Here is a 49,425-nt window from a genome sequence, read left to right as displayed (position 1 = left end):
GGCCCCGCCACGACGCCGGGATCGGCGGGGGCGGGATCGGGATCCGCCATCGCCGGGGCGGCGCTCAACACCAGCGCTAAGGTGACAGAAGCCAATCCGGCGGCGTTCAGGGCGGCCGACAGCCGCCCGCGCGTCCAGCCCGACATATGCATCCCTCCACATTCGAGTTCCTCACACAGTGTGGCATAGGGCGCCCGCCAGCTAACAAATTCACGGGCGCGCCGCGACCCGTTTAGGCGGTATTTTGGCCGTTGAGCTGGCTGACTATGAATCGCGTGAGCTTGTCGGCGCAACGTCGAGCGCCTGGCGGTTGGCGGCCGCGCCGACGAGCGCGACGGCCATCAAACCGGCCGACGCGGTCAGCATCAGCACGACGCTGCGCTCGTAGAGCAGGCCGCCGGCCAGCGCGCCCGCCATGATGCCCACCTGGAACGCCGTCACGTAGAGCCCCGACGCCCCGTCGGGGTCGTCGGCCCCGCTGCGCATCGCCGCGGACTGCATCATCGGCGACACGGCGGTGGCCATCGCGCCCCAGAGCACGATCGCCGCCGTGCCGATCAGCGCGGCGCCCGCGGCAGGCCGGCCGCCCAGGGCCAGCGCGGTCAGCACGACGAACGCGGCCGTCAAACCGGCCAGGCACCCGATGATGGCGCCCTTGGGCCGGCGGTCCAGCGGCCGCGCCACCAGGCCGACTGCCACCACTCCCGCCGCGCCGTAAGCGGCCAGCACCCACGCCAGGTTCGGCCCGCGCACGCCGACGACTTCGCGGATGATCTCCACGATGTAGGTGTAGGAGACGAAGTGCCCGGTCACGCCGACCATGGTGATGATGCTGACGACGATCAGCCGGCGGTTGCGGTGGTGGCGGGACCGCGGGCCCACGCACTTCAGCTGGTCCTCGGTGAGCACCATCTCCGGCAACAGGACCCGGGCGGCCACCGTGACGATGACGGCCGCCACCGTCACGCACACCACCGCCAGCCGCCAGCCCCACATCAGGCTCATGGCCGCGGTCAGTGGGCTGCCGACGACCAGCGCCAGGCTGGTCCCCATGTAGATCGACATCGTCGCGCGGCCGGCGTGGCTCGGCGGCACCAGCCGCGTCGCGATCGGCGCGATGACCGACCACAACAGGCCGTGGGTGACCGCGCACAGCACCCGACCGGCGGCCAGCACCGCGAAGGTCGGCGCCAGCGCCGAGATCAACTGTGAGACGGTCAGGCAGGCCAGGCTCAGCACCAGCACGCGCCGGCGCGGCAGGTGCGCGGTCCAACGCACCAGCGGAATCGTGGTCAGCGCCGCCACCAGGGCGTACCAGGACAGCAGCGTGCCGACCACGACCAGGCTGACGTGCAGGTTGCGCGCGATGGCCGGCAGCGCCCCGACGGGCAGGATCTCGGCGGTGACGTAGGTGAAGGCCGCCGCGGCCAGCACACCGAGCTGGGCCGCGACCCGTGGGGTCCACGTTCGGGCGGCAGCGTTGGGTTCGGCAGTCATGGCGTCTGTATCGGCCGGGCTACCCAGCTCCTGGGTCGTCGCGCCTAATGCGATCACACTGCCTTACCGTACGGACCGCAACTACGGCTCCCCCCTTATTGCGGCCACAATAAGGGTCTCAACTCGGTCACCAATCAGGAACGAACGAGGCGTGCGATGGCCGCGGAGGCCTCGGCAAGCTTCTGATCGGCGTCGTCTCCCCCCTCGGCCACGGCGCGGGTGACGCAGTGGTTGAGGTGTTCGTCCAGCAAATTCAGGGCGACCGAACGCAGCGCGCTGTTGACGGCGCTGATCTGGGTCAGGACGTCGATGCAGTACTTGTCTTCTTCGATCATTCGCGCGATGCCGCGCACCTGGCCCTCGATGCGCCGCAGCCGCTTGGCGTAGTCGTCCTTCTGCTGCGAATATCCGTGCGCGTTCGTCATGCTGTCCCTATCCCTGCCCATCCGCGCCCCCGCACGTGGCGGGGGCCGGCGTCACGAATCCACCTTATACCCCGCCCGGGTATGACCCGCACATTTGCCGTCCGGCCTGTTCACGCATACTTGCAGGATGGCCACAACACGCGATGCGACCGGAGTCACCGACATCAAACCGCGCAGTCGTGACGTAACCGACGGCCTGGAGAAGGCCGCCGCGCGCGGCATGCTGCGAGCGGTCGGGATGGGTGACGAGGACTTCGCCAAGCCACAGATCGGGGTGGCGTCGTCGTGGAACGAGATCACGCCGTGCAACCTCTCGCTGGACCGGCTGGCCAAGGCGGTCAAGGAGGGGGTGTTCGCGGCCGGCGGCTTCCCGCTGGAGTTCGGGACGATCTCGGTGTCCGACGGCATCTCGATGGGCCACGAGGGGATGCACTTCTCGCTGGTCTCGCGCGAGGTGATCGCCGACAGCGTCGAGACCGTGATGCAGGCCGAGCGCCTCGACGGCTCGGTGCTGCTGGCCGGCTGCGACAAGTCGCTGCCCGGGATGCTGATGGCCGCCGCGCGCCTGGACCTGGCGTCGGTGTTCCTCTACGCGGGATCGATCCTGCCCGGCCGGGCCAAGCTGTCCGACGGCACCGAACGCGAGGTCACCATCATCGACGCGTTCGAAGCGGTGGGCGCGTGCGCGCGCGGGCTGATGCCCCGGGAGGACGTCGACGCCATCGAACGTGCCATCTGCCCGAGCGAGGGCGCGTGCGGCGGCATGTACACCGCCAACACGATGGCCAGCGCCGCGGAGGCCCTCGGCATGTCGTTGCCGGGCAGCGCGGCCCCGCCGGCGACCGATTACCGCCGCGACGGGTTCGCCCGCCGCAGCGGCCAAGCCGTCGTCGAACTGCTGCGCCGCGGGATCACCGCCCGCGACATCCTCACCAAGGAGGCGTTCGAGAACGCGATCGCGGTGGTGATGGCGTTCGGCGGATCGACCAACGCCGTGCTGCACCTGCTGGCGATCGCGCACGAGGCCGACGTGAAGCTGTCGCTCGACGACTTCAGCCGGGTCGGTTCGAAGGTTCCGCACCTGGCCGACGTCAAGCCGTTCGGCCGTCACGTCATGTCCCACGTCGACCAGATCGGCGGCGTGCCGGTGGCGATGAAGGCGCTGTTGGATGCGGGCCTGCTGCACGGGGATTGCCTGACGGTGACGGGGCAGACCGTGGCCGAGAACCTGGCCGCGATCGATCCGCCCGACCCGGACGGCAAGGTGCTGCGGGCGCTGGACAATCCCATCCACCCGACGGGCGGCATCACCATCCTGCGCGGGTCGCTGGCCCCCGAGGGTGCGGTGGTCAAGTCGGCCGGCTTCGACTCCGACGTGTTCGAAGGCACCGCAAGGGTTTTCGACGGCGAGCGGGCCGCGCTGGACGCCCTCGAGGACGGGACGATCACCAAGGGCGACGCGGTGGTGATCCGTTACGAGGGCCCCAAGGGCGGTCCCGGGATGCGCGAGATGCTCGCCATCACCGGTGCCATCAAGGGCGCCGGCCTGGGCAAGGACGTGCTGCTGCTGACCGACGGCCGGTTCTCCGGCGGGACGACGGGGCTGTGCGTGGGGCACATCGCGCCGGAGGCGGTCGACGCCGGCCCGATCGCCTTCCTGCGCGACGGCGACCCGATTCGCCTGGACGTGGCGAACCGCCTGCTTGACGTGCTGGTCGACGAGAACGAATTCGATTCCCGGCGAGCGGGTTTCACTCCCCCTCCGCCGCGCTACAAGACGGGCGTACTGGCAAAGTACGTCAAGCTGGTGAGTACGGCGGCGAAGGGCGCGGTCTGCGGCTAGCCCCGATCGCCGCCTCGCTCAACGGGTTTGGAATCTATGCGTGGGTGGCCGCCGCCCGCGTGCGCCTGCCGAAGTAGGCGGCGTTGACGCCCAACAGGGTCAGCAACGCACCCGCTACGACGTTCGACCACATCACGCCGGCGGTCAGCGTCATGCCCGGTAGGATCCACAACGACGCGATGACCCATACGCCGAGGACCGGCATCGTCCAGGTCAACCCGTGTGCACGGTCGAGTGCCGTCGCGAACCCGTAGGCCAGGAATGCCGCGGCAATTCCGGCGATCAGGTTAGACGTGGCAAGCGATCCCGTGGCGCTGAAGCCCACCAGCCACGGTGACGCGGCCACGTACAGGCCCGTCAGCAGCGCCAGCCCGAAGGTGACGTGCGCACTCATCGACTCGGCCACGCGGTCGTAATTCGCGCGCAGAGCCAACAAGTCGGGGTGGTGATCAATTGATGAATGGACTGTACTCATTTTGGGACCTTTCTGTTATGCAGCAAGCTTTTTGAGCTATCTGCACCCATCCATCTGCGGTCAAGATTACGCTCGATCGCCGCATGCCAGCAACGAAATCCTGCCCGCTAGCGTCATCAGGAAGCGCGTCCCCACCACGTCGATGTCCGACGACGCACACCGGCGAAACCGCACTGCGAATAAGCGAACTCGGCCCCGCCGCGCCGGCGGTCGCCGACCTCCGCCCGCGTTAGCGCACCAGCGCGAGCGCAAAGCCGTCCCAGCGCTTGGCCCCGACCGTTTGGATCACGGCGGTGTCCAGTCGCGGGTGCTCGCCCATCAGCCGCAACGTCTCGCGGACGGCCCGCGCCTGCGCATCGTGCTGTGGGTCCAGGACCTGTCCCTCGCGAACAACGTTGTCCGCCACGATGAGTGCGCCGGGGCGGGCTAGCCGGACCGCCCAGTCCAGGTAGGCGACGTAGTTCTCTTTGTCCGCGTCGATGAACACCAAGTCGAACGGCCCGCCGTTCAAGGTCGGCAATGTGTCCAGCGCTGCGCCGACGATCACCTCCACCCGGTCGGCGACGCCCGCCCGTTCCAGGTTGGTCCGGGCGACCTCGGCGTGCCTGGGCTCGTATTCCAGGGTCACCACCCGGCCCTGCGGGCCGGCGCCGCGGGCGAGCCAGATGGTGCTGAAGCCGCCCAGCGTGCCGATCTCCAGGATGCGGTGCGCCTGGATGGCGGCGGCCAGCAGGCTCAGAAACTTGCCCTGCTGGGCCGACACCGCGATCTGCGGCAGGCCGGCCGCGTCGCTGGCCTCGACCGCTCCGCTCAGCGCCGGATCGTCACCGATCACGGTGTCGTTCAAAAAGTCGTCGACGTCTTGGGGCGTTGGGTTCTGGGTCATGCCACCAAGCTAGCCGCGCTTCGCCGCGGCGGTATCGGATGGGTCACGGTCGTTTACCTATACCCACGGGGGGTATACAGTGGGCAGCGTGGTCGATCACAGCCGTAAGGGATCACAACAGAGAAATGGGTGAGTGAAATGGCAAATTACGAAGCAGGCACCGAACTGACCTGCGGCCACGAGGGCTGCGGGTGTCGCGTTCGCATCGAGGTTCCCTGCCACTGCTCGGGTTCGGGCGAGCCGTACCGCTGCACCTGCGGTGACGAGCTGACCCCGGTCAAGTAGTCCGCGCAGGCTCGCGTCGAGTGTGCGTCCTGGGCGGCGACACGCCGGGGTTGGAAAACCCTGAGCGCACAGCCAAAGCCGTCAACGCACACTCGATGCGGCCGGGGCCCCGCGATCAGCGCCCGAAGGTACGGCCGGCCAGCTCGACCGTCGCGGTCAGCTGCGGTGTGACGGCCGACGTACTGACTGCCACCCGATATTCGCCGCCGTCGATGCGCCAGCGTCCCAGGCCGCCGTCGTAGCGGGCGAGCAGGCGCGGGTCCGCCTCGACGGTCACCTGACAGCTGGCGCCAGGTTCCAGCTCGACCCGCTCGAATCCCAGCAGCCGCAGGCATGGCCCGTCCGGGGCGTCGGTCAGATACAGCTGCGGGACGTCGGCCCCCGGCCGGGTGCCGGCGTTGACCACGCTGAAGCCGGCGGTCACCGTGTCCCCGCCGCTCACCACAAGGTCTAGATAGTCAAAACTCGTGTAGGACAGGCCATGTCCGAAGGCGAACGCCGGCGTCGCTCCGGTGGCGGCGAACCAGCGGTAGCCGACGTCGGATCCCTCGACGTACTCGATCGTGCTCGGCTCCCCCCACGAGGCGCCGAGGCCGGGCAGCTCCGGGCGCGGCGTCTGGCGCAGGTCGGCCGGGAAGGTGATCGGTAGGCGCCCCGACGGATTAACCCGCCCCGCAAGGACTTCCGCGATGGCCCGGGCGCCGGCCTGGCCCGGATACCAGGCCTGCACGATGGCCCGCACCGAGTCGCGCCAGGGCATGGTCACCGGATTGCCGGTCTCGAGCACCACGACGGTGTTCGGGTTGGCGGCGGACACGGCGGCGATCAACGCGTCCTGCCCCTGCGGCAGCGCCAGGTCGACGATGTCGAACCCTTCCCCCTCGGCGCGCACGGCGAACACGATCGCGATGTCGGCGCGACGCGCCGCGAGCGCCGCCTCCGCGGGACTGATGCCGGGGTCGAACTCGATCCGGGCGTGCGGGAATTGCGTGCGCAGCGCCTCCAGCGGGCTCGACGGCAGCAGGTGCAGCTTGCGCAGCCCGGCCTCGAGTCCGGCGCCGCCGATCGGGATCACCGCCGCGTAGCCGCCCGGCGGGACGACGGCGCTCGACCCGTAGCCGGTCGGCACGCCCACGTTCGCGTACCCGCCGATGACCGCGATCCGGGTGGCGGATTCCGGCGCCAGGGGCAGCAGGCCGCCGTTGCTCAGCAGCACGATCCCCTGCCGGGCGATCCGCAACGCAATCTCGTTGTGCGCGGCCAGATCCGGCGCGGGCGCGGCGTCGGCCCGGTCGATGCCGACCGCGAACATCGACCGCAGGATCCGCCGGACCATGTCGGAGAGCCGTTCGTCGCTGAGCCTGCCGTCGGCATGCGCGGCCCGCAACGGCGCACCGAACGCCTCCGACTGCCACAGCAGCGCATCGATTTGCGCCCCGCACTCCTGGTCGAGCCCGCCGAGCGCGCACTCCCAGGACGGCGTGGCCCCCCAATCGGACATGACCCAACCGGGGTATCCCCAGGCACCTTTCAGCACCCGGTTGATCAGGACGTCGCTGGCCGCGGCGTAGACGCCGTTGACCTTGTTGTAGGCGGTCATCACGGCGCCCGGCCTGGCGCGCTCGATGGCGATTTCGAAGGCCAGCAGGTCGGATTCGCGATGGGCGTCGGCGTCGACGACCGCGTCCAGGAAGTGGCGATTGGTCTCATTGCAGTTCAGCGAGTAGTGCTTGACGGTCGAGATGACGCGCTGTTGCTGGATGCCGTCGATCGACTCCGCGGCGATCGTGGCGGTCAAAAGCGGGTCCTCGGAAAGGTATTCGAAGTTGCGCCCGTTCCGCGGATCGCGCGCGAGGTTCATCGCGCCGGCGAGCTGCACGTTGAATCCGCGGCTGCGGGCCTCCCGGCCGATCACCTCACCCGCGGCGCGGGCGAGCGCGGGATCGAAGCCCGCGGCCAGCGCCAGGCCGGCGGGCAGCGCGGTGGCGGTGTCACCGGGGCGGTAGCCGGGGTTGGTCACGCCGAGGCCGGCGTCGCTCATCAGCAACGCCGGGATGCCGAGCCGGGGAACGCCGGGGACATAGCCGGCGCTCATCGGGACGCCCGGTGGGATGCGTTCGTCGCGCACCGGCCACATGTCACCGGCCCCCATCACGCCGACCAGCAGCGAGAACCGCTCGTCGTCGGTCAGCTGGGCCTCGACCTCGCGCGCCCGGGCGTCCGCATCGTCGCCGAACGAACTCATCGCACACCCTCTTTGGCGTAGACGACGCGCAGCACGTGGCCGAGCTCGGGCCCCATCACCAGCTCCGCCAACTCGCCGAACGTCGCGACGAACTCCGGGCCGTGCGGCGGCTCGGCCTGGCACAGGTGGTGAGCGACCTCGTGCAGCACCACCAGTTCGCGCAGCGCCCAGTCAGCGGTGTCACGGTCCGGGACCGCGATAACGCCTGCGCCATCGCGGAATTCGTAGTGGGCCGCGGTGGCGGCCCGTCGCGGCCGCACCCGCAGCGGCGCGACCGAAGGCCACCGCCGGCGCACCGCCGGCAACGCAAGCACCTGGTCAACATAGCGCTGCGCGGCGGAAACCGAGCCGAATCGCCCCTCCGGCGGCAGCGTGAGCTGCGCGCCGAAGAAGTCCACGGACGGCGACCCGTGCTCGGCGGCACGGTCGAACAGCGTCCGGACGAACTCCTCGGCCGCGTAAACCTTGGCGCGCTGGGAGTCCCTCTGGGCGGAGCGCCCCGAGCTCACCGGCCCAACGGGGTGCGCGCGCCCGGGAGTTCGGGGCTGCTGCCCAGCCGCGCCCGGCGGCCGGCCCGGTCCCCCGCGCGCCGCGCGGCCGAGGAATAGCCCGCCGTCGCCCGGCTGACCTGATATGTGCCCCGTGCCTTCGAGGCTCCCCGGTAATAGTCGTGCAGCTCGACATCCTTGTCGCGCAACGCAATCGCCGTGCCCGGCGGACGACGCCGGTCCTTGGTGGCCTCGCGCCGCGCCTCGTCACGGGCCTCCGCCAGGCGCTGGCCCACGCGCGCCCCGAAGGCCAGCTGGAAGTTCAGCCGTGCGGTGATGGTGGGCGTCGGCCGGTGCGCCCCCGACGCCAGGTAGGCGTCCGACGCCCGCACCATCTGGACCACCAGGCTCGCGTACAACGCGTGGGTGGCGTCGATGTCCTCGGCGAACCCGTAGGCGTAGACGAACGTCGAATTCGACGCCACATCACAGCGCACGTCGTTGGCCATCGCGATCAACACGAACAACTGCACATAGGTCCGCAGCCCCTTGGTGCCGGCCTCTCCGATGGTGATGGTCCGCTGCGTCGGGGCCTGCGCCGGCGAGCGGTTCGCCGCGTGGGACCGCGCCACCGCCAAGTCGATGGAGGACGCCGTGGCCAACCGCTGCGCGGCGCTCATGAAAGCGTCCGCCTCGTGCGGGTTGTCGGTGCCCTCGGCCTGACGCAACAGTGCGGCGATGCGGGCCAGCATTTTGTCGTCCGTCATATGCGCCACTTCTCCTCATCGCTGCGCTCTGCATCGTCGTCGGCGCGCGTCATATGCGCCACTCTCCCCCTCGCCGCTTCGCGGCTGGGGGTACCCCCACCTCATCGCTGCGCTCTGCATCGTCGTCGGCGCTCGTCATATGCGCCAAAATACGGGAGCCTTACGACACTTCCGCCTCAGAGCCGGGCGGTGATCCAGGAGACCACGTCTCCCAGCACCTGGTCACGCTCCGGCTCGTTGAAGACCTCGTGGTAGAGCCCCGGGTAGACCTTGAGTTCGACATCGGTGGACCCGACGCACTCGACCAGCCGCCGGCTGCCCGCGACCGGGATCAGGTGGTCGTCGGAGCCGTGCACCACCAGCAGCGGCGCCGTCAGCGCCGGCGCGCGCTGCGGCATGGTCTCGCCGACCTGCACGAGGGCGCGACCGATGCCGGCCGGAACCTTGCCGTGGTACACCAACGGATCGCTCTTGTAGGCCGCCACCACCTCCGGGTCCCGGGAGATGGCGTCGACGTCCAGCTCCTGCACCGGCAGGCCGGGCACCAGGACACCGAGCACCCGGGCGGCCAGCACCATCAGCGGCGACACCTGATCCTGGGCGGCCACCGCGGGCCCCGACAGCACCATCAGGTCGTAGTTGTCGGGCCGTTCGACGCCGTAGGCGAACACGATGCCGCCGCCCATGCTGTGCCCGAGCACGATGCACTTGAGGCCGGGGTGCTCCCGGGTGGCGATCCGCACCAGGCTGTCGAAGTCCGCCGTGTATTCGGAGATGTCGCGCACCAGCATCCGCTTGCCACCCGAGCGGCCATGCCCGCGATGATCCAGCGCGTAGGTGACCAGGCCCGCCTCGCCGAAACGCGTCGCGACGTGGTCGTACCGGCGGGCGTACTCGCCGAAACCGTGCGACAGCACTACCACCGCCCGCGGCGCGGTGTCCGGCGTCCAGACGTCGTAAACGATGCGCACTCCACCGAATCCGTCGAAGTTCCGTTCGGCTCGGTTCACTGCACGCTCCTAGTCATTACGGGCAGCGTAATGGCTCCCGGTGCAGGTCGCCCGGCCAGACACTGCCGTAGGCTCTCCCATCGTGGGACTGCTTGCGCAAAACACCGCAGACTCCGACCGCGTCCCCCGGGTCGGCGGTGACTTTTCGGCCCACGCCGAGCCGTACCGCCGTGAGCTGCTGGCCCATTGCTACCGGATGACCGGGTCGCTGCACGACGCCGAGGATCTGGTGCAGGAAACGTTGTTGCGTGCGTGGAAGGCCTACGACCGGTTCGAGGGCAAGTCCTCGATGCGGACGTGGCTGCACCGCATCGCCACCAACACCTGCCTGAGCGCGCTGGAGGGCAGGCAACGCCGGCCGCTGCCGACCGGGTTGGGCGCCCCCAGCTCCGACCCCACCGCCGAACTGCACGAGCGGCGCGAGGTGCCCTGGCTGGAACCGCTCCCGGACCTGACGAATGACCCGGCCGACCCCTCGGTCATCGTCGGGTCGCGAGAGTCGGTCCGGTTGGCGTTCGTCGCTGCGCTGCAACACCTTTCACCCCGGCAGCGGGCGGTGTTGCTGCTGCGCGACGTCTTACAGTGGAAGGCCGCCGAAGTAGCCGACGCGATCGGCACCACCACGACCGCCGTCAACAGTTTGCTGCAGCGCGCCCGGTCCCAGCTCGACGCCGTCGGGCCCAGCGCCGGCGACCGGTTGGCCGCACCGGATTCCCCGGAAACCCAGGACCTGCTGGCGCGCTACATCGCCGCCTTCGAGACCTACGACATCGACCGATTGGTCGAACTGTTCACCGCCGAAGCCGTCTGGGAGATGCCGCCGTACGCCGGTTGGTATCAGGGTGCGCGCGACATCGTCACCCTCATTCACCAGCAATGCCCCGCCGAACACCCCGGCGACATGCGCCTGTTGCCGCTGATCGCCAACGGTCAGCCCGGCGCCGCCATGTACATGCGCGCCGGTGACCGGCACGTGCCCTTCCAGCTGCACGTGCTCGACGTGCGCGGCGACGGGGTGTCACACGTGGTGGCGTTCCTCGACGAGAAGCTGTTCGCGAAGTTCGGCCTGCCGGAGGCGCTATGACATACATTGACGTCACACCCGCGTCCGGAAAGCCGCTTCTGCTGTTGGGTGCCTTCGACATCGGCAGCGTCGGTTACGCCGCCGAAGAGTTCTTCATCTCCGGCACGGCATCCTCCTACGCCCCGGAGGGCAAGCTCGGCCCGGACGGTCGCTGGGACGTAACACGCAGCGGTACAGCCGATTACACGACGAGGATCGTGGCAATCACGCCCACCGATCCGGCCCGTTTCAACGGCACCGCGCTGGTCGAGTGGCTCAACGTCAGCGGCGGCATCGACGCGCCCGCGGTGTGGATGATGGCGCACCGGGAAATCGTCCGGGCGGGCTACGCCTACGTCGCCGTCTCGGCGCAGAAGGTGGGGATCGACGGCGGCACCAGCCTGCTCGGGATGGACATGTCGCTGAAGACTCAAGATCCGGCCCGCTACGGGAGCCTGCACCACCCCGGCGACGCCTTCGCGTTCGACATCTTCTCCCAGGCCGGCGAACTGGTCCGGGATCGAGGCGATGGCATCCTCGGCGGGCTGCATCCGCAACACGTGATCGGGATCGGCGAGTCGCAATCGGCGATGTTCCTCACCACCTACGTCAACGCCGTCGATCCGCTCGCCGGGGTTTACGACGGCTTCCTGGTGCACTCGCGATTCGGGCCCGCCGCGCCACTGGACGGGGTCTCGCTGATCGAGGGGTTGGAGTCCTCCCGCGGGTCGCAGCAGGCGGTGAAGTTCCGCCCGGACCTGCGCGTCCCACTGCTCACCGTCATCACCGAAACCGACCTCTTCGGTCATGTGCCGCTGGGCTATTACTCGGCGAGGCAGCCCGACACCGAGTTGCTGCGGGTCTGGGAGATTCCCGGCGCCGCGCACGCCGACAACTACACCATTCAGGTGGCGCCGATCGACTCCGGGTCGGCTCCGCTCGACGACATCGTCGCCGCCTACGCGCCGACCAACATGCTGATGGGTCAGCAACTCGACCACTACATCAACTTCGCCCCGCAGCATCACTACGTGGTGCAGGCCGCCGTCGCCGCGCTGGACGGGTGGGTCCGCACCGGCCAGCCGGCGCCCTCCGCCGCGCCGATAGCCACCCGCGAATCCGAGTCGCCCCAGCTGCTGGTCGACGCCAACGGCCTTGCCTTAGGCGGCATCCGGAGCCCCTGGGTCGACGTACCGATCGCGCGCACGTCCGGCATCACCGCGGACGAAAACCTGATGGCCGCGATCTTCGGGTCCGGCGAACCCTTCGACACCGACACGGTGCGCCGCCTCTACCCGGGCGGTAAAACGGAGTACCTGGAGCGCTTCACCGCCGCTCTCGACGCGGCCATCGATTCGCGCTTCATCCTGCCCGCGGACCGCACCGAGATCCTGGCGCTGGCCGACGCGACATATCCCGGCGGCGTCGCCTAGAACAACCGGCTGTCCGGGGACGGCCCCGGCACCGGACGGACCAGGCCCGCCCCGGTGACCAGCGGCAGGTCCAGCGCCGAGAGCAGCCCCGGCGGGGCCGCGTACACCGCCGGAATGGCGTTGACCATCCGCGAGGCGCCCGCGATGCGGGCACCCAGGTCGTGGTCGTGGTCTTCGGCCATCTCGAATTCGCACCGCATGCTGGGCGATCCCTCGATCTCCACCCGATAGAGCCCGCGCCCGGAGGCCTGCCCGTAGCCGAGGTCCTTCGGCGGGATCGAGATGTGGGGCTGCGGCCAGTCCGGCGCGATGTCGTCACGCATCCGGGTGACGTGGTCGAGGACGAAAGTTGGCTTGCCCCCGACGTATCCGGTCAGCGTGGAGCGCATGGCCGCGATCGTCCCGGCGGCGACGTGGCCGGTGGGCGTGTCGAAGGACTCGGCGGTGGGGATACGCTCGTTGCTTTCCTCGATGTCGTCGATCTTGACGCCCAGGCCGGCGGCGAGCTGATGCAGGACCGGCCCCCAGCCAAAGCTGAACATCCCCGGCTGCGCCGCGAACGCCTGGTACTCCGGGGGCTTGCCGAAACCCAGGATGTCGTACACCGCGGCCCGGTCCGGGTACGTGGCGTAGTTGAACATCTCCGTGACCCGGACCGACTCGATGACCCGCGAGACACCCGTGAGCACCAGCGGCAGGACGTCATTGGCGAACCCGGAGTCGATGCCGGTGGTGAAGAACGACGCACCGCCGTCCAGCGCGGCGGCCCGCAGCGGCTCGGTGAACGCCGCGTCGACACCGTCGGGAAAGACTAGCGGCACAACAGAACACGACACCACGTTCTTCCCGGCGCGCAGGATCGAGACCATGTCCCCCACGGCCTCCAGCGGCCGCAAGTTGGCGCCGGCGGCGTACACCACCGCGTCGGCGTCGCCGGCGAGCAGCGCCGACGGGTCCTGGGTGGCCGTCACCCCGACCGACGCGATCCCGCACAGCTCCCCCGCGTCGCGCCCCGCCTTGGCGTCGCTGTGCACGACCAGGTCGACCAGCTCCAACTCCGGGTGGTCGATCACGCCGCGCAACGCGATCACCCCCATCGAACCCGGCCCCCACACTCCCACCTTGATCACCGCGGATCGTCTCCTAATATTAGGACGTATAGATTTACAATTTGGACGGATGGTAGGGAGGTGGACATCGCCACGTCAACCGTCAAATCGCCGCCCACCGGTCGCGTCATGGATGTCCTTGCCACGCTTGCGGATTCGCCGACGGGTCTGACGTCGGCCGAGGTGGCGAAGCGCTGCGCGATCAGCACGTCCACCTGCGCCCTCGTGCTGGCCGAACTGGAACGACGCGCCTGGGTGGCGCGCCGCGGCGACCGCCGCTACGTGCTGGGCAGCGGCCTGTTCGGGCTCGTGCACGGGCTGCGGGCGCAGTTCCCGCTGCTGGACCGGGGCCGCGACGCCCTGCGGTTTCTGCACGACTCGCTCGGCGGGGGCTGCTCCATGTCGAGAATCGGCGGGCGGCACCTGACCACCGTGGACGCCGTCGGGCACGGGACCGACGGCGGGCAAGCCGTCGGCCAGCGCTTCCCCATCGACCCGCCGTTCGGCCTGGTCGCCATGGCCTGGCGCGACGACGAATTCGTCGAGACCTGGCTGCATCGGGTGACGCCGCGGCTAACCCGGGCGGAAGTCGTCGAACACCAACGGGTGCTCGCCGACATTCGCGCCCGCGGGTACGGCGCGTGGCGGTTCGACGACACCCACCAGTCGCTGCACGATCGGCTCGCGGAGGTGCTGGCGTCCCTGGACCCGACGGCGCGGGTCACCCGCCAGCTCACCACCCTGATGACGATGGCGACGCTGCAGTCCGTCACCGATGCGCTCGAAACCGATTTGTCCGCAGCCGAATTCGTGGTGCTGCCGATCTTCGGCCCGCACGGCCAGCCCGAGTATCAGATCGAGATCCACCTGGGCCGCTCCGCCGAGTTGACCCTGCCCGAGCTCGACGCCGCGCTTCGGCACGCTCAGGGGATGCTCGCCGCGACCGTGTCCTGAGCTCGCCGGGAGATTAGTCTGGGCGCATGGCTGCCCACGCGGACGTTCGGCGAGCGGCCACGCGGGCCGTCACCACGACGCCCTGGCTGACGTCGCGGCACTCGTTCTCGTTCGGTGATCACTACGACCCGGACAACACCCACCACGGGGTGCTCCTGGTGAACAACGACGACATCGTCGCGCCCGGAACCGGATTCGGCACGCACCCGCACCGGGACATGGAGATCGTCACGTGGGTCATGCAGGGTCGATTGGCGCACCGCGACTCCATCGGCAATCACGGCGTCATCTATCCGGGCCTGGCCCAGCGCATGTCGGCGGGCAGCGGAATCCTGCATTCGGAGGAGAACGACTCATCCACGGAGCCAGTGCATTTCGTGCAGATGTGGGTGGCGCCGGACGAGGCGGGCATCGCCCCGGGCTATCAACAGCACGAGATCGACGCGGAAGCGTTGGCCGGCACACTCGTGACGATCGCCTCAGGCATCCCCGGCCAGGACGGGGCAATCGCCCTGCACAATCGCGGTGCCGCGCTACACGCCGCGCGGTTGCGGGCCGGCGACGCGGTGCTGCTCCCGCAGGCGCCCTACCTGCACCTCTTTGCGGCGCGCGGAGCCATCACCTGCGAAGGCGTCGGCGACCTGCTCGAGGGTGACGCCGTTCGGTTCACCGATGCCGGCGGCGCACGGGTGAGCGCGACCGAGCCGGCGGAACTTCTGGTCTGGGAGATGCACGAGAAACTGGGGGCCGCGAGACCCTAGAGTGGGCGTGACAGACAGGAGCCGGCATGTCGCAATCGCGGCCGCAGCACGCGGCGCCCAACCCCAACCGGAACATCAAGGCGATCCGGACCGTGCGATTCTGGGCGGCGCCGCTCGTCATCACGCTGGCCCTGATGTCGGCGTTGTGCGCGCTCTACCTGGGCGGCATCTTGAACCCGATGACCAACCTGCGGCACTTCCCCATCGCCGTGGTGAACGAGGACGCCGGGCCGGCGGGCGCCGAACTCACCGGCCGCCTGGTCAACGGCCTGGACAAGAACAAGTTCGACGTCCGCGTGCTCGGTCGCAACGCCGCCAAGCACGAGTTGAACACCGGGCACGTCTACGGCTCGGTGCTGATACCGCCCAGCTTCTCGTCGAAGCTGCGCGATCTGGGCGCCAGCGCGGTGGTGCCCGGTCCCGCGGAACGGCCGGTGATCACGATCTCGACGAATCCTCGGGCCGGCACGCTCGGCTCCAGCATCGCCGCCCAGACGCTCAACATGGCGATGGGCGAAGCGAATGGCGAAGTGGGCGAACGACTCCTCGCCCAGGTCAAGGCGCAGACCGGCGGCGCGCCGCTGGCCGGGGCCGCCGAAGAGGGCCTTTCCACCCCGATCGAGATCGAGTCGACCGTGTACAACCCGCTGCCCGAGGGCACCGGAAACGGGCTGTCGGCCTTCTACTACGCGCTCTTGCTGCTGCTCGCGGGGTTCACCGGCAGCATCGTGGTCAGCACCCTGGTCGACGCGTTACTCGGTTACGTACCTGCCGAATTCGGCCCGGTGTATCGCTTCGCCGAGCAGGTCAGGATTTCGCGGTTTCAGACGCTGTTGCTCAAGTGGGCGATCATGGTGCTGCTGGGCTTGCTCACCTCCGCGGCCTATATCGCGATCGCTCATGGCCTCGGCATGCCCATCGACCTCGGCTGGCAACTCTGGGCGTACGGGGTGTTCGCCATCGCCGCGGTGGGCATCACCTCGAGTTCGTTGCTCTCCGTGCTGGGCACCGGCGGCCTGCTGGTCAGCATGTTGATCTTCGTGATCCTCGGGCTGCCCTCGGCCGGCGCCACCGTGCCGCTGGAGGCGACGCCGACGTTCTTCCGCTGGCTGGCCGAATTCGAGCCCATGCACCAGGTCTTCCTGGGCACCCGGTCGCTGCTGTACTTCAAGGGGCACGCGGATACCGGCATCTCGCAGGCGCTGATCATGACGACGATCGGCCTCGCGATCGGGCTGCTGCTGGGCGGCTTCGTCACACACCTGTACGACCGCAAGGGATTCCACCGGATTCCGGGCGCCGTGGAGATGGCGATCGCCCAGGAGCACCAGGCCCAGCACACGGCGCGCCAGGGCAAGCACGGACGAACGGACGCCGCCACCGAGTCGGACACCTCGAGCGAAAGCGCAAGCGAGCAAACGTAATTCGACCGCCGCCCAAGCGTCATCAGGCCGTTACCTAGATTGACAGTGTGACGGATGTGACTGATGATGTTGCTGTTGCATCCAGATCAGGGCGGAAAGGGCGATCGTGCTGACCCGAGGCGCCAGCTTGCGCCGGCTGGTGGCCGGCTGCACCGCCATCGTCGCCGGCGCGGCCCTTGCGTGGACCACCGGCCTGCCGGTCGCGCACGCCGCCGACGGCCGCGATCTGCTCGCCAACGCCATCAACACCACCAAGGGCTCCTACCTGGTCTACAACTTCGGCCCCGGACATCCCACACCGATGCTCAACGCCGGCGGCAGCTGGTACGAGATGAACAACGGCGGCCACCTGATGATCATCAAGAACGCCGCGGGTCGGCTGTCGCCCCACCTGCTGGTCGACACCCACCAGGGCGACCAGGCGCGCTGCGAGAACAACCCCGGCGCCCGCACCGGCGAGGGACTCTGGCAAGCCTCGGAACTCTATGCGCCGCTGCAGGCGTGGCAGCGGATGGGCCAACCCACGATCGCGATCAACGCCAACTTCTTCGACGTGCGCGGGCAGAAGGGCGGCTCATGGCGGCAGACCGGCTGCAGCTCGCCGCTCGGCGCCTTCGTGGACAACACCAACGGCCAGGGCCGCGCCAACCAGGCCGTCACCGGCACTGTCGCCTACCCGGGCAAGCAGGGGCTGTCGGGCGGCGGTGAAAGCTGGAGCGTCCTGACGACGATGATCCTGCCGTCGGGCGGGGCGCCCTATGTGGTGTGGCCCAGGAGCAAGAGCGACTACGACTCCGCCACCCCGGTGGTCGAGGACCTGCTCAACAAGAACGAGCGGTTCGTCGCGGTATCCGGAATCGGGCTGCTGGCGCCCGGCCAGACCGGGCAGCTGCACGACGGCGGGCCCAGCGCCGCGCGAACGGCTTTGGCGTACTCGCGGCAGAAGGACGAGATGTACATCTTCGAGGGCGGCAGCTACACCCCGGACAACATGCAGGACCTGTTCCGCGGGCTGGGCAGCGACAACGCCATCCTGCTCGACGGGGGCGGGTCGTCGGCCATCGTGTTGCGACGCGACACCGGCGGCATGTGGGCCGGCGCGGGATCGCCGCGCGGGTCGTGCGACACCCGCCAGGTGCTGTGCGACTCGCACGAGCGGGCGCTGCCCAGCTGGCTGGCCTTCAACTAGCTCGGCCCGAACCGGAAGATCAGCAGGCTGGCCGCCACCACCGCCGCCGTGACGGCGAACACCGGCGCGACGACGAAGCGCGACATCGACGCCCCCAGGAACGCGCCGGCGCACATCGTCAGCACGACGCTGAGCCGCAACGTCTGACGGGCGCCCGAACCGCCCGCAAGGCGACTGTCCAGACCGAGGCTGACGATGGTCGACGTCAACACCGTGGTGGACAGCTCCTGGATGCCGAACTGGCGGGCGCTCGAGTGCTGCAGGCCGAACGTGACCGCGAGGAGGCCGATCATGATGAGCTTGGTGTTGTCGTGGTACCGCAAGACACCCGCGCCCGCCAGGATCGCCAGCGCCACCAAAAGGCTGATCTCCATTGCCAATACGGTGGTGATCCACCGCCGCGTCCGGTCGCCGAAGTGCCGCGATATCCGGCCGCTGAGGATCGTGGTACACACGAACGTGGGCAGCGCCACCACGACCGCGGTCAGGTCGATGCTCGTCCGGGGCGCCAGCCAAAAGCCGAGGAAGATCACGTTTCCCGTCATGTTCGCGACGAACACGTGACCGAGCACCAGGATGCTGATCGAGTCCCCCAGGCCGGTGGCGAAGGTCAGCAGCAACAGGGCCGCGACGGTCGATCGCTCCGACACCGGCGAGGTAACGGCCATGGGTCGTAGCAGACCGCGCTAGACGTGCGGCGTCAAATCCAGCGACGTGATGGTCGTCATCCTGGTCACCAGCCAGCGGCTCTGCGCGCGCTTGAGGAACAGCCGGTAGGACAAGTACTTCAACGACGGCACGTTCTTGGTCAGCGGGCTGGTCGACGTCGTGTTGGTGTACACGATGACGACGGCGTTGGCGTCGTCGATCGATTCGACCGCCGCGCCGGTGACGTCGGTGTGGTTGGTGATCTTGGCCTGCTTGTTGGGCGCCACGATCGCGTCGACGAACTTGCGGTACTGCGCCTCGAAATCGCCGCTGAGGTAGCCCGACGCGCGGTCGGCGAGGGTGTCCATGTTCTCCGGCGTGTAGGTCCACAGCGTGGTGATCGCGTTGGCCGCGGTCCGCGCCACCTTGAGTTTCGTTGCGGCGGCGGCCCGATCGCTCAGGTACGGCTGCACGGTCGCGCCGGCGAACGCCGCGGAACCGACGAACAACGCCGCGGCCACGGCGACGGTGATGGCCATCCGCTTACCGGCCAGCAATTTGCGCCGCGTGCGAGCGGGGGGTTGGGCCTCGGCGTCACCCTCGGCGGCCTCGGCGTCACCCTCGGCGGCCTCGGCGTCACCCTCGCCGGCCTCGGATTCCTCTGCGGCCGAAGCCGTTTCGTCGGCGCCGGCGGTCTCCGCGCGCTCTTCGGTCGCCGCCTCGTCCGGGGCGGCGGCGTCACCGTCGGCGGTCAGATCACCTGCTGCAGGTTGCTGATCTTCCACTGCTTTCCTTCCTGCGTGGCGGTCGCCGTCCACCGGTTGGCGTTTTCCCAGACCTCTTTACCGTCAGGCGATTTGGCGCTCACGGCGGTGGCCACGATCGTGGTGACGCTGCCGTCGTCGTTCCATCGCTCCACCCCGGCGTCCAGCACGGTGCCGGTGGCCGGTTCGGCGCGGGCCACCTGCAACAAGATCTCGTTGGCCTTCTCGCGGTACTCCTTGGCGAAGTCGCCGGTCGCCTGGCCCAGCACCCGCGTCACGTAGTCGTTGGCGTGGAACGGGTCGATCGAGGTGAACTGCGTCATGAAGCCGGTGACGTAGCTGAGCACCTCGCGATTCTTCGACGCGGCGCGCTCGCGGGATTCATGGTCGACGAGCATCAGGCTGCACACCGCGATCGCCGCCGCCATGAAGACCGCGGCGACGGCGCTGGCCAGCGGCAGGCCCCACGGCCGCCCCGGTGGCAGCGGACGCGCCACCAGCAGCGGCCCCTCGCCGGGCTGAAACCTACGGCGCGGGCTCACTTGCCGGCCCCCGCCGGCTTGGGCTTGGTCAACACCGTGAGGTCGTCGACGAGCCACCGGTCGCCGCCGCCCTTGACGAATGTCACCCGCACGGTGGCGGAGATGTAGCGTTCGTCGGGCGCCGCACCGCGGCGGCCCTGCATGAACATCAGCATCGTCGCCCGATCGGGGGCCGCCGACTGGATCGCGTGGTCAGTCACCCAGTACTCGTTGATGACCGGGTTGCCCTTCTGCACCATGTCCTGCTGGGCGGCCAGCTGGGTCCGATACTTGTCGGTGGCCAACGACAGGGCGCGGGCGAAGTCGTCGTGCAACGATTTCGGGTCGTAGGTCAGCATCTGCGCGACGATCTTCGGCCCCTGCGTGTCCAGCTCTGCCCGCGTCCGGTCGGTCGCCCGGTCGGGGGCGAACACCGCCGCGTAGCTCATCGCCGCACCGGCGACGCACAGCGCCGCCGCGGTCGCCACCAGTACCGTCGTCCACCGCCGCGCGTTGAACGACGGCTCGGCCGTTTCGTCACGGCGCACCTCGGTGCGCAGCAGCATGTCGGCGAAGGTGCGGCGGCCCGAATCCCACAGCGGCCAAAGCCATCCCACCACCGAGACGGTGTCGAGCAGGTGCGCCAGGTCGCGCAGCAGCAGGCCCCACGGTCCGATGGGCTCGCCGTCGCGCCGCACCACCGCGATGCCGAAGAGTGCCCGCCCGAGGCTCCAGCCGACGATGGTCGGCAGCAGCAGCCTATTGACCAACACCAGCAGGATGGCGACGCCGATGACCGCGATGCACAGCCACCACCACACGCCGTTGGGCGGGACGGTGAACCACGTCACCGCCATCGTGGCCACCACCGCGGAACCCGGCACGACGTCGACCGCGAGCGCGCCGGCGCGAATGTGCCAGGGCGCCAACGCAGCCCGCGTGGACTGCTGGACGGCCGAGGCCGGTGGCTTGTCGACCACCACCGTCACTTCGTCACCTGGTCGAGCTTGGCTATCTTGTACTGGCCTTCGGCCTGAGCCATTTTCACCCGCAGCCGGTAGCCGGTTTCGTTCTGCGTCTGGTCGTTGGCCACCTTGACGCGGACCGCGACCAGCACCTCCACCGAGCCGTCGGGGTTGTTGCGCTCGACGGCGGCCCGCATGTCGGACACCTGGACGTGGACATTGGCCGCCTGATACGCCTGGACGAGCATGCTGGTGTACAGCAGCGCCTGCGAGCGGAAAGCGTCTGTGCCGCAGTCGATGATCTTCTGCTCACTCGCCGCCATCGCGTTGGTGTCGGGGGCCTGGGTCGCCGAGACGCAGTCGACGGCCGCCTTGAGCGCGGCGGCGTCGTTGCGGGCTATCGCCTGGCTTTCGTGGTGGTAGCGCAACGCGAGGTAACCGCCGGCGGCGACCCCGGCGGCGCACAGCACGAGGGCCGCCGCGATGCCCGCCAACCAACCCCGGCCCATCCGCGACGGCCGACGGTCGACGGCCTCGCCGGACCCGGCCTCCGGTTCCGACGGCTCCTCGGCCGCGGGCTCGGGGGTGGCCTGCTCGGTCGCGTCCTCGGGTTCCGCCGGCTCCTCCGCGGTCGGCTCGGCCGCGGACGGCTGCTCGGCCGTCACGTCGGGTTCCGTCGGCTCGACGACACCGTCGGGTGCGTCGGAATCCTCGAGCGTCGCGCCGGAATCGATCGGGTCGACGGCGGCCGCCGGGTCCTGGTTCTTCGGACGCCGTCCGCGCAGACGACGAAACTTCGGCATCGGTGGGGGGTTCAGCCGGCTGGTGCCAGCATCTCCTTCCATCCGTCGTCTCCTGTTCTGGCCGAGTTCTCGACGGAGTATTTAACTCCATCTGGCCCTACCAGTTCACCGCTTTGGGGACTGTAGGTCGCCACCGGAGGCCCGCTGGGCGTGTAGACACACGGGTTGGGCTGCTGGCCGTTGCACTGCACGGTACCCGACCCCGGCCGCGACAACGGGTCACTGGTCGGCGGGGGCGTCCCGGACACCCGGTCCGAGGGCGCCGGGTTCAGGCCGGTGTCGATCGACGGCGCCGGGATCACCTGCCCGGGCTTGACGGGCTGATCGCAGCGCGCCGCCGGCGCGGGGCAGGTCACGATCTGGTTGGGGTCGCCGTACCAGGGGTTGGTACCCGCCGGCACGTACGGCTTCGGGTCACGGCACTCCCGCGGGGTGGCCGCGCGCTTGCCCTCGATGTCCGTGCAGGGGATGTTGCGCGACCCGCGCACGCTGTTGGCCGGGGTGTCCATCGGGATCTTGCAGTAGGTGCCCGACGGCAGCGGCTGCATGCTCGTGTCGGCCGGGGACCGCCATTCCGATGCCGGGATGAAGCCGGTCAGGCAGGGCGGCGGCTGGTTGATCGACAACGCCAGGTCCAGGGCCGCCATGTTGGGGAACGGCGCGGCCACCGTCTGGGCGATCGACGCGCCCTGGGGCAGGAACACCAGGACCTGCTCGACGCCGGTGTGGTAGCGCTTGAGCAGGTCGAACACCACCTCGAGATTCGCCAGCGTCTGCGGCAGCGACTCCCGCACGTCGTTGAACACGTCGTTGACTTGATCGGCCGTCGGCGCCGCCTGGCGCAGCACGCTTCTGACGTGCGAGTCCTCCTGCGCGGACTGCGCGCCCAGCCGGTTCAGGTTGCGCGCCCAGCGTTCGATGGCATCACCCGACTTGACCTGGCTGTCCAGCACCGGGCCCGAGTTCTGGATGATGTCGTTGACGTCGGTGATGTTCGTCTTGAAATCACCGATGATCGCCTGCGTGGAGTCCACCAACCGCTGCAGGGCGGGGCCCAGGCCGCCCACGGATTGGGCCGTCTCGTCGAGCAATTGGCCGATCTTGTCCTTGGGCAAAACGGCCAGCCCGCGGTTGGCCGTATCGAGCGCGGGCCCGATCTCGGCGGGCACCGTGCCCTTCGTGATCGTCTGCCCCTCCGAGAGGAACTTGCCCGGATTCCCGGTCGATTCCAGGTCCAGGTACTGCTCACCGACGGCCGATACCGAGTGCACGTTGGCCGTCGCGTCGATCGGGATCTTGTAGCGGCTGTCGATGCTCATCGTCGCTTCGGCGCCGCGCTCGGTCGGCTCGACGTCGGTGACCTTGCCGATGGTGATGCCTCGATACGTCACGTTCGCCGTCGGGTACAGGCCGCCCGACGCGGGCAGCTCGGCCTTGAGCGTGTAGCGACCGATGCCCGCCAGGCTCGGCAGCTGCAGGTAGTACACCCCCAGCACGAGCAGCGAGATGACCGTCAGGATGCCGAACGCGACCAGCTGGCGTCTAACGAAAGGAGTCAGCAATTCCTGTCCCCCCTTTCCACCAGTGGTCCCCCGGGCGCGTCATTCGGGTTCGGCGTGTAGCGCACGTCGGGGATCATCGTCTCGGGGTCACGCCCGAACGACTGCTCGAGCGCGCGCAGGGCGCCGGACAATCCGGTACCGGTGAGGAACGCGTTGTCGACGGAGCTGTACGTCACGTCGAGCGTCAGCGAGATGTTGATGTAGTCACCCCGGAAGATCTTCGGCACCGTGTCGATGTCGAACGGCTGGGTGAGGATCAACTTCAGCGCGCCGATCAGATACGGCGAGGCGCGCCCCAGCTCCTTCAACGGGCATTGCAGCGCCTGCAGGTCGGTGTGCAGCGGCCCGCGCGCCTCCGACAGGTATTGGTCGGCGGCCTGGCTTAGCCGGCCCACCGCGTCGACGGCGTTGATCAGCAGGTTCTTGGTGTCCGCGAAATGCTTGATCAGCGGCGGGAAGTCGGTGAGCACCCGGTCCAGGACGTCGGCCCGCGCGCCGACATAGGTCAGCAGCCGGTTCGTCGAGTCGATCGCGTGGGTGATGTCGTCGCGCTGCTGGTTGAGCTGGCCGGTGAAGGTGTCCAGCTTGCCGAGGAAGGACCGGATCTGATCACCCCGCCCGTTGAAGATGTTGTAGACCTCGTTCTGCAGCACCTCCAGGTTGGGGATGCCGCCACCGCGCAGGATCAGCGACAGGCTGGCCAGCGTCTGCTCGGTGGTGGGATAGGACGAGGAGTTCTTCAGCGGAATGGTGTCGCCGCTCTTCAGCAATTCCTGCGAGGGGTTCGGCGGCGAGGCCAGCTCGACGTGCTGGGAACCCAGCAGCGACGTCTGGCCGATCTTGGCGATGGCGTTCTTGGGCAGCTTGGTGTTCTTGTCGACGCCCAGCGTCAAGGTGGCGACCCAGTTCTTCAACTCGATCTTCTTGATCGACCCGACGAAGACGTCGGCGACCATCACCTTGCTGTTGCCGTTGATCGCCAGCGTGTCCGGCACCTGCACGTAGATCGTCATGGCGCCCGAGCCGCTGCCCGGGCCACCGGGGATCGCGACGTTGGAGATGCCGTGCCAGCCGCACGAACTCAGCACCAGCGCTGCGACCAACAGGACCAGGGCCCGCCAGGACCCGCGGCGGATGACCCTGATTGCTCCCATCACTGGCCGACTGTTCGGCTTGTTCGTCACTGGCCACCCCCGATGTCAGCCGGGACGGGGGGCCCGCCCGCGTTCGGCGCGGGCGCCGCGACCGGCGCCGGTGTCGGGGCCACCGGGCCCGGGGCCACGCCCGGCCCGGGTGGCGGCGGCTGGATGGGCACCGGCGCGTTCAGGCCGATCGGCGGCACGATCGGGTTCTCGTCGTACGCGTTCGGCGGTCCCGGCGGCGTCTGCAGGTTGGATTGGACGGGCGCGATGTTGGGGCCTCCCATGAGCTCGGACAGCGAGTCCGGGGTCATCAGGCCGGCCGTGATGGGCCCGACCTGCTGGCCCTGCATGCCGGGCGCGACGATCCAGCCGGGCTGGGTGTTGCGGTGCGATGTCGGGGTGTCCGGCACCCAGATGCCTGGCACGGTGGTGTCCTTGTAGCCGTTGGGCGGGTGCAGCCGATCTTCCGAATACGCCACTTCCTTGGGCAGGGTCTCGGCCGTGCTGAAGAGGTTCGCGCCGAACGGCAGGTAGTTGAACTTGATGGCATCGAGGATCGGCGCCAGGTACTGCGCGCACAGTTCGGCGGACTCCTGATACCCGAGCCGGCTGCCCGCCTGGATCGAGCTGCAGATGAACTGCATCGGGTTGGCGAAGTTCGTGATCGCCGGGATGGCGACCACCGACCCGTGCGACGGGTGATAGATCTGGTTGATGTTCGCCGCGGCCGTCGGGAGGACATGCAGCGCGGTCTCCAGCCCGTTCAGCGGATCGGGCTGCAGGATCGTGTTGGTCACCGTGGCCAGGTTGTTGATGTCGTAGGTCAACACCTCACGGTTCTTGTCCAGGAACGGGCGCACGGTGGACAGCAGCCCGTCGAACTGCTCGATCGCGTTCGCCAAGTCGGTGTCGTCGTGCGCGAGCCGGGTGGTGAAGTCGGCCAGGTTCTGGTTCAGCGCGACGAACTGCTGGTCGTCCTTGTGCAGCGCGTTGACGAACAGCGCCAGGCTCTTCACCACCGCGAAGAAGTCGCCGCGACCCTCGTTCAGCGCGGTCAACGCCTGCGACAGGCTGCTCAGCGTCGTGTTGATCTCCTTGCCCTTGCCGGCCAGCCCATTGGCATAGGACTCGATGACCTCACCGAAGGGGCCGGTCGGCTGCTCAGGCGTGGGGCCCAGCTTGGAGATGATGTTCGTGATGCTGTTGCGCAGCTGGTCCCATTCCACCGGGACCTGCGTGCGCTCTTCGGGAATCACGGCGTTGTCGGCCAGCACCGGGCCGCCCTTGTAGGGCGGTTCCAGCTGAATGGCCCGCGACGCCACCAGCGTCGGGTTGAGGATCACCGCGTTGGCGTTGGCGGGAACCCGGTACTTGTTCTCGTAGTGGAAGGTGACCTTCATCTTGTCGCCGACCGGCTCGATCTTGTCGATCGCGCCCACCCGCAACCCCATGATCTGAACCTTGTCGCCCGGGTAGAGCGCGTTGGCGGCCGGGAAGTAGGCCACGACGGTGTTGTTGGTCAGCTTCTCGTACAGCCGCCAGCCGACGAACCCGACGACCAGGGCCAGCACGATCACCAGCGATCCGATGATCACCGTCGCCCGGGTCAGCTTCGGTAGCCGGATGTTGCGGATGTCAAAGGCGGTGCTCAATTCTGGCTACCTCCCCCGGCGGCGCCGCTGCCGCCCGTTCCGCCCGGGTTGATGAACGGCGCCGGCAGCTGGTTGCCCGGCCCGGGTGGGGCCGCCGGTCCCGGCGGGAAGCCCGGCGCGAACGTCGACGGCGGCGGTGTCGGCCCGGCCGGCGCCAGGTTCTCGGTGCGCGCGCCCGGCGGGGCCTGCGCCGGCAGCGGCACGGGCGTGCCCGGGACGTCCGGCGGCGGGTCACCCGGCCGACCGGCGATCGGGATGCCCGGCGTCGGCGGCAGACCGCCCGGGTTCGGCGGCGATGTCATCACGTCGACCGGCGCCGGGAAGCCCGGCCCGCCGAACGGTCCGATGCCCCCGCCGGCGCAGGGCAGCGGGTTCCACGGCCGCGGCAGACCCTCGTCGCCGACGGTCACGTTGCCGCCCGGATTGGCCGGGGTGTAGGAGCAGGGCGATCCGGGCGGAACGGCCGGCAACGGGTGCTCCGGCGTGCCCTCCAGCACCGGGGGCGCCGGCGGCGGTGCGCCGTTGGGGAACCGGGTGCCGTTCGGGTCGGGCCACCGGAATTCGGGCAGCCCGGCGCTACGCCAGAAGTTCTCCGGGTCGATGCCGCGCTTCTTGAAGGCGGCGTCCACCCACGGCTGAATGATCTGGTACAGCGCGAGGTTGTGCAGGACCACCTTGAAGAACGGTCCCGACGCGATCGCCTCGTTCAGGGACGGCAGGAACTTGCCGACCTCGGTGAGGCCCGCGGCGACGTCGTCCTTGCGTTCCTTCAAGATGTCGCTGACGGTGCGCAACTGTTCGAGCACATGGTTGAGGTTCGGGTTGTCGTTGATGAAGCCCTTGACCTGTTCGGAGAAGGCGGCGACGTTGGCCAGCAGCGCGTTGATGGCCTGGCCGCGCTCGTTGAAGGCGACCAGCAGGTTCTTCGCGTTGACCAGCAAGCGGTCGACCTGGTCGCTGCGGTCACCGAGGACGCTGGCCACCTGGTTGGCCTGGGCCAGCAGATGCTTGACCTGCTCGTCGCGCTTGCCGATGGTGTCGGAGAACTTGGCGACGCCGTCCAGCGCCGCGCTCAGGTGCGGGTAGGTCTGGTCGATCGTCTGCGACAGCACGTGCAGCGATTCCTTGACCGTGTCGATGTTCCAGCCCTGGGCGGCCTTCGTAACGTCGAAGAACGCGTCATAGATCTGGTAGGGCGTGGTGCTCTGACCAATCGGTAACGAGTCGCCGGGCCTCAGCTTCTGATTCCCCCGGGCCTCGACGTCCAGGATCTTCTTCCCGAGGATGGTGTCAGTCTTGATCGCCAGCCGGCTCTCGGTGCCGATGGTCGCGGTGCCCATATTGAATTTGACGAGGATGTGGTCGCCTTCGATGTTGATGGCCTCGACCTTGCCGACGTCCACGCCGGCGATGCGCACCTTGTCGCCGACGGCGATACCGCCGGTGTCGGTGAACTGGCCGTAGTAGTGCGGCTTGGCCATCAGTATCGGCACGCTGGTGAAGCTTTGACCGACGCCGATGACCAGCAGCGTCACGATGATGCCCATCAGCCCGATGCGAACCCGGTTGGGCGGTTCGAGTGTCCTCATTGCGGGGTGCACCTACCCGTCGGCTGCTGGAAGAGCCGGACCGTGCGGACCGGGCCACCCGACTGCAACCCGTTGATCTTGAGGGTGATGTCGCAGGCGTAGAAGTTCACGAAGTCGCCGTAGGAACCGATCGCGCGCCCGATCATGTTCAACGCGGTGGGCACCTTCTTCAGGTAGTCGTTGAGCCCATCGCGCTGGTCGATGAGCGGCTGCTGGATCGCGTCGAGGTAGTTGAGGGTCTTGTGCAGCAGCCCGCGGTCCTCCGCCAGCAGATCGGCGACCGTCCCGGCGGCGTTGCTGACGTGCGCGGTCCCGCCCGCCAACTGGTCACCGTGGTCCTTCAGGCCGGTGATGAGCACCTCGAGGTTGTTGACCGTCTGGTCGAACTGCTGCCGGTGCCGGACCGTCGTGTCCAGGACGATGTTCAGGTTCTTGATGACCTCACCGATCGCCTGATCCCGCTCGCCGAGCTGGTTGGTCAGCTGCGCGGTCTGGTCCAGGATGTCGTTGATGGTGCCGCCCTGGCCCTGGAACACCGTGATCAGCGCCGTCGCGATCGTGTTCACCTTCTGCGGGTCCAGCGCCCGGAACAGCGGCTTGAAACCACCGATCAGGGCGTCGAGGTCGAGCGCGGGCGAGGTCCGCGACATCGGGATGAAGCCACCCGGCGGCAGTACCTTCTCGGCGCCCTCACCCTCGCCGCGCTTGAGCTCCAGGTAGCGGTTACCGATGAGGTCGAGGTAGCGGATCTGCGCGGTCGTCGACTGGTACAGCGGCACCGAGCGGTCGACGTTGAACTTCACCCGCGCCCGCTTGCCGCCGTCGGCCAGCTCGACCGTGTCGACCTTGCCGATCTCCACACCGGAGGCCCGGACGAACTGGCCCGCCCGCAGCCCGCTGACGTTGGTGAATTCGGCCGAGTACGAGTTCGTGCTGTCGAACCGCATCTGCCCGAAGACGACGATGATCATCACAGTGAAGACCAGCAGCACCAACGAGAAGATGCCGAGCCTGACGATGGTTCCGGTGATTTTCATGGGTTGATCGTGTTGTCCCCTACTTGGCGGCCCCAGACGTACTCGATGGCGTACGGCGAGCCGGTGTCGAGGTGGTTGTACGGCGCGATGCTGTTGCCGCTGTCTATCACCAATTCAGGTGCGGGCCACAGGTCGTGGGTGATCTGCTGCCAGCAACCGGGGGCGCCCCCCGGTCCGCCGCGCGCATTCACCCGCGGCAGGTTTTCGGGGTAGGTGTAGGGGTTCGGCGCGCCGCCGACCACCCCGGCGAGCCCACCGACCAGGCTGGCGATCGTGGCCACCGCCGACACGGGGTTGGCCAGCAGCCCCAGCCCGGACAGGGCCTCGGTGTGGGCGTTCAGCGAGTACCCGTTGCCACCCAGGAACGACGAGGCCTTGGGCTCGATGTCGTGGTAGTTGCGCAGCGTGCAGAAGATCTCCGGGCTGTAGGTGTCGAGCAGCTGGGCCGACGGCACCAGGTCCTGCGCGCCGCGCGCCAGGTACGGGCCGCCACGGTTGAAGATGTCTGCGCCGGTGTTGCCGAACCCGGCCGCGGACAACAGGGCCTGGTCCAGATCCTTCTGCTGCGCGTTGATCGTGCGCGAGGTGATGACCGCGTTGTTGAGGAAGTCCAACAGATCGGGCGCGGCGTTGGCGTAGGTGTCGCCAAGCCCCGCCAGTTGCTGGATGTCGTGGCGGGCCTGCGGCATCTGCGGATTGACGTCATCGAGGATCGCGTTGGCGTTGACCACCGACTGCCCGAACCGATCGCCCAGCCCGGTCAGCGCCTGGGCGGCGGCGCTCAGCGTCAGGTTCAACTTGACCGGATCCACCTTCTCCGCGATCGAGGTGACGGTCTGGAACAGCGTGTTGATCTCCGTCGTCACCGACCGCGCGTCGATCACGGTGTGCGGATTGAGCTTCTGCGGCGACGGGTTCTGCGGCGTCGTCAGCGACACGTACTTGCCGCCGAACACCGTGGTCGCCTTGATGTCGGCGTTCACGTTGCTCGGGATCAGCGACAGGTACCGGGGGTAGACGTCCAGGGTGAACTTCGCGGCCGGCTTGCCGTCACGCACGGTCTCGGAAATGCTGGCCACCCGGCCGATCTCCACCCCGTTGTAGGTGACCTTCGAGCCGGGATCCATGACCAGCCCGGCCCGGGATGCCAGCATCGTCAGCTTGGTCTTGGGAGTGAAGTCGCCCCGGAACTGCCCGTACACCAGGACCAGCGCCACGAGGGCGATGATCAGCGAGGCGATGCCCGCCAGCTTGTACGGCGGGTTCCGGGGTTTGTTGACCTTCACTGGCGACGTCATGGCTACACCGTGAGCGCGAAGTTGGGGTTGACGCCGTAGAGCGCCAACGCGGCTGCCAGTACGACGACCTGAACCGACACCAGCGAGAAACGCATCGATCGGCCGACGGCCTCTCCGACGCCGACGGGTCCGCCGCCGGCGTTGTATCCGTAGAAGCAGTGGGTGATCATCACGACCGCCGTGATGAGGATCGCCTCGAGGAACGACCAGAACACGTCGTCGGGCCGCAGGAAGGTCCGGAAGTAGTGCTCGTAGGTTCCGTTGGATTGCCCGTACAGCACCGTGGTGGTGATCTGCGGGGACAGGAACGACATGATCATCGCCAGCGAGTAGAGCGGAATGATGACGACCAGCCCGGCCATGATCCGGGTGGTGGCCAGGAATGAGATCGACTTGATGCCCATGACCTCCAGGGCGTCGATCTCTTCACTGATGCGCATGGCGCCCAGTTCGGCGGTCGCGCCGGCGCCCACGGTGGCGGCCATCGCGATGCCGGTGACGACGGGGGCGGCGATGCGGACGTTGATCAGCGCGGCGAAGAATCCGGTGAACGCCTCGACGCCGATGTTGCCCAGTGAGGCGAAGCCCTGAATGGCGACCAGCGAGCTACCGGACAGGGTCACGAAGCCGACGATCGCGACGGTGCCGCCGATGACGGCCATGGCACCGGTGCCCATGCCGATCTGGGCGATCAGCCGCAGCGTCTCCTTGCGGTAGTTGCGCAGCGCGTGCGGGATGTGGCCGAGGGCCACCGCCCCGAACCACGCCATCTGGCCGACGTCGTCGAGGCCGCGGGCGGCGGCACCCCCGTAGCGGTTGAGGTTTTCGGCTGCCCGCGGGAAGCGGGCGCGCAATACGGCGGCGGTCGACATGTCAGTGGCCCGTTCCGAATCGCACGCCGATGGTCGTCAGCACCACGTTGACCGCGTACAGCGCGACGACGCAGAGCACGACCGTCTCGTTGACGGCGGTGCCCAGCCCCTTCGAGCCGCCCCGCACGGTCAGGCCCCGGTAGCAGCCGACCAGCCCGGCGATCAGGCCGAACGTCGCGGCCTTCACCGTCGCGATGACGACCTCCGGCAGACCCGTGATCGTGGTCAGCGTGGCGAGGTAGGCGCCACCGGAGACGTTTTGCAGGTAGACGCCGAACAGGTAGCCCCCGACCAGCCCGACGGTGATCACCAGGCCGTTGAGCAGGGTGGCGACCAGGGTCGCGGCGATCACCCGGGGTACCACCAGCCGGTGGATCGGGTCGATGCCGAGCACCTCCATGGCGTCGATCTCCTCGCGGATGGTGCGGGCGCCGAGGTCGGCGCAGATCGCCGTCGACCCGGCGCCGGCCACCACCAGCACCGTGGTGAGCGGGCCGAGCTGGGTGACCGCACCGATCGCCGCGCCGGCGCCGGACAGGTCCGCGGCCCCGAACTGGGCCAGCAGCACGTTGAGCGTGAAGATCAGCAGGACCGTCAGCGGGATCGACACCATGATGGTCGGCAGGAAAGCGACCCGCATGATGAACCAGCACTGCAGGACGAATTCGCGCCATTGGAACGGCCAGCGGAACAGTGCCCTGCCGGTGAGGACGCACATCCGGAAGAATCCCCCGATGAGCGTCAGCGGGGTCTGCAGTTGGTCGCGTAGGTAGCCGACCAGATAGGGGCCCTGTCGGCTCGCCGGCGTTGAAGTCACCGCTGCCCCCTCCGGTTGATACCGCCCACCTCTCGGCGCGGCGGCGGATCGTGTCGCACGCGTCTCCCCCTCACCGTTGCCCGCAAGCGGGAGGCACTGCCAACGCGGCCGGGCACGCCCCCGATTCGGCCCGACCCAACGTGTGTGACCATCGGCTCCCTACTGGCAAGTAGTAACGGAGACCACAGGAATGTACCCGATGGCCATGCACGTGTGAACTGCATCTGCACAATTAACCCTTCGTCAACAACGGGCAAACGTTACAGGATCCGTCAGCTTTCCTCTCTGGTCGGGAATTCCCTTGCACCGGAACGGTTTTCATCGAAATTTGCGGTTCCGTAACGCATCCGCAGCTCAGTCTTGAGCACCTTGCCGGCGGGGTTGCGCGGCAAGGCATCCACGATCTCGAGCGCCTTGGGATGCTTGTAACGCGCCAGCCGCTCGGTCAGGAACTCCTCGAGCTCGTCGAGCAGCAGCCGGTCGCCGGCGACGGCCGCAACCGCGATCGGCACCTCGCCCCACTTCTCGTGGCTGCGCCCGATGACCGCGACCTCGACGATGCTCGGATGGCTGGCCAAGACGTTCTCCACCTCGGCGCAGTAGATGTTCTCGCCGCCGGAGATGATCATGTCCTTCTTGCGATCCACCACCCAGACGTAACCCTCCTCGTCCATCCGGACGAGGTCGCCGGAATGGAACCACCCACCGGCGAACGCCTCGGCGGTGGCCTCCGGGTTGTTCCAGTAGCCGCTCATCAATGTTGGTGCGCGGTAGACGATTTCGCCGACCTCGCCGATCGGCACGTCGTTCATGTTCTCGTCGACCACGCGGGCGGCCACGGTCGGGATCACCCTGCCGACCGAGCCGCGTTTACGGATCGCGTCCTCGCCCAGCAGCATGCAGGTCACCGGCGACATCTCGGTCTGGCCGAAGGCGGCGATGATCTGGGTGCCGGGGAACGTCGCCGACATCTCGCGCAGCAGGGCGTCCGGCGCCGGCGCGGCTCCCCAGGACATCACCCGCAGCCTCAAGTCGCGGGGCCGGGCCTGTTGCTCGGCGCACACGGCCTGCCACTGCGCGGGCACCAGGAAGAGGCTGGTCACCTTCTCTTCGGCCAGCACGTCGAGCAGTTGCCCCGGCTCGAAGGCGCCGAGCGGGTAGATGACCGTCGGGGTGCCCAGCAGCAGCCCGGTCAGCATGTTCCCGATGCCCGCGATGTGGAAGAAGGGGACGCCGACGAAACCGACGTCGTTGTTGATGTCGGCGCCGTTGGTGTACAGGCCCGTCATGGTCTGGCCGGTCAGGTTGGTGTGGGTGAGCACGGCGCCCTTCGGGCGGCCCGTGGTGCCCGAGGTGTACATGATCAGCGCCGGAGAATCGTTCGGGATGTCGACGGGGTCGTGCAAGGCCCGTCGCTCGTTGATCAGGTCTTCGTAGCCGAGCACGCTGTCGTCGCCCGCGCCGCCGGCCACGACGATCGTGCCCACCAGCGGCTCGACCTCGCGGACGCCGGTGGCCACCGGGGCGAGCACCGATTCGGTGATCATCACGCGGGCTTCGCAGTCCTGGACGAGGAAGGCGATCTCGGCGGGCGTGAGCCGGAAGTTCAGCGGAACGGCGATCGCCCCGAGCATGTTGACCGCCAGCACCGATTCGACGAATTCGGTGCGGTTGAGCATCAACACCATGACGCGGTCGCCGAAGCCGACTCCGCGACGGCTCAAGGCACCGGCCAGCGCCGTCACCCGCTGCCGCAGGTCCCCCCACGTCATGGTCTTACCCAGGAACCGCAGCGCCGGGGCGCCGGGCTGCATCAGGGCGTGCCGTTCGAGTTGGGTCACCCAATTCTGGCGCCGCGACAAGTACGGCTGCTCTGTCGCCTGCGCCAGATGGCTCGCTAATTGCGCGGTCAACTCCAGCCTTCCCCTTCACTCGCGCACCGCTTGCGCCAGGTTGATATTTGATAAAACATGGTGTTGTCTGGGTCACATTATGGCCTCAAAGGGCCCGCTGACAAGCCCCGATGAAAGTTTCAAACCAACCTCCGCGAAGCCCCGAAAGCCCTGGCAGCCCCCGTGAACGCACCGATATCCACGCGACTGAGGCGGCGACGGCCACTGCGCCGGGCGCAGTTGTCCGACGAGGTCGCGGGTCACCTTCGGGCGGCGATCATGTCCGGGGCGCTGCGGCCGGGGACCTTCATCCGCCTTGACGAAACCGCCGCCGAGCTCGGCGTCAGCGTCACGCCGGTGCGCGAAGCCCTGCTCAAGCTCCGCGGCGAGGGCATGGTGCAGCTCGAACCCCACCGCGGCCACGTCGTGCTTCCACTCACCCGGCAGGACGTCGAGGACATCTTCTGGCTGCAGGCCACCATCGCCAAGGAGCTGGCCGCCGCGGCGACCGACCACATCACCGACGCGGAAATCGACGAGCTCGAACGCATCAACGAGGCGCTCGCGGCGGCAGTCGGGTCCAGCGACACCGAGACCATCGCGGGCATCGAGTTCGCGTTCCATCGGGTCTTCAACCAGGCGAGCGGGCGCATCAAGCTGGCCTGGTTCCTGCTCAACGCCGCGCGCTACATGCCGGTGCCGCTCTACGCGGCCGATCAGCAGTGGGGCGCGGCCGCCGTCGACAACCACCGGCAGCTGATCGCCGCCCTGCGCCGGCGCGACGCGGCCGCGGTGATCGAGCACACCGTGTGGCAGTTCACCGACGCGGCGGCGAGGCTGACAGAGATACGGGGCCGCACGGGGATCTTCGAGTAGCGGCGGTCGCAAGCGCGGCGAAGCCGGGCGCCGCGGGCCGCCGCGATAGACCTGCGGCGGTCGCAAGCGCGGCGAAGCCGGGCGCCGCGGGCCGCCGCGATAGACCTGCGGCGGTCGCAAGCGCGGCGAAGCCGGGCGACTACCCCGCGGCCAGCTGTTCTGCGCGCCGCTTGAGGCTTTCGGCGAGGTGGTCCAGGACGTTGCCAACGAGCTGCTTGACCATCGGCGCGGGAACCGGCATCGACGTCTCGACATCCAAGTCCACGGTCAGCAAGCTCGATGTGCCCATCTCCACCACGCTGAACAACTGCTCCTGCTTGGTGAACAGGTCGCCCTGCTGCAGGACGGTCTGGATCTGGTTCTCCCCGGGGTAGTACACGGCCTGGATGAACACGCTCTGCATGCCTTGGTAGTCGGTGTCGAGCCGCAGCTGGCTGGGGCGCCCGTCGTCGTAGCGGGCGAGCACCCACAGGCCCTTGATCTCTTCGTTCCACTGCGGGTAAGCCTCGAAGTCCGCGACGATGGCCATGATCGAGGCGGCGTCGGCGCCGATCTCGACGGTCTTGCTCATAACTGGCATTGGCGAAGCATAGCCGGGTGGGCGACGCGTCCCGACGGTGCGGCCCAGGCGCCGATTTACGCGAAAGCCCAGGCGCGGCGGGCAATCTCGGGCCTATCGGTCCACGCGCGCCGTCGACAGCAACGACCGGATGGGGTCGGGGATTTCGATCGGCTTGCGGCTGGCGCGATCAACGTAGACGTGCACCCAATGGCCCAGCGCGGTGATCGGCTGAGCCTGCCCGTCCCGCGCCGCCCGGAACACGCCGAGCCGGTAGGTGACGCTGCTGCGGCCCAGCCGGGTGACCGCCACCCCCACCGTGAGGCCCTCGGGGAAATGCAACTCGGAGAAGTACCGACAGCCCGACTCGGCGACGATGCCCAGTGCGGGCGTGGTGAGCGGGTCCAGCCCGGTGCTGGTGTTGATCCAGGCGTTGATGGCCGTGTCGAACAACTGGTAGTACACGGCGTTGTTCAGGTGGCCGAACATGTCGTTGTCGGCCCACCGGGTTCCCACCGGCCACAGCACCGGGAAGTCGTCGCTGGTCAGTCCGTCCGGTGCCGGCGGCACCGCCGGAGCCGGCGAGACCGGGGGTTGGCAAGCCATGGTTGTATTCCAGCATGGTTCAGATTCGGGGAGCCGTGCTGGACCGGATCGGTCTGGCCCGCCCATATGCCGAATCCCGGCCGATCCGGGTCATCGATCTCGACCTGGATCCGCCCGGCAGCGGTGAGGTGATGATCCGCATCGAGGCCGCAGGCGTCTGCCATTCCGACCTGTCGGTGGTCGACGGCAACCGGGTGCGGCCGGTGCCAATGCTGCTCGGTCACGAGGCGGCCGGAATCGTCGAGCAGATCGGCGACGGCGTTTCGGATCTCGCGATCGGCCAGCGGGTGGTGCTGGTGTTCCTGCCCCGGTGCGGCCACTGCGCGGCCTGCGCGACCGGGGGCCTGACACCGTGCGAGCCGGGCAGCGCGGCCAACGCGGCCGGGACGTTGCTGGGCGGGGACATTCGGCTCAACCAGGCCGGCCACCGCGTGTATCACCACCTCGGGGTGTCGGGCTTCGCGACGCACGCGGTGGTCAACAGGGCCAGCGTGGTCCCGGTGCCACCCGACGTGCCACCCGAGGTCGCCGCGCTGCTGGGCTGCGCGGTGCTGACGGGCGGGGGCGCCGTGCTCAACGTCGCCGATCCGCAACCGGGCCAGACGGTGGCCGTCGTCGGCCTGGGCGGTGTCGGCATGGCGGCGGTGCTCACCGCGCTCACCTACGACGGCGTGCGCGTGGTCGCCGTCGACCAACTGCCCGACAAGCTGGCCGGCGCGCGCGCCCGCGGCGCACACGAGGCCTACACCCCGCAGCAGGCCGTCGACGCCGGCGTGAAAGCCGCGGCGGTCATTGAGGCCGTCGGCCATCCCGCCGCCCTCGAGACGGCCATCGCCCTCACCGCCCCGGGCGGGCGCACCATCACCGTCGGGTTGCCGCCGCCGGACGCGCGAATCTCGTTGTCCCCGTTGGGCTTTGTTGCCGAAGGACGATCGCTGATCGGCAGTTACCTGGGCTCGGCGGTGCCCAGCCGTGACATCCCCCGGTTCGTGGCGCTGTGGCAGTCGGGCCGGCTTCCGGTGGAGGCACTGGTGTCCTCATCGATCGGGCTGGATCAGATCAACGAGGCGATGGACAACCTCGCCGACGGCACCGCCGTCCGGCAGCTGATCAGGTTCGACTAGCCGCTACCGACTCCCCGCCATTTCCACGGCGAGCGCGCGTGTCTGTACGACGACACGCCGCTATCGGCGGCATTTCGCGCACGCTCGCGCGCGAGGGGCCGCCCCGCTACCGCGGGTGCAGGGGCGCGACGGGTTCCACCACCGTCTCCGGCAGGCGGTGTTCTTCGATGTAGTCCCAACGGATTTCGTAGCCCAGTCCGGGCGCCGACGGTATCTCGACGAAGCCGTCCGGGGTGAGGGGGTCGCACGGCGCCGTCAGGTACGGCGGCGCGGCGTCGTAGCGAGCCCCGGGCCCGAGCAGGCCGCGCTCGTAGTACTCACAGACGTCGTCGCTGGTCGCGCCGAGGACCTGCAGGTTGCCGAAGCCGCTCATGTGCAGCTCGCACCGCATGCCGACGGCCTCGCACATTCCGGCCAGTTTCATCACGCCGGTGATGCCTCCGCGCAGGACGTCGATGCGGCTGATGTCGGAGGCCTGGCGCAGGATCCAGTCCGCGCGGGTGTAGATGCCGCCCTCGGCGATCTCGGGAGAGCAGATCGGGATGTCGAGCTCGTCACCGAGCCGCCGGTAGGCCTCCACCCGGTACTCCGGCATGGGGTGCTCGTACCAGTAGAAGCCCAGCCGCTGAAGCTCGCGACCGACGCGCAGCGCGTCCTCGTAGGTGTGGTAGGTGCCCCAGGGATCGAACATCAACACCATCTCGTCGCCCACCGCGGCCCGAACCTCGCGACACACCCGGATGTCCCAGTCCACATACGACGGCCGCGGCAGCGCGAACTGACCGGTCGCCGGATTCCAGTAGTGGTAGGGGTGAATCTTGTAGGCGCCGTAGCCCTGACGCTTGCAGTCGACGGCGTGCGCGGCATATTCCTCGGGCGACCCGAGATTGTTGAAACTGCTGGCGTAGGCCTTGACCCGGTCGCGTGCGCCGCCCAGCAGTTTGCGCACCGGCAGTCCGGCGACTCGGCCGGCCAGATCCCACAGGACCAGATCGATGACGCTGCAGACGTTCTCGGGCAGTTTGGCCGCCCACAGCTGGCGCCAGATCTCGGCCCGGTCGAACGGGTCCTGGCCGGCGAGCAACGGGCTCAGGAATTGGGTGATGATCGCCCGATCCCCCGGCAGCAGGCCGTCCTGGTCCCCGTGGAAGTGGCCGCCGAAATAGTAGCCCTCGACGCCCTCGTCGGTGAGCACCTTGGTCACGGTTTGCACCACCCGGTAATCGGTCATCAGCTGGCCGAACGAGATTCGGTCGACGCATGTCTCGAACGGCACGACCTGAAGGCCGGTGATCTTCATGGCAGCACATTCTGCCGACGGTCCCGGCGCTCAGGGTAGGGGCGAAGGTCCCGCGCCGGTCTCGTGCAAGGCGTCACTGAGGGCGTGCGCCTGCAGCGCGAACAGCCGCTCGGACGTCGGCGAATCCGGCCAGGGAATCGGTGGTGGGCTCGAATTGGAAGTCGCCCGGATTGAACCTGCGTGTCATGCCCCAGAAGCTGCGCGCGCTTCGCGGCCACTGGGTGACCACGCGGCCGTTGGCGGCGCGAAAGTAGTTGCTGCACTGGGTGGTCCAGACGGTGCCGACCATCCAGCGGTCGATCTTGGCGATGAAGTCCGCCAGGGCGGCGGGCCGCACCGCGATGTAGGTCTTGCGCCTACGTCGCAGGTGCTTCAGCGCACGCACGATGTAGTGTGCCTGGGCCTCGAGCATGAAGATGACGCTGTTGGAGCCGACGTTGGTGTTCGGTCCGTACAACATGAAGAAGTTCGGAAACCCCGGCACGGCCATCCCGAGGTAGGCGTGTGCCCCGTCGCGCCAGGCCTCGCGCAGCGTCATCCCGCCCTCCCCGGACACGTCCAGCTCCCCCAGGTAGTCGGCGGCGGCGTAGCCGGTCGCGCAGACCACCACGTCGACCTCGCGTTCGGTGCCGTCCTCGGTGACCAAAGACCGCGCGCGCAGGTACCGCGCGGGGCTGGTCAGCACCTCGACGTTCGGCTGGGTCAGCGCGGTCAGGTAGTCCGAGGAGAACACCAGCCGCTTGCAGCCCAGCGGGTGGGTCGGGGTGAGCTTGCGGCGCAATTCCTCGTCCGGAATGGCCTTTTGGAGCAGGTCGAGGGCGGCCGCCTTGAACTCCTGGGTCTTCTCGCTGCCGTTCTCGATCACCGATATGTTGGCTTCGCTGCGTAGCCACAGCCGGGTCCGGTACAGCTTCTTGGCCCACGGCAGGTGGGCGAATGCCCAGCGCTCGCCGCGCGTGTAGTGCCGATCGGGCTTGGGCAGGATCCAGGTCGGCGATCGTTGCACCGAATAGACCCGGCCGGCCACCCTGGCCAATTCGGGCAACAGCTGCGACGCCGTGGAGCCCGTGCCGAGCACGGCGATCCGCTTGCCGTCGAGCGGGATCGAGTGGTCCCACCGCGCCGAGTGCATCAGCGTTCCGGTGAAGGGCTCCTGCTCCACGAGGTCGGGCAGGCGCGGGCGGGTGAACAGGCCGACGGCGGAGACCACCACGTCGAAGTGGTGCAGCCGCCCCTCGGCAGTGGTCAGGCACCACCGCCGGGCATTTTCCTCCCACCGCGCGGACCGGATATCGGTGCGCAGCTTCAGGTGCGGCTCCAGGCCGTACTTGTCGGCGCAGCGCTGGAAGTACGCCAGTATCTCGGGCTGCCCCGACCACAGCCGCGTCCAGCCCGGATTCAGGTCGAACGAGTAGGAGTACAGGTGAGATTTGACGTCGCACGCCAGCCCCGGATACGTGTTGATCCGCCAGGTGCCACCGACGCCGTCCTCCCGGTCGAAGATGGTGAAGTCCCGGAAGCCGGCCCGCGACAACAGGATTCCCAGGGCCAGTCCGCCGGGCCCGGCGCCGATGATGCCGATCGTGGGGCGGGTCATCGGATCTGCACGCATTGGCCACCGTCGACGACCAGTTCGGCACCGGTGATGAACGACGCCTCCTCGGAAACGAGGAACGCGACCGCGTCGGCGACCTCGCGTGGTTGGCCGATCCGCCCGAAGGCCGACGACGCGGCCAGCCGCAGCTGGGTGGCGTCATCGAGCATCGGGGTCGCGATCGGTCCGGGGAACACGGCATTGACCCGGATGCCGAGGGGGGCCAGCTCCGCCGCGGCGTTCTGGGTCAGGCCGCGCAGCGCCCACTTCGCCGAGCCGTAGGCGGCGTGGTGCGGGAAGGGGCGAATGGCGCCGGTGCTGCAGATGTTGACGATCGCGGCCTGATCCGCCGCACGCAGGTGCTCCAGCGTCACGTGGATGCCCAGGAACGCGCCGAAACAGTTCACCCGCCAAGAGTTTTCGAAGTCGTCGGCGGTCTCGTCGGCCAGCGACGCCCGGTGCAGCGCGCCGGCGTTGTTGACCAGCGCGGTCAGCGCGCCGTAGCGGTCGATCACGGCGCGCACGGCCGACCGCCACAGCGGTTCGGAGGTGACGTCGAGTTCGATCGCGATCACCCCGTCGTCGCCCAATTCGCTTACCAGGCCGGTCAGCTCGTCGGCACGCCGGTCGCAGGCGGCCACTGAGAAGCCGTTGGCGCGCAGCCGTGTGGCGATGGCCCAGCCCTGCCCGCCGGCCGCGCCCGTGACCAGGGCGACGCGTTCGTTCATGACGGTGTCACCTCGGGCGTGTCGGACAGGCCGCGGCCGGTGACGAACTGGCAGCGCCGTCGCCGGAAACGCCACCGCCCGCCCGTGCGCACCAGTTCGTCGTCGTATAGGGCGGGCCGTAGGCGCAGGTCGCCCGCCCGCACGAACAACACCTGCGACCGGGCCGTCGCGCTGTCGTCGTGGACGTCGATCCGGGAGACGCCGGTCAGGTGCAACCCGCGCGGGGCGTCCCGGAACATCTTCCCGATGCCGTCGTGTCCGGCGAAGACCCTGCCATAGACCAGGAATTCGGCGTCGGGGGTGAACAGCCCCAGGCACTCGTCGATGTCGCCCGCGTCCAGCGCCAGTGCGTAGCCGGCGAGCAGCTCGCCGACCGCGGCCCGGTCATCCGTCATGGGTCGCCTCCCGCAGGTGCTCCGCGGCGCCTCGGCGCAGCGCGTGCGACTCGGCCGTCAGGGTGATCATCGACAATCCCAGCTTCGCCATGGCCCGGCCCGTCGGGCCGTCCCCGGCGTGGATGCCGGTCACCAGCCCGGCCGCGGTGGCCGCGCGGTGGGTTTGCACGATGGCGTCCAGCACGGCCGGATGCCTGGTCGCGCCAACCACATCCGCGCCCAGCGAGAGCGCCAGATCGGCGGGCCCGACATAGAGCCCGGCGAGCCCGTCGACGGCGCAGATCTGGTCGAGGCCGGACAGCGCCGCGGCGGTCTCGATCATCGCGAACACGCTGACCCGAGATTCCAGCGCCGCGGTGTCGCGGCCCAGGCTGGCGCGCAGCGGGCCGAAGCTGCGGATGCCCGCGGGCTGGTAACGGGTGGCCGCCACCGCCGCGGCGGCCTGGTCCGCCGACTCGACCATCGCGATGACGACGGCGTCGGCGCCGGCGTCCAGTACGCGCCCGATCGGTGCCGCGTCGGCGTTGGGCAGCCGCACCACGGTGGCGATGGGCAGGTGTTCGATTGGGCGCAGCATGCCGGCGATGTCGGCGTCGTCGAGGTATCCGTGCTGCGCGTCGAAGCCCACGTAGTCGTAACCGGCCCTGGCGAATTCCTCCGGGCCGAGCAGCGTGGGACCTGTGATCCACCCGCCCCATATCGGACCGCCCCGCTGCAGCGCCCGCTGCAACGCGCTGCGCGAGTCGTCGCTCACGCGCACTCCCCGATCGCGATCTTGACGCGCTCGGGGACGGGCCGGCAGGCCAACTCGAAGGCGCCCTGCACGTCGTCGACGCCGAATGTGTGCGTCAGGTAGGTGGCAAGCAGTTCCGGGTGTTCGGCGGCGAACTTGCCGGCGAGCTCCAGCACCCGCCGCCGGTCCAGCGTCACACCGGATTTCAGCGTCAGGTTGTTGCGCAGCATGGCGCGCATGTTGATGGGGTAGGCGTCGTCGTCGGCGACGCCGAAGTAGAGGACGGTGCCGCCGGGCGCGGTGGCCTCGATCGCGTGGCCGAGCGTTGCGACCTGGTGACCCACGGCCTCGATGACGACGTCGGCGCGGTCGCCGGCGGCGAGCTGGCTCACCCACCGGTCGCTGGTGGCGCGCACCGGGTCGTCGACGCCGAATGCGGTTGCCACGCTTGACCGGTCGACGGGATCGACTCCAGTGACGCGCCGGGCGCCGGCCGCCTTGGCGACGTAGGAGAACAGCAGGCCGATCGACCCCTGCCCGATGATCGCCACATGCCTACCGGCAAGATCCGGCAGTTGCTCGCAGGCGTAGAGCACGCACGCCAGCGGTTGCAGGCCGACCGCCTGCGCCGGGGTCAGCGCCGGGTCGTACGGCGCCAGGCCGTCGCCGTTGCTGACCACGCGCTCCATCATGCCGTCGAACCCGGAGGCCCAGCCGACAACGCGATCACCGGGCCGATGCGCGCGATGGCGGCTGGCGAGCACCTCGCCGGCGACTTCATGGATGGGGAAGCCGTCCTTTTCGGCCCCGCTGGGCCCGTCGTCGCCGGGAAGGCGGCCGCGGGCACCGCGAAAGGCCGGCAGGTCGCTGCCACACACGCCGGCCGCCGTGAACCGCAGCAGGACCTGGCCGTCGATGAGGCACTCGGGCGTCTTCTCCGCGATCGTCGTCCGCTCGAACTGGTAGGGGGCGATGATCCGGTAGGACCACACGTCAGACCTCCACCGGGATGTTGTTCCAACCCCACTGGAAACTGGACGGCAACCGCCTGGCGGCTTCGGCCCGGATCATGAACTCGGGCACCCGGCGTAGCCATTCCTGCAGCAGCACAGCGACTTCCAGCCGGGCGAGGTGGTATCCGATGCAGAAGTGTTGGCCGCGACCGAAGGCCAACGAGCGGCGGATGGGCCGATCCCAGATGAACTCGTCGGGTTCGGGGTATTCCCGTTCGTCGCGGTTGGCCGAGGCGAGCAGCGTGATGACGCGCTGCCCGGGCCGGACGGTCTCGCCGTGAATGGTGAAGGGTTTCCGCGCGGTTCTGGCGAACCATTGCGCCGGCGCGCAGAACCGGATCATCTCCTCGCGCGCAACGGGCACGGTGTTCTCGGGGTCGGCGCGCACCGCGGCCAGCTGGTCGGGCCGCTGCATGAGCTCCCACAGCCCATGGGCGACGATCTTGGGCACCGTCTCGGTGCCGCCGATGAAGATGCAGAGCATCTGGGTGGCGACTTCGACGTCGTCGAGCGGGCTGCCGTCGGGCAGGCGGTAGCCGAGCAGGCCGTCGACGACCGCCAGCGGCTCACCCGACCGGTCGGCGCGGCGGCGTTGCACCGCGGGCAACAGGTATTCGAAATAGTTTGGCCGCGCTTCGGCGGTGTCCACCCCGACACCGGGCTCGGCGAGGCTGCCCGCGTTGACCGCGGCCAGCACCCGTGGCGCGAGATCGGTTGAGATGCCGAGCAGTTCGCACACGACGGATGCCACGACGATGCCGCCGTAGTCCTGGGTCAGGTCGAACGAACCGCGCGGCAACAGCTCGTCGAGCCGCTCGTTGGCCAGCCGCCGGATCCGCGCCTCCCAGCCCGCGACCGATCTGGGGCGCAGCGGCGCCGAATGCGCGCGGCGGATCTCCGCGTACAGGTCCGTGTCGAACACCGCGTGGAACGGCAGCGGGTGCAGCGGCGGGTCGTCGACCGGGCCGGTGTTGTGCTTGGCCAGGACGGACGCCGCCGGCAGGGTGCCCTCGGACGCGACGAAGGTGCCGTCGTTGACCTCCAGCACCTGCCAGATGTCCTCGAAACGGGACAGCGCGTAGGTGTCCCATTGCGGCATGTAGTAGACGGGATGGTCGTCGCGCAGGATCCGGTAGTACGGCAGCGGATTCGCCATCACCCGCGCGTCGAAGGGGTCGTAGGCGAAGTCTGTGGAGTCCAGGGCCGCTGGCTGGCCCGTCACTGCAGCGGTGAGGGCGGTAGCGCCTGCAGGATCGAGTCCTCCCAGCCGTCGCGCAGGGCGGGCGCCACGCTCATCCAGGTGACGATCTCGGCGGGCGGGCTGTCTTTCCACGAGGGGTAGTGGTTGGCGAAGCATTCCCAGCCGCCGTCCAACGCCCAGTAGTGGATGACCTCGTTGTAGCGGAAGGTCGTGGTGAACGAACCGAGCCAGCGCTTGCCGGTACGTTCCGACCATGGGACGTAGAGGCGCTCGAGTTCGCGGATGTAATCGTCTTGACGCCCCGGCTTGGTTTGCATGATCTCCTGAATCACCAGCGGCGCAGCGAAATTGGCCTCGCGCAATTGCGCGAGGGTCTTGTTGCTGGGGCCTGGGTACATGATTCGGCCCTCACCCGCGGCGCCGATGTCGGCCAGGAAGGCCGACCATTTACCCGCCGCGGACTCGTGGCTGCCGCCGCGTGACTGGGCGGCCCCGATTCGTGCGTAGTCGGCGAACCCGTCGATCTCCCAGATGATCGTCACCTGTGGCCAGTGCCCGTTGTAGGGCGTGGTCTCCCAGATCGCGAACAGCCGCGCGCCCAGCTCGTCCATCATCGGCCGGTAGGTGTCGCAGAAGACCTCGGTAAGGTGGTCGCTACGCCCGGCGCCGAGCGACACCGTCTCATGCAAATAGAGCAGCGTGTGGCGAAAGTACTTCTTCATCAGTCGAGCCGGACCAGCCCCGAGTCGCCGCGCCCGCAGGTTGCCAAGTCGCAGAGTAGCGTCTCGGTGGAATAGACTGTGGAGCAATCGATTCCGGCCGCCGCCAGCGCGTGGCCCTTGAACCTGCGCGCCGCCGCGCTGAGCGCGTACTGCGCACGGGCCACCCCGCGATCCACCCGCAGTGGCCATCCGGCCGGCGCTTGACCCCACAACGCGACTTCGGTCATCCGGTCGTCCAGCGACTCGAGCACCTGGTCGCGTACCCGCGCGTCCGCCGCAAACGCCTCGGCGCTGACGGCCAGGCTCTCCCTCGTCGCGCCCGGGCCCACGGTGGCGAAGTATTCCTCCACGTCCAGCGCCTGCACGCCGAGGATGCGCAGCGACCGGGCGTCGCTGCCGTCCGGCAGGAGCACGGTTACCTGCCAACCGGCCATCGCCCGGTCATAGAGCCACCCGCCGGCCGATTGGACGACGTCGAGGGCGCTCGCCGCGACGACGTCGAGCCGGTATCGCAGACAATCGCGGTCCGCGCGGCTGGCTCGGGCGGCCTTGACCCGGCCGCCATGGCTGATGTCGAGCGTGGACGTGACCATTCAATCCATTCCTCACCGCCGCACCGCAACCGGGCTTTGGCGCTCACCGCAACGCTTGTCCTGGGCTGGGGGCCGCCTCGCGCGGCTCATCGGACAGCGTGACACTTGGGAGGAATTTTGTAAAGGTGCGACCGGTGGTCACGAGCCGCGGCGTGCCTTGAGTTCGGCCAGCACTTCCTCGGTGTGCTGCCCCAGTTCCGGTGCCGCGGAACGCGGCGCCCAGGGTGTCCCGTGGAAATCGGCCGGCGTGGCCACCATTGCGACGCCGGCTTCCCCGTCGGGCACGTCGACGATGCCGCCCGCCGCGTGGAACTGCTCGTCGGCGACGACGTCCTCGAGGCTGTTCACCGGTGACCAGAAGAAATCGGGTTCGGTGGCGAAGGTCTGCGCCCATTCGTCGAGGGTCCGGGTGGCAAAGACGGCGTCCAGTTCGGCGATCAGCGCCGCCGCGTTGACGAAGCGCGCGTAGGCGTCGGCGAAGCGGGGGTCGTCCAGCCACTCCGGATGGCCGACGGCGCGACACAGCGGGGGCCAGTGCCGGTCACCGTCGAGCCCGACGATCCAGAACCGCCGCCCGTCGGCGGTGGCGTAGTTGTTCATGCAGGGGTTGCCCATGGATTCGCGCTGCCCGATAGCGATCGGTTGGCCGGTCAGCAGATACGTGTTCAGGTCGAAGCTGACGGTGTAGGCGCCCTGGCGGTACAGCGACGTGGTGACCAGCTGGCCGGTTCCGGTGCGCTGCCGGGCCACCAGCGCCGCGCAGATCCCCGCGGCCAGGGTCATGCCGGCCGAGTGATCCCCCATGCCGCCGCGCTGGAACGGCGGCGTGTCGCCGGGGCGGGTGAGCAGGTGCGCCACGCCGGCGCGCGACCAGAACGCGGCGACGTCGTAGGCGGCGCGGTCGGCGTCGGGACCGGTTTCGCCGTAGCCGGTGATCAGGCCGTAGACCAGGCGGGAGTTGTGGGCAGCCACCGAGTCGAAGTCCAATCCCAGGCGTCGCAACGCGCCGGGTCGCACATTGGTGACGAAAACGTCGGCGTCGGCGAGCAATTCGAACGCGGTGCCGCGGCCCGCCTCCTCCGCGAGGTTCAACACGACGCTGCGCTTGGAGCGGTTGTCCATTTCGAACGGCGGATTGACGCCGAGGTCGCAGCCCAGCATCCGGCCGAACAGACGCCCGGGATCGCCGCTCGGCGGTTCGATCTTGATGACGTCGGCGCCCCAGTCGGCCAGGATGCCACCGGCGGCCGGCCCGGCCACCCAGACCCCGAGCTCGACGACCTTGACGCCCTCCATTGGTCCCGCCATGGGCGCTCCCACTCTCTGCCAGTTGAACGTCACGCCACAGCAACGCTGCATTGCGAGTGCCACGCTAGCGTGACGTTCGGGGGAAGTTGCCCACGATGGGAGGAGACCATGAGCCTGGTTGCCGGACGTGGTCCGCTGAGCAGCGATCCGGCCGGGCGATTTGCGCCCCCGCTGCCCGGCGACGTCGTCTTCGTCGAGCCTCATCCGCGCCGCGTCCAAGCGGTTCGGGATGGGCGCCTGGTGATCGACACCGAAGGGGCGCTGCTGGTGCACCGGCGGGGCCGCCCGCTCAGCTATGTCTTCCGCGCCGAGGAGGTCGGCGACCTACCCACCGAAGCCGAGCCGGAGGCACCGGGCTTCGTGCACGTGCCCTGGGACGCCGTCGACACCTGGCTGGAAGAGGGGCGCGAACTGGTCCACTACCCGCCCAACCCCTATCACCGCGTCGACTGCCGCCCCACCAAGCGCCGCCTGCGGGTTTCGGTCGCCGGCACGGTGCTGGTGGACACCGACGACACGGTGATCCTGTTCGAGACCTCGCTCGAGCCCCGGCTCTACGTCGATCCGGCGCACGTGCGAACCGACCTGCTGCGCCGCTCACAGACATCGAGCTACTGCAATTACAAGGGGTCCGCCACCTACTGGTCGACGGGCGACGTCGAGGATGTCGCGTGGAGCTACCCCGATCCGCTGCCCGAAAGCCTGCTCATCAAAGGGTTTTTCAGCTTCGACGCCGACCGCGCCGACGTGATCGCGGAGCTGCCGGTCGGCCGCCTTAGCTAGACGTTGCGCGCCAGGCGCAAGTTGGGCGCTCAACGCTGTGGGTTGCGCCGACTGTTCCGCTTCGACCGAGGTGCGTGTGCGCGAGCCTGGATGCCGGTTAGCAGCATGTCGAGGGCGCGGTTGAAGTCCGCCGCCATCGACGACTGTTGACTGGTGGACGCCAGTGCCGCCAGGTGGGGGTGGTCGTCGCCCGCCAGGCGTCCGATGCGGCCGGCGGCATCGATGTTGGCCTGCTCCGGGACGCCCGCCGCCACCGGCCCGGCCAACTCCACTTGAGCGGCACCCATGATCAGGCTCAGTACCCCGCGAAAGGCGGCCAACAGATCGTGGTCGGTAAGTCCGCCCCGGCCCAGTGCGGCGACGAGCTGTTCTGCGGGCCCGAAGCCCTCGTTCGAGAAGGTGCGGCGGGTCAAGACCAGCGGGACGGCGTTACGGTGACGGCGCATCGATTCCCACACCGCGATCGCGATGGACTTCACGTCAGCAAGCCAATCCTCGGATGGCGCAGGTAGTTTCACGTCGGCCAGCACCGCCTCGGCGACTAGAGCTTCGAGTTCCTCTCGGTCTCTGACGTAGTTGTAGAGCGTCATCGGTCCGGTGCCCAGGGCGGTTGCCAGCGAGCGCATGTTCAGCGCGCCCAGCCCGTCGCGATCGACGATTCCCATTGCGTGGGCGCGCACTTCAGAGACGGTGAATCGGGCCCGGATAGCCCACCTCCTTACTAGACGCCACTTGACACGTACAGCGTACCTAACGTAGTTCTATACGTACATCGTACGTATAGAACGAAGGTATTCTCATGAGCACTCCCATCACCACCAACGCGGTGTCATTCACCTCGCGCGGCGCTCGGTGCGCAGGCTGGCTGACATTGCCGCGCGGCGCCGGGCCCCATCCGGGGGTCGTACTCTGCCACGGCCTCGGCGCGACGCACGACATGGTGCTGTCGCAATACGAGCAGCATTTCGCGGACGCCGGCGTGGCGACGCTCGCCTTCGACTACCGGCACACCGGCGCGTCGGACGGTTCGCCACGGCAGCGCTTCAGCATGCGGCGACACCAACAGGACGTCGGAGCTGCGCTGGACTATCTGCATTGCCACGACGGTATCGACTCGCGCCGAATCGGGTTGTGGGGCACCAGCCTTGGTGCGATGCATGTGCTGCGGGAGGCCGCAGCCCGACGCGATCTCGCCGCGGTGGTCGTGCAGTGCCCGATCGTCCATGGACCGGCAACACTGACACGCAGCGGCTCGCGCGCCGCCGTCCGCGCGACACCGGCGATTCTCGACGACGTCCTTCGCCGGATGCGGGGCGCCGCACCGAGATATGTCCCGATCGTCGCCGAGCCGGGCAGTCTCGCCGCCGTCACCAGCCCCGGCGCTCTGGACGGCTGGTACTCCACGGTTCCCGCTGGCGCCACTTTCGACAACCGCATCGCCGCTGCCGACGTCATCGGCATCGGCATGACCAGTGCCAAACGCGGCGCCCACAAGATCGCGGCCCCTCTGCTGGTATGCGTCTCCGACCGAGAGACCCTGATGAACCCCCGCCACGCCGCCGACGTGGGACACCGCGCGCCGTATGGCGTCGTCCGGCACTACGACGGGGACCACTTCCAGATCTATCACCCGCCGCTCCTAGCGGAGCTGCTCGCCGACCAAACCCGATTCTTGCTGGAGCGCTTGCATGTCCAAGGCGGCTGATGCCCTGCAGGACAACGACGCCCGGCTCGTCGCATTTCTCGGTACCCTCACCCGAGATCAGTGGGCGCAGCCCAGCCTGTGCACGGAGTGGAGCAACCACGAAGTCCTGGCCCACCTCGTCGTTGGCTACTCCGCCACGCTGCCGTCGATCGCCGCCGCAATGCTGGGACACCGCGGTTCGTTCGACCGCACTAACTCCTCCATGGCCCGCGCGTTGGCAGCACGACGGGACCCACACGCCCTGGTCGACGACCTTGCGGCATTGACGCGGCAGGCGCGAGGCATCGGCCGTGTCTTCCCTCGCCGACTGCTCCTCGGTGATCACGTCATCCACCAACTGGACATCACCTACGCGCTCGGCGCAGACCCCTCGATTCCGGCAGCGACACTCGCAGCCGTTCTCGACACCGAGGTGGGAATCCCGAACCCGTTCGTCCCGGCCTCTGCTCGCGCCCGAGGCCTGAACCTGGTCGCCACCGACGCCACATGGTCACGCCCGAGTGATGGACCCACGGTCACCGGCGAAGCCGACCACCTTGCGTCGGTGCTGGCCGGCCGCCCCTGGGCGCTACGGCATTTGACGGGTAGCGGAGTCTCAGTACTCGCCGCCCGCCTCCAGCCGTCGCGATAGTCCATTACGTTACAACGCGCTGTCGACCCACTCTCATCAACGCGCGTACGACTCCCGTCGAAGTCTGACACAACGGCGATCGTCACCGAGGCGGTGCCCTGGGCCGGTAATTCTCGAAATCGATTGAATTCGAACGCC

49 protein-coding genes are annotated in these 49,425 nt (G+C 68.7%); 13 read left to right on the top strand and 36 right to left on the bottom strand.

Going from position 1 to position 49,425, the window contains the following annotated elements; genetic code table 11:
• Positions 1 to 264: 264 nt before the first annotated feature.
• Together BRW65_RS20970 and BRW65_RS20965 are read right to left on the bottom strand one after the other, a co-directional pair.
• Positions 265 to 1,497, bottom strand: coding sequence for an MFS transporter (locus tag BRW65_RS20970; protein WP_073877845.1), 1,233 nt, complete (start codon positions 1,495 to 1,497; stop codon positions 265 to 267).
• Positions 1,498 to 1,631: 134 nt separating this feature from the next.
• Complete coding sequence (locus BRW65_RS20965) at positions 1,632 to 1,922, bottom strand: metal-sensitive transcriptional regulator (protein ID WP_073877881.1); 291 nt, start codon at positions 1,920 to 1,922, stop codon at positions 1,632 to 1,634.
• 127 nt (positions 1,923 to 2,049) lie between these two features.
• On the opposite strand from BRW65_RS20965, the gene ilvD reads away from it, so the two are divergent.
• The gene (ilvD, locus tag BRW65_RS20960) at positions 2,050 to 3,765 is read left to right on the top strand and encodes a dihydroxy-acid dehydratase (protein WP_073877843.1); all 1,716 of its coding nucleotides are present in this window, start codon (positions 2,050 to 2,052) and stop codon (positions 3,763 to 3,765) included.
• A 34-nt stretch (positions 3,766 to 3,799) separates the two neighbouring features.
• Here ilvD and BRW65_RS20955 read toward each other — a convergent pair whose 3' ends face one another.
• Positions 3,800 to 4,240, bottom strand: coding sequence for an SPW repeat protein (locus tag BRW65_RS20955; protein WP_073877841.1), 441 nt, complete (start codon positions 4,238 to 4,240; stop codon positions 3,800 to 3,802).
• Between the two features lie 229 nt (positions 4,241 to 4,469).
• The gene (locus BRW65_RS20950; RefSeq protein ID WP_073877839.1) at positions 4,470 to 5,126 is read right to left on the bottom strand and encodes an O-methyltransferase; all 657 of its coding nucleotides are present in this window, start codon (positions 5,124 to 5,126) and stop codon (positions 4,470 to 4,472) included.
• A 138-nt stretch (positions 5,127 to 5,264) separates the two neighbouring features.
• On the opposite strand from BRW65_RS20950, the gene mymT reads away from it, so the two are divergent.
• Positions 5,265 to 5,411, top strand: coding sequence for a metallothionein MymT (mymT, locus tag BRW65_RS20945; RefSeq protein WP_073877879.1), 147 nt, complete (start codon positions 5,265 to 5,267; stop codon positions 5,409 to 5,411).
• Between the two features lie 115 nt (positions 5,412 to 5,526).
• Here mymT and BRW65_RS20940 read toward each other — a convergent pair whose 3' ends face one another.
• The 4 genes from BRW65_RS20940 to BRW65_RS20920 form a co-directional block, all read right to left on the bottom strand.
• Entirely contained in the window at positions 5,527 to 7,656 is a 2,130-nt protein-coding gene (locus tag BRW65_RS20940) for a glycoside hydrolase family 3 protein (RefSeq protein ID WP_073877837.1), read from the bottom strand.
• The gene (locus BRW65_RS20935) at positions 7,653 to 8,165 is read right to left on the bottom strand and encodes a TIGR04338 family metallohydrolase (RefSeq protein WP_073877835.1); all 513 of its coding nucleotides are present in this window, start codon (positions 8,163 to 8,165) and stop codon (positions 7,653 to 7,655) included. Before BRW65_RS20935 ends, BRW65_RS20940 begins: the two co-directional genes overlap by 4 nt.
• On the bottom strand, positions 8,162 to 8,911 hold the full coding sequence (locus BRW65_RS20930) for a DUF2786 domain-containing protein (RefSeq protein WP_073877833.1): 750 nt from the start codon (positions 8,909 to 8,911) through the stop codon (positions 8,162 to 8,164). Before BRW65_RS20930 ends, BRW65_RS20935 begins: the two co-directional genes overlap by 4 nt.
• 176 nt (positions 8,912 to 9,087) lie before the next feature.
• Positions 9,088 to 9,921: an alpha/beta hydrolase gene (locus tag BRW65_RS20920; protein ID WP_073877831.1), complete on the bottom strand. Its 834-nt coding sequence runs from the start codon at positions 9,919 to 9,921 to the stop codon at positions 9,088 to 9,090.
• An 82-nt stretch (positions 9,922 to 10,003) separates the two neighbouring features.
• On the opposite strand from BRW65_RS20920, the gene BRW65_RS20915 reads away from it, so the two are divergent.
• Together BRW65_RS20915 and BRW65_RS20910 are read left to right on the top strand one after the other, a co-directional pair.
• Positions 10,004 to 11,005, top strand: coding sequence for a sigma-70 family RNA polymerase sigma factor (locus BRW65_RS20915; protein ID WP_073877829.1), 1,002 nt, complete (start codon positions 10,004 to 10,006; stop codon positions 11,003 to 11,005).
• Positions 11,002 to 12,417, top strand: a complete 1,416-nt coding sequence (locus tag BRW65_RS20910; protein WP_073877827.1) for an alpha/beta hydrolase domain-containing protein — start codon at positions 11,002 to 11,004, stop codon at positions 12,415 to 12,417. Before BRW65_RS20915 ends, BRW65_RS20910 begins: the two co-directional genes overlap by 4 nt.
• Here the strand turns inward: BRW65_RS20910 and BRW65_RS20905 are convergent.
• Positions 12,414 to 13,547: an NAD(P)H-dependent amine dehydrogenase family protein gene (locus tag BRW65_RS20905; protein WP_073877825.1), complete on the bottom strand. Its 1,134-nt coding sequence runs from the start codon at positions 13,545 to 13,547 to the stop codon at positions 12,414 to 12,416. The two genes, BRW65_RS20910 and BRW65_RS20905, sit on opposite strands and share 4 nt — an antisense overlap.
• 108 nt (positions 13,548 to 13,655) lie before the next feature.
• Here BRW65_RS20905 and BRW65_RS20900 point away from each other — a divergent pair, with 108 nt between their 5' ends.
• The 4 genes from BRW65_RS20900 (at position 13,656) to BRW65_RS20885 (ending at position 17,854) form a co-directional block, all read left to right on the top strand.
• A complete protein-coding gene (locus tag BRW65_RS20900; RefSeq protein ID WP_073877875.1) occupies positions 13,656 to 14,480 on the top strand; it encodes a MarR family transcriptional regulator in 825 nt (274 codons plus the stop codon).
• Positions 14,481 to 14,506: 26 nt separating this feature from the next.
• Positions 14,507 to 15,241 carry a pirin family protein gene (locus BRW65_RS20895; protein ID WP_073877823.1) on the top strand — a complete coding sequence of 245 codons (735 nt, stop codon included), beginning with the start codon at positions 14,507 to 14,509 and terminating at the stop codon, positions 15,239 to 15,241.
• 26 nt (positions 15,242 to 15,267) lie between these two features.
• Complete coding sequence (locus BRW65_RS20890) at positions 15,268 to 16,665, top strand: YhgE/Pip domain-containing protein (RefSeq protein WP_073877821.1); 1,398 nt, start codon at positions 15,268 to 15,270, stop codon at positions 16,663 to 16,665.
• 79 nt (positions 16,666 to 16,744) lie between these two features.
• Positions 16,745 to 17,854, top strand: a complete 1,110-nt coding sequence (locus BRW65_RS20885; RefSeq protein ID WP_139273194.1) for a phosphodiester glycosidase family protein — start codon at positions 16,745 to 16,747, stop codon at positions 17,852 to 17,854.
• Here the strand turns inward: BRW65_RS20885 and BRW65_RS20880 are convergent.
• The 14 genes from BRW65_RS20880 to fadD5 form a co-directional block, all read right to left on the bottom strand.
• Positions 17,851 to 18,522: a YoaK family protein gene (locus BRW65_RS20880; protein ID WP_073877817.1), complete on the bottom strand. Its 672-nt coding sequence runs from the start codon at positions 18,520 to 18,522 to the stop codon at positions 17,851 to 17,853. The two genes, BRW65_RS20885 and BRW65_RS20880, sit on opposite strands and share 4 nt — an antisense overlap.
• An 18-nt stretch (positions 18,523 to 18,540) precedes the next feature.
• Positions 18,541 to 19,287, bottom strand: coding sequence for an Mce protein (locus BRW65_RS20875; protein ID WP_073877815.1), 747 nt, complete (start codon positions 19,285 to 19,287; stop codon positions 18,541 to 18,543).
• Positions 19,254 to 19,808, bottom strand: coding sequence for a mammalian cell entry protein (locus BRW65_RS20870; RefSeq protein WP_073877813.1), 555 nt, complete (start codon positions 19,806 to 19,808; stop codon positions 19,254 to 19,256). The genes BRW65_RS20875 and BRW65_RS20870 overlap by 34 nt, the downstream gene beginning before the upstream one ends.
• Positions 19,805 to 20,776, bottom strand: a complete 972-nt coding sequence (locus BRW65_RS20865; RefSeq protein ID WP_073877811.1) for an RDD family protein — start codon at positions 20,774 to 20,776, stop codon at positions 19,805 to 19,807. Before BRW65_RS20865 ends, BRW65_RS20870 begins: the two co-directional genes overlap by 4 nt.
• Positions 20,773 to 21,597, bottom strand: a complete 825-nt coding sequence (locus BRW65_RS31835) for an Mce protein (protein WP_073877809.1) — start codon at positions 21,595 to 21,597, stop codon at positions 20,773 to 20,775. The genes BRW65_RS20865 and BRW65_RS31835 overlap by 4 nt, the downstream gene beginning before the upstream one ends.
• Positions 21,567 to 23,117, bottom strand: coding sequence for a virulence factor Mce family protein (locus BRW65_RS20855; RefSeq protein WP_073877807.1), 1,551 nt, complete (start codon positions 23,115 to 23,117; stop codon positions 21,567 to 21,569). Before BRW65_RS20855 ends, BRW65_RS31835 begins: the two co-directional genes overlap by 31 nt.
• Positions 23,111 to 24,271, bottom strand: a complete 1,161-nt coding sequence (locus BRW65_RS20850; protein WP_073877805.1) for a virulence factor Mce family protein — start codon at positions 24,269 to 24,271, stop codon at positions 23,111 to 23,113. The genes BRW65_RS20855 and BRW65_RS20850 overlap by 7 nt, the downstream gene beginning before the upstream one ends.
• Positions 24,272 to 24,297: 26 nt before the next feature.
• Positions 24,298 to 25,911 carry a virulence factor Mce family protein gene (locus BRW65_RS20845; RefSeq protein ID WP_073877803.1) on the bottom strand — a complete coding sequence of 538 codons (1,614 nt, stop codon included), beginning with the start codon at positions 25,909 to 25,911 and terminating at the stop codon, positions 24,298 to 24,300.
• Entirely contained in the window at positions 25,908 to 27,500 is a 1,593-nt protein-coding gene (locus tag BRW65_RS20840) for a virulence factor Mce family protein (RefSeq protein WP_073877801.1), read from the bottom strand. The genes BRW65_RS20845 and BRW65_RS20840 overlap by 4 nt, the downstream gene beginning before the upstream one ends.
• Positions 27,497 to 28,537 carry a virulence factor Mce family protein gene (locus BRW65_RS20835; protein ID WP_073877798.1) on the bottom strand — a complete coding sequence of 347 codons (1,041 nt, stop codon included), beginning with the start codon at positions 28,535 to 28,537 and terminating at the stop codon, positions 27,497 to 27,499. Before BRW65_RS20835 ends, BRW65_RS20840 begins: the two co-directional genes overlap by 4 nt.
• Positions 28,534 to 29,835 carry an MCE family protein gene (locus BRW65_RS20830; RefSeq protein WP_073877796.1) on the bottom strand — a complete coding sequence of 434 codons (1,302 nt, stop codon included), beginning with the start codon at positions 29,833 to 29,835 and terminating at the stop codon, positions 28,534 to 28,536. The genes BRW65_RS20835 and BRW65_RS20830 overlap by 4 nt, the downstream gene beginning before the upstream one ends.
• A gap of 2 nt (positions 29,836 to 29,837) precedes the next feature.
• Positions 29,838 to 30,707: an MlaE family ABC transporter permease gene (locus tag BRW65_RS20825; RefSeq protein WP_073877795.1), complete on the bottom strand. Its 870-nt coding sequence runs from the start codon at positions 30,705 to 30,707 to the stop codon at positions 29,838 to 29,840.
• A gap of 1 nt (position 30,708) precedes the next feature.
• Entirely contained in the window at positions 30,709 to 31,524 is an 816-nt protein-coding gene (locus BRW65_RS20820) for an MlaE family ABC transporter permease (protein ID WP_073877793.1), read from the bottom strand.
• Between the two features lie 272 nt (positions 31,525 to 31,796).
• Positions 31,797 to 33,437 carry a fatty-acid--CoA ligase FadD5 gene (fadD5, locus tag BRW65_RS20815; protein WP_073877791.1) on the bottom strand — a complete coding sequence of 547 codons (1,641 nt, stop codon included), beginning with the start codon at positions 33,435 to 33,437 and terminating at the stop codon, positions 31,797 to 31,799.
• A gap of 162 nt (positions 33,438 to 33,599) precedes the next feature.
• Here fadD5 and BRW65_RS20810 point away from each other — a divergent pair, with 162 nt between their 5' ends.
• Positions 33,600 to 34,292: a GntR family transcriptional regulator gene (locus BRW65_RS20810; protein WP_073877789.1), complete on the top strand. Its 693-nt coding sequence runs from the start codon at positions 33,600 to 33,602 to the stop codon at positions 34,290 to 34,292.
• 139 nt (positions 34,293 to 34,431) lie between these two features.
• Here BRW65_RS20810 and BRW65_RS20805 read toward each other — a convergent pair whose 3' ends face one another.
• Both BRW65_RS20805 and BRW65_RS20800 read right to left on the bottom strand, forming a co-directional pair.
• Positions 34,432 to 34,872 carry an SRPBCC family protein gene (locus tag BRW65_RS20805; protein WP_073877787.1) on the bottom strand — a complete coding sequence of 147 codons (441 nt, stop codon included), beginning with the start codon at positions 34,870 to 34,872 and terminating at the stop codon, positions 34,432 to 34,434.
• A 93-nt stretch (positions 34,873 to 34,965) separates the two neighbouring features.
• On the bottom strand, positions 34,966 to 35,457 hold the full coding sequence (locus BRW65_RS20800) for an acyl-CoA thioesterase (RefSeq protein ID WP_432206444.1): 492 nt from the start codon (positions 35,455 to 35,457) through the stop codon (positions 34,966 to 34,968).
• A 14-nt stretch (positions 35,458 to 35,471) separates the two neighbouring features.
• On the opposite strand from BRW65_RS20800, the gene BRW65_RS20795 reads away from it, so the two are divergent.
• Positions 35,472 to 36,581 (top strand): alcohol dehydrogenase catalytic domain-containing protein, encoded by a 1,110-nt coding sequence (locus BRW65_RS20795; protein WP_073877785.1) that lies wholly within the window; start codon positions 35,472 to 35,474, stop codon positions 36,579 to 36,581.
• Between the two features lie 106 nt (positions 36,582 to 36,687).
• Here the strand turns inward: BRW65_RS20795 and BRW65_RS20790 are convergent, their stop codons facing one another.
• The 10 genes from BRW65_RS20790 to BRW65_RS20745 all read right to left on the bottom strand — a co-directional run bounded on the left by BRW65_RS20790 (position 36,688) and on the right by BRW65_RS20745 (position 46,168).
• Positions 36,688 to 37,881 carry an enolase C-terminal domain-like protein gene (locus BRW65_RS20790; RefSeq protein ID WP_073877783.1) on the bottom strand — a complete coding sequence of 398 codons (1,194 nt, stop codon included), beginning with the start codon at positions 37,879 to 37,881 and terminating at the stop codon, positions 36,688 to 36,690.
• A 73-nt stretch (positions 37,882 to 37,954) separates the two neighbouring features.
• Positions 37,955 to 39,478, bottom strand: a complete 1,524-nt coding sequence (locus BRW65_RS20785; RefSeq protein WP_244168148.1) for a flavin-containing monooxygenase — start codon at positions 39,476 to 39,478, stop codon at positions 37,955 to 37,957.
• Positions 39,475 to 40,203: an SDR family NAD(P)-dependent oxidoreductase gene (locus BRW65_RS20780; protein ID WP_073877781.1), complete on the bottom strand. Its 729-nt coding sequence runs from the start codon at positions 40,201 to 40,203 to the stop codon at positions 39,475 to 39,477. The genes BRW65_RS20785 and BRW65_RS20780 overlap by 4 nt, the downstream gene beginning before the upstream one ends.
• On the bottom strand, positions 40,200 to 40,598 hold the full coding sequence (locus BRW65_RS20775; protein ID WP_073877779.1) for a nuclear transport factor 2 family protein: 399 nt from the start codon (positions 40,596 to 40,598) through the stop codon (positions 40,200 to 40,202). The genes BRW65_RS20780 and BRW65_RS20775 overlap by 4 nt, the downstream gene beginning before the upstream one ends.
• Positions 40,588 to 41,352, bottom strand: coding sequence for an HpcH/HpaI aldolase family protein (locus tag BRW65_RS20770; RefSeq protein WP_073877873.1), 765 nt, complete (start codon positions 41,350 to 41,352; stop codon positions 40,588 to 40,590). The genes BRW65_RS20775 and BRW65_RS20770 overlap by 11 nt, the downstream gene beginning before the upstream one ends.
• Positions 41,349 to 42,323 carry a zinc-binding dehydrogenase gene (locus BRW65_RS20765; RefSeq protein ID WP_073877777.1) on the bottom strand — a complete coding sequence of 325 codons (975 nt, stop codon included), beginning with the start codon at positions 42,321 to 42,323 and terminating at the stop codon, positions 41,349 to 41,351. Before BRW65_RS20765 ends, BRW65_RS20770 begins: the two co-directional genes overlap by 4 nt.
• A 1-nt stretch (position 42,324) precedes the next feature.
• The gene (locus BRW65_RS20760) at positions 42,325 to 43,500 is read right to left on the bottom strand and encodes a cytochrome P450 (RefSeq protein ID WP_073877871.1); all 1,176 of its coding nucleotides are present in this window, start codon (positions 43,498 to 43,500) and stop codon (positions 42,325 to 42,327) included.
• 62 nt (positions 43,501 to 43,562) lie between these two features.
• Positions 43,563 to 44,267: an NIPSNAP family protein gene (locus BRW65_RS20755; protein WP_073877775.1), complete on the bottom strand. Its 705-nt coding sequence runs from the start codon at positions 44,265 to 44,267 to the stop codon at positions 43,563 to 43,565.
• Positions 44,267 to 44,860, bottom strand: a complete 594-nt coding sequence (locus BRW65_RS20750) for a hypothetical protein (protein ID WP_073877773.1) — start codon at positions 44,858 to 44,860, stop codon at positions 44,267 to 44,269. The genes BRW65_RS20755 and BRW65_RS20750 overlap by 1 nt, the downstream gene beginning before the upstream one ends.
• Positions 44,861 to 44,998: 138 nt before the next feature.
• Positions 44,999 to 46,168: a CaiB/BaiF CoA transferase family protein gene (locus tag BRW65_RS20745; protein ID WP_073877771.1), complete on the bottom strand. Its 1,170-nt coding sequence runs from the start codon at positions 46,166 to 46,168 to the stop codon at positions 44,999 to 45,001.
• A gap of 108 nt (positions 46,169 to 46,276) precedes the next feature.
• On the opposite strand from BRW65_RS20745, the gene BRW65_RS20740 reads away from it, so the two are divergent.
• A complete protein-coding gene (locus BRW65_RS20740) occupies positions 46,277 to 46,951 on the top strand; it encodes a DUF427 domain-containing protein (protein WP_073877769.1) in 675 nt (224 codons plus the stop codon).
• A 29-nt stretch (positions 46,952 to 46,980) separates the two neighbouring features.
• Here the strand turns inward: BRW65_RS20740 and BRW65_RS20735 are convergent, their stop codons facing one another.
• Positions 46,981 to 47,631, bottom strand: coding sequence for a TetR/AcrR family transcriptional regulator C-terminal domain-containing protein (locus BRW65_RS20735; RefSeq protein ID WP_347876634.1), 651 nt, complete (start codon positions 47,629 to 47,631; stop codon positions 46,981 to 46,983).
• 119 nt (positions 47,632 to 47,750) lie between these two features.
• Between BRW65_RS20735 and BRW65_RS20730 the strand changes: the two genes are divergently transcribed.
• Both BRW65_RS20730 and BRW65_RS20725 read left to right on the top strand, forming a co-directional pair.
• Positions 47,751 to 48,656 carry an alpha/beta hydrolase gene (locus BRW65_RS20730; RefSeq protein ID WP_073877765.1) on the top strand — a complete coding sequence of 302 codons (906 nt, stop codon included), beginning with the start codon at positions 47,751 to 47,753 and terminating at the stop codon, positions 48,654 to 48,656.
• Positions 48,640 to 49,287, top strand: coding sequence for a maleylpyruvate isomerase family mycothiol-dependent enzyme (locus BRW65_RS20725; RefSeq protein ID WP_073877763.1), 648 nt, complete (start codon positions 48,640 to 48,642; stop codon positions 49,285 to 49,287). The genes BRW65_RS20730 and BRW65_RS20725 overlap by 17 nt, the downstream gene beginning before the upstream one ends.
• Positions 49,288 to 49,425 lie beyond the last annotated feature (138 nt).

Source organism: Mycobacterium paraffinicum (assembly GCF_001907675.1).
Classification (GTDB): Bacteria; Actinomycetota; Actinomycetes; order Mycobacteriales; family Mycobacteriaceae; genus Mycobacterium; species Mycobacterium paraffinicum_A.
The sequence above is the reverse complement of the archived record's forward strand: the minus strand, read 5'-3'. Positions and strand labels throughout refer to the sequence as shown.

Excerpts from the sequence above, each read along its gene's own strand:
- BRW65_RS20805 (WP_073877787.1), bottom strand. The coding sequence starts at position 34,872 with ATGCCAGTTATGAGCAAGACCGTCGAGATCGGCGCCGACGCCGCCTCG.
- BRW65_RS20950 (WP_073877839.1), bottom strand. The coding sequence starts at position 5,126 with ATGACCCAGAACCCAACGCCCCAAGACGTCGACGACTTTTTGAACGAC.
- BRW65_RS20790 (WP_073877783.1), bottom strand. The coding sequence starts at position 37,881 with ATGAAGATCACCGGCCTTCAGGTCGTGCCGTTCGAGACATGCGTCGAC.
- BRW65_RS20755 (WP_073877775.1), bottom strand. The coding sequence starts at position 44,267 with ATGAAGAAGTACTTTCGCCACACGCTGCTCTATTTGCATGAGACGGTG.
- BRW65_RS20775 (WP_073877779.1), bottom strand. The coding sequence starts at position 40,598 with ATGACGGATGACCGGGCCGCGGTCGGCGAGCTGCTCGCCGGCTACGCA.
- BRW65_RS20840 (WP_073877801.1), bottom strand. The coding sequence starts at position 27,500 with ATGAGGACACTCGAACCGCCCAACCGGGTTCGCATCGGGCTGATGGGC.
- BRW65_RS20930 (WP_073877833.1), bottom strand. The coding sequence starts at position 8,911 with ATGACGGACGACAAAATGCTGGCCCGCATCGCCGCACTGTTGCGTCAG.
- BRW65_RS20780 (WP_073877781.1), bottom strand. The coding sequence starts at position 40,203 with ATGAACGAACGCGTCGCCCTGGTCACGGGCGCGGCCGGCGGGCAGGGC.
- BRW65_RS20785 (WP_244168148.1), bottom strand. The coding sequence starts at position 39,478 with ATGACCCGCCCCACGATCGGCATCATCGGCGCCGGGCCCGGCGGACTG.
- BRW65_RS31835 (WP_073877809.1), bottom strand. The coding sequence starts at position 21,597 with ATGGAAGGAGATGCTGGCACCAGCCGGCTGAACCCCCCACCGATGCCG.
- BRW65_RS20880 (WP_073877817.1), bottom strand. The coding sequence starts at position 18,522 with ATGGCCGTTACCTCGCCGGTGTCGGAGCGATCGACCGTCGCGGCCCTG.
- BRW65_RS20745 (WP_073877771.1), bottom strand. The coding sequence starts at position 46,168 with ATGGCGGGACCAATGGAGGGCGTCAAGGTCGTCGAGCTCGGGGTCTGG.
- BRW65_RS20730 (WP_073877765.1), top strand. The coding sequence starts at position 47,751 with ATGAGCACTCCCATCACCACCAACGCGGTGTCATTCACCTCGCGCGGC.
- BRW65_RS20900 (WP_073877875.1), top strand. The coding sequence starts at position 13,656 with ATGGATGTCCTTGCCACGCTTGCGGATTCGCCGACGGGTCTGACGTCG.
- BRW65_RS20955 (WP_073877841.1), bottom strand. The coding sequence starts at position 4,240 with ATGAGTACAGTCCATTCATCAATTGATCACCACCCCGACTTGTTGGCT.
- ilvD (WP_073877843.1), top strand. The coding sequence starts at position 2,050 with ATGGCCACAACACGCGATGCGACCGGAGTCACCGACATCAAACCGCGC.
- BRW65_RS20740 (WP_073877769.1), top strand. The coding sequence starts at position 46,277 with ATGAGCCTGGTTGCCGGACGTGGTCCGCTGAGCAGCGATCCGGCCGGG.
- BRW65_RS20830 (WP_073877796.1), bottom strand. The coding sequence starts at position 29,835 with ATGACGTCGCCAGTGAAGGTCAACAAACCCCGGAACCCGCCGTACAAG.
- BRW65_RS20890 (WP_073877821.1), top strand. The coding sequence starts at position 15,268 with ATGTCGCAATCGCGGCCGCAGCACGCGGCGCCCAACCCCAACCGGAAC.
- BRW65_RS20760 (WP_073877871.1), bottom strand. The coding sequence starts at position 43,500 with ATGGCGAATCCGCTGCCGTACTACCGGATCCTGCGCGACGACCATCCC.
- BRW65_RS20850 (WP_073877805.1), bottom strand. The coding sequence starts at position 24,271 with ATGGGAGCAATCAGGGTCATCCGCCGCGGGTCCTGGCGGGCCCTGGTC.
- BRW65_RS20895 (WP_073877823.1), top strand. The coding sequence starts at position 14,507 with ATGGCTGCCCACGCGGACGTTCGGCGAGCGGCCACGCGGGCCGTCACC.
- mymT (WP_073877879.1), top strand. The coding sequence starts at position 5,265 with ATGGCAAATTACGAAGCAGGCACCGAACTGACCTGCGGCCACGAGGGC.
- BRW65_RS20795 (WP_073877785.1), top strand. The coding sequence starts at position 35,472 with ATGGTTCAGATTCGGGGAGCCGTGCTGGACCGGATCGGTCTGGCCCGC.
- BRW65_RS20750 (WP_073877773.1), bottom strand. The coding sequence starts at position 44,860 with ATGGTCACGTCCACGCTCGACATCAGCCATGGCGGCCGGGTCAAGGCC.
- BRW65_RS20965 (WP_073877881.1), bottom strand. The coding sequence starts at position 1,922 with ATGACGAACGCGCACGGATATTCGCAGCAGAAGGACGACTACGCCAAG.
- BRW65_RS20835 (WP_073877798.1), bottom strand. The coding sequence starts at position 28,537 with ATGAAAATCACCGGAACCATCGTCAGGCTCGGCATCTTCTCGTTGGTG.
- BRW65_RS20725 (WP_073877763.1), top strand. The coding sequence starts at position 48,640 with ATGTCCAAGGCGGCTGATGCCCTGCAGGACAACGACGCCCGGCTCGTC.
- BRW65_RS20800 (WP_432206444.1), bottom strand. The coding sequence starts at position 35,457 with ATGGCTTGCCAACCCCCGGTCTCGCCGGCTCCGGCGGTGCCGCCGGCA.
- BRW65_RS20825 (WP_073877795.1), bottom strand. The coding sequence starts at position 30,707 with ATGTCGACCGCCGCCGTATTGCGCGCCCGCTTCCCGCGGGCAGCCGAA.
- BRW65_RS20940 (WP_073877837.1), bottom strand. The coding sequence starts at position 7,656 with ATGAGTTCGTTCGGCGACGATGCGGACGCCCGGGCGCGCGAGGTCGAG.
- BRW65_RS20910 (WP_073877827.1), top strand. The coding sequence starts at position 11,002 with ATGACATACATTGACGTCACACCCGCGTCCGGAAAGCCGCTTCTGCTG.
- BRW65_RS20970 (WP_073877845.1), bottom strand. The coding sequence starts at position 1,497 with ATGACTGCCGAACCCAACGCTGCCGCCCGAACGTGGACCCCACGGGTC.